The 49,482-nt window shown below is 59.6% G+C and carries 38 protein-coding genes and 1 pseudogene; 16 read left to right on the top strand and 23 right to left on the bottom strand.

All coding sequences use genetic code 11. The features are described from left to right. The 3 genes from PMI35_RS30470 to PMI35_RS30480 all read right to left on the bottom strand — a co-directional run. Nucleotides 1-2,060 (bottom strand): alpha-ketoacid dehydrogenase subunit alpha/beta (locus PMI35_RS30470; RefSeq protein WP_008054751.1); only part of this gene is annotated, 2,060 nt, incomplete at its 3' end. 23 nt (nucleotides 2,061-2,083) lie between these two features. Then, the gene (locus tag PMI35_RS30475) at nucleotides 2,084-2,905 is read right to left on the bottom strand and encodes an SDR family NAD(P)-dependent oxidoreductase (RefSeq protein ID WP_008054749.1); all 822 of its coding nucleotides are present in this window, start codon (nucleotides 2,903-2,905) and stop codon (nucleotides 2,084-2,086) included. 40 nt (nucleotides 2,906-2,945) lie between these two features. Further along, nucleotides 2,946-3,737 (bottom strand): shikimate dehydrogenase family protein, encoded by a 792-nt coding sequence (locus PMI35_RS30480; RefSeq protein WP_008054747.1) that lies wholly within the window; start codon nucleotides 3,735-3,737, stop codon nucleotides 2,946-2,948. 200 nt (nucleotides 3,738-3,937) lie between these two features. On the opposite strand from PMI35_RS30480, the gene PMI35_RS30485 reads away from it, so the two are divergent. Together PMI35_RS30485 and PMI35_RS30490 are read left to right on the top strand one after the other, a co-directional pair. Continuing rightward, a complete protein-coding gene (locus PMI35_RS30485; RefSeq protein ID WP_008054746.1) occupies nucleotides 3,938-4,681 on the top strand; it encodes an SDR family NAD(P)-dependent oxidoreductase in 744 nt (247 codons plus the stop codon). A 57-nt stretch (nucleotides 4,682-4,738) separates the two neighbouring features. Continuing rightward, nucleotides 4,739-5,482 carry a FadR/GntR family transcriptional regulator gene (locus tag PMI35_RS30490; RefSeq protein WP_008054744.1) on the top strand — a complete coding sequence of 248 codons (744 nt, stop codon included), beginning with the start codon at nucleotides 4,739-4,741 and terminating at the stop codon, nucleotides 5,480-5,482. A gap of 243 nt (nucleotides 5,483-5,725) precedes the next feature. On the opposite strand, the gene PMI35_RS30495 is transcribed toward PMI35_RS30490, so the two are convergent. The 7 genes from PMI35_RS30495 to PMI35_RS30525 all read right to left on the bottom strand — a co-directional run bounded on the left by PMI35_RS30495 (nucleotide 5,726) and on the right by PMI35_RS30525 (nucleotide 12,244). Next, on the bottom strand, nucleotides 5,726-6,868 hold the full coding sequence (locus tag PMI35_RS30495; protein ID WP_008054742.1) for an acyl-CoA dehydrogenase family protein: 1,143 nt from the start codon (nucleotides 6,866-6,868) through the stop codon (nucleotides 5,726-5,728). 110 nt (nucleotides 6,869-6,978) lie between these two features. Next, entirely contained in the window at nucleotides 6,979-8,544 is a 1,566-nt protein-coding gene (locus PMI35_RS30500) for an arylsulfatase (RefSeq protein ID WP_008054741.1), read from the bottom strand. A gap of 67 nt (nucleotides 8,545-8,611) precedes the next feature. Continuing rightward, a complete protein-coding gene (locus tag PMI35_RS30505) occupies nucleotides 8,612-9,196 on the bottom strand; it encodes a DUF2889 domain-containing protein (protein WP_008054739.1) in 585 nt (194 codons plus the stop codon). Nucleotides 9,197-9,259: 63 nt separating this feature from the next. Further along, nucleotides 9,260-10,087 (bottom strand): SDR family NAD(P)-dependent oxidoreductase, encoded by an 828-nt coding sequence (locus PMI35_RS30510; protein ID WP_008054737.1) that lies wholly within the window; start codon nucleotides 10,085-10,087, stop codon nucleotides 9,260-9,262. 34 nt (nucleotides 10,088-10,121) lie between these two features. After that, a complete protein-coding gene (locus PMI35_RS30515) occupies nucleotides 10,122-10,541 on the bottom strand; it encodes a MaoC family dehydratase (protein ID WP_008054735.1) in 420 nt (139 codons plus the stop codon). Nucleotides 10,542-10,551: 10 nt separating this feature from the next. Further along, on the bottom strand, nucleotides 10,552-10,992 hold the full coding sequence (locus tag PMI35_RS30520; protein ID WP_008054733.1) for a MaoC family dehydratase N-terminal domain-containing protein: 441 nt from the start codon (nucleotides 10,990-10,992) through the stop codon (nucleotides 10,552-10,554). Between the two features lie 64 nt (nucleotides 10,993-11,056). Further along, complete coding sequence (locus PMI35_RS30525) at nucleotides 11,057-12,244, bottom strand: lipid-transfer protein (RefSeq protein WP_008054732.1); 1,188 nt, start codon at nucleotides 12,242-12,244, stop codon at nucleotides 11,057-11,059. A gap of 435 nt (nucleotides 12,245-12,679) precedes the next feature. On the opposite strand from PMI35_RS30525, the gene PMI35_RS30530 reads away from it, so the two are divergent. Then, nucleotides 12,680-14,530: a DUF1302 domain-containing protein gene (locus PMI35_RS30530; RefSeq protein ID WP_008054731.1), complete on the top strand. Its 1,851-nt coding sequence runs from the start codon at nucleotides 12,680-12,682 to the stop codon at nucleotides 14,528-14,530. Nucleotides 14,531-14,556: 26 nt separating this feature from the next. Continuing rightward, nucleotides 14,557-15,924, top strand: coding sequence for a DUF1329 domain-containing protein (locus tag PMI35_RS30535; RefSeq protein ID WP_008054729.1), 1,368 nt, complete (start codon nucleotides 14,557-14,559; stop codon nucleotides 15,922-15,924). 99 nt (nucleotides 15,925-16,023) lie between these two features. On the opposite strand, the gene PMI35_RS30540 is transcribed toward PMI35_RS30535, so the two are convergent. Both PMI35_RS30540 and PMI35_RS30545 read right to left on the bottom strand, forming a co-directional pair. Beyond that, entirely contained in the window at nucleotides 16,024-16,695 is a 672-nt protein-coding gene (locus PMI35_RS30540; RefSeq protein ID WP_008054727.1) for a TetR/AcrR family transcriptional regulator, read from the bottom strand. Then, nucleotides 16,692-17,843: an iron-containing alcohol dehydrogenase gene (locus PMI35_RS30545; RefSeq protein ID WP_008054725.1), complete on the bottom strand. Its 1,152-nt coding sequence runs from the start codon at nucleotides 17,841-17,843 to the stop codon at nucleotides 16,692-16,694. The genes PMI35_RS30540 and PMI35_RS30545 overlap by 4 nt, the downstream gene beginning before the upstream one ends. A 317-nt stretch (nucleotides 17,844-18,160) precedes the next feature. Here PMI35_RS30545 and PMI35_RS30550 point away from each other — a divergent pair, with 317 nt between their 5' ends. From PMI35_RS30550 to PMI35_RS30565, 4 genes are all read left to right on the top strand, one after another. Next, complete coding sequence (locus PMI35_RS30550; protein WP_008054724.1) at nucleotides 18,161-19,600, top strand: hypothetical protein; 1,440 nt, start codon at nucleotides 18,161-18,163, stop codon at nucleotides 19,598-19,600. 4 nt (nucleotides 19,601-19,604) lie between these two features. Then, nucleotides 19,605-21,062 carry an acyl-CoA reductase gene (locus tag PMI35_RS30555; RefSeq protein ID WP_008054723.1) on the top strand — a complete coding sequence of 486 codons (1,458 nt, stop codon included), beginning with the start codon at nucleotides 19,605-19,607 and terminating at the stop codon, nucleotides 21,060-21,062. A gap of 56 nt (nucleotides 21,063-21,118) precedes the next feature. Continuing rightward, nucleotides 21,119-22,180 (top strand): NAD(P)-dependent alcohol dehydrogenase, encoded by a 1,062-nt coding sequence (locus tag PMI35_RS30560; RefSeq protein WP_008054722.1) that lies wholly within the window; start codon nucleotides 21,119-21,121, stop codon nucleotides 22,178-22,180. An 85-nt stretch (nucleotides 22,181-22,265) separates the two neighbouring features. Then, a complete protein-coding gene (locus tag PMI35_RS30565; protein WP_008054721.1) occupies nucleotides 22,266-23,594 on the top strand; it encodes an MFS transporter in 1,329 nt (442 codons plus the stop codon). A 38-nt stretch (nucleotides 23,595-23,632) separates the two neighbouring features. On the opposite strand, the gene PMI35_RS30570 is transcribed toward PMI35_RS30565, so the two are convergent. From PMI35_RS30570 to PMI35_RS30605, 8 genes are all read right to left on the bottom strand, one after another. Then, nucleotides 23,633-24,076, bottom strand: a complete 444-nt coding sequence (locus PMI35_RS30570; RefSeq protein WP_008054720.1) for an acyl-CoA thioesterase — start codon at nucleotides 24,074-24,076, stop codon at nucleotides 23,633-23,635. A gap of 76 nt (nucleotides 24,077-24,152) precedes the next feature. Next, complete coding sequence (locus PMI35_RS30575; protein WP_008054719.1) at nucleotides 24,153-25,853, bottom strand: AMP-binding protein; 1,701 nt, start codon at nucleotides 25,851-25,853, stop codon at nucleotides 24,153-24,155. 95 nt (nucleotides 25,854-25,948) lie between these two features. Further along, complete coding sequence (locus tag PMI35_RS30580; RefSeq protein WP_008054718.1) at nucleotides 25,949-27,124, bottom strand: thiolase C-terminal domain-containing protein; 1,176 nt, start codon at nucleotides 27,122-27,124, stop codon at nucleotides 25,949-25,951. Nucleotides 27,125-27,228: 104 nt separating this feature from the next. Next, on the bottom strand, nucleotides 27,229-29,469 hold the full coding sequence (locus PMI35_RS30585; RefSeq protein ID WP_008054717.1) for a peroxisomal multifunctional enzyme type 2: 2,241 nt from the start codon (nucleotides 29,467-29,469) through the stop codon (nucleotides 27,229-27,231). Between the two features lie 122 nt (nucleotides 29,470-29,591). Continuing rightward, on the bottom strand, nucleotides 29,592-30,734 hold the full coding sequence (locus tag PMI35_RS30590) for an acyl-CoA dehydrogenase family protein (RefSeq protein ID WP_238543136.1): 1,143 nt from the start codon (nucleotides 30,732-30,734) through the stop codon (nucleotides 29,592-29,594). Nucleotides 30,735-30,768: 34 nt separating this feature from the next. Beyond that, a complete protein-coding gene (locus PMI35_RS30595; protein ID WP_008054714.1) occupies nucleotides 30,769-31,911 on the bottom strand; it encodes an acyl-CoA dehydrogenase family protein in 1,143 nt (380 codons plus the stop codon). Between the two features lie 287 nt (nucleotides 31,912-32,198). Beyond that, nucleotides 32,199-34,892: a LuxR C-terminal-related transcriptional regulator gene (locus PMI35_RS30600; RefSeq protein WP_008054713.1), complete on the bottom strand. Its 2,694-nt coding sequence runs from the start codon at nucleotides 34,890-34,892 to the stop codon at nucleotides 32,199-32,201. A 335-nt stretch (nucleotides 34,893-35,227) separates the two neighbouring features. Then, a complete protein-coding gene (locus PMI35_RS30605) occupies nucleotides 35,228-36,412 on the bottom strand; it encodes an alpha/beta hydrolase family protein (protein WP_008054712.1) in 1,185 nt (394 codons plus the stop codon). A 255-nt stretch (nucleotides 36,413-36,667) separates the two neighbouring features. Between PMI35_RS30605 and PMI35_RS30610 the strand changes: the two genes are divergently transcribed. After that, entirely contained in the window at nucleotides 36,668-38,257 is a 1,590-nt protein-coding gene (locus PMI35_RS30610; RefSeq protein ID WP_008054711.1) for a wax ester/triacylglycerol synthase family O-acyltransferase, read from the top strand. Between the two features lie 159 nt (nucleotides 38,258-38,416). On the opposite strand, the pseudogene PMI35_RS33485 reads toward PMI35_RS30610, so the two are convergent. Continuing rightward, nucleotides 38,417-38,557 (bottom strand): annotated as a pseudogene (locus PMI35_RS33485) (VOC family protein); the annotation flags it as partial. 100 nt (nucleotides 38,558-38,657) lie between these two features. Between PMI35_RS33485 and PMI35_RS35780 the strand changes: the two are divergent. Next, on the top strand, nucleotides 38,658-39,164 hold the full coding sequence (locus PMI35_RS35780) for an AbrB/MazE/SpoVT family DNA-binding domain-containing protein (RefSeq protein ID WP_443217042.1): 507 nt from the start codon (nucleotides 38,658-38,660) through the stop codon (nucleotides 39,162-39,164). A gap of 521 nt (nucleotides 39,165-39,685) precedes the next feature. Further along, the gene (locus PMI35_RS33225; RefSeq protein WP_008054708.1) at nucleotides 39,686-41,209 is read left to right on the top strand and encodes a TIR domain-containing protein; all 1,524 of its coding nucleotides are present in this window, start codon (nucleotides 39,686-39,688) and stop codon (nucleotides 41,207-41,209) included. Nucleotides 41,210-41,369: 160 nt separating this feature from the next. Here the strand turns inward: PMI35_RS33225 and PMI35_RS30620 are convergent, their stop codons facing one another. Continuing rightward, the gene (locus PMI35_RS30620) at nucleotides 41,370-42,857 is read right to left on the bottom strand and encodes an ATP-dependent nuclease (RefSeq protein ID WP_008054707.1); all 1,488 of its coding nucleotides are present in this window, start codon (nucleotides 42,855-42,857) and stop codon (nucleotides 41,370-41,372) included. Between the two features lie 498 nt (nucleotides 42,858-43,355). Between PMI35_RS30620 and PMI35_RS30625 the strand changes: the two genes are divergently transcribed. The 5 genes from PMI35_RS30625 to PMI35_RS30645 all read left to right on the top strand — a co-directional run bounded on the left by PMI35_RS30625 (nucleotide 43,356) and on the right by PMI35_RS30645 (nucleotide 48,680). Continuing rightward, nucleotides 43,356-44,246: a LysR family transcriptional regulator gene (locus PMI35_RS30625; RefSeq protein WP_008054706.1), complete on the top strand. Its 891-nt coding sequence runs from the start codon at nucleotides 43,356-43,358 to the stop codon at nucleotides 44,244-44,246. A gap of 150 nt (nucleotides 44,247-44,396) precedes the next feature. Further along, complete coding sequence (locus PMI35_RS30630; RefSeq protein ID WP_008054705.1) at nucleotides 44,397-45,404, top strand: succinylglutamate desuccinylase/aspartoacylase family protein; 1,008 nt, start codon at nucleotides 44,397-44,399, stop codon at nucleotides 45,402-45,404. A gap of 34 nt (nucleotides 45,405-45,438) precedes the next feature. Further along, nucleotides 45,439-46,773: an MFS transporter gene (locus PMI35_RS30635; RefSeq protein WP_008054703.1), complete on the top strand. Its 1,335-nt coding sequence runs from the start codon at nucleotides 45,439-45,441 to the stop codon at nucleotides 46,771-46,773. Nucleotides 46,774-46,811: 38 nt separating this feature from the next. Next, nucleotides 46,812-47,162, top strand: coding sequence for a RidA family protein (locus PMI35_RS30640; RefSeq protein ID WP_008054701.1), 351 nt, complete (start codon nucleotides 46,812-46,814; stop codon nucleotides 47,160-47,162). Between the two features lie 138 nt (nucleotides 47,163-47,300). Then, nucleotides 47,301-48,680 (top strand): OprD family porin, encoded by a 1,380-nt coding sequence (locus PMI35_RS30645; RefSeq protein WP_008054700.1) that lies wholly within the window; start codon nucleotides 47,301-47,303, stop codon nucleotides 48,678-48,680. A gap of 9 nt (nucleotides 48,681-48,689) precedes the next feature. On the opposite strand, the gene PMI35_RS30650 is transcribed toward PMI35_RS30645, so the two are convergent. Next, nucleotides 48,690-49,259 carry a TetR/AcrR family transcriptional regulator gene (locus tag PMI35_RS30650; RefSeq protein WP_008054699.1) on the bottom strand — a complete coding sequence of 190 codons (570 nt, stop codon included), beginning with the start codon at nucleotides 49,257-49,259 and terminating at the stop codon, nucleotides 48,690-48,692. Between the last annotated feature and the right edge of the window lie 223 nt (nucleotides 49,260-49,482).

The following is a 49,482-nucleotide window of genomic DNA, read 5'->3' as shown; positions in this document are numbered from 1 at the left end:
GGCTGGTCCAGCCAGTCGAAGCAACGGCGCTGGATCTCGTCGGCCAGCCAGCCGCCATAGGAAGTGCCGACCGCACCCTGCTCGACGATGAGCACGTTGTTGGTCTTGCGAATGCTGGACTCAATGGTGTCCCAGTCGAGACTGGCACGGTCGAGCCAGCGCAGGTCGATCACTTCGGCGTCGATGCCACTCTGCTCCACGGCCTCCAGCGAATGGGCGACCATCGACAGGTACGTCAGCACCGTCACCTCACCGCCACTGCGGCGCACGGCTGCTTTACCGAACGGAATCTGGTAATCCAGATCCTCGCTGGGCACCAGGCCGGAGGTGGCATACAAGTCCACGTGCTCGATCACCAGAACCGGGTCTTTGAGGGCCAGCGCCGCGTTCATCAGGCCGATGTAATCGAATGGGGTGGACGCGGCAACGATGCGCCAGCCCGGACTGGTGGCGAAGATGCCCGCCGGGTCCATCGAGTGCTGCGAACCGTAGCCTGTGCCCATCGCAACCTTGGTGCGCAAGACGAAAGGAACCTCGATATCGCCGCCGAACATGTGACGCGCCTTGCCGATCTGGTTGAAGATCTGGTCGGCCGCGACCCACATGAAATCGGGATACATGAACTCCACTACCGGCAGATAGCGGCCATCCATCGCCAGGCCGCCGCCCAAACCGGCGAAGGCGTTTTCGCTGATCGGCGTACCGAGCACGCGATCGGGAAAACGTTCTTTCAAGCCGCGAGTGGCGCCGTTGGTGCCACCCTTGAGCCGATGGATATCCTCACCCATCACCACCACGCGCGGGTCGGTTTCCATTCGGCGGGCCATCACATCGGCGACTGCGTCGATGAACTTGCGCGGTTGCAATGTGCCGCTGAAGCTTGCCTCTTCGGCGGTACGGGCGCCTCGCAGTTCGGCAAGATCGCCGCGTACGCCAACGTTGCAGAAATCCGTGCCAGGCCAGAGTTCGGCACGGACACGGCGCTTTCCGGACTTGCCGGCAGGGTCTGCTTCGGTGAGCGCCGCCGCGGCACGCTGCATGGCTGCCTGGGCACGTTCGCGCAATTCGCTGATCCCCTGTGCGTCGATCAGTCCAAGCGCCTGCATGCGTCTAACCAGGTTGTCGATCGGGTCGCGCTCACGCCATGTCTGTTCCTCTTCCTTGCTGCGGTAGCCGAACGCACTGCCGGGAAACGCACCGTTCTGATGGAAGAAGCGGTACACGTCGGCTTCGATAATGGTCGGCCCCTTGCCAGCTCGCATGTGCGCCAGCGCTTCCTGCATCGCCAGATACACCGCCAGCGAGTCCATGCCATCGACGCGCCAGCTGGGTATGTTGAAGGCGGCTCCGCGTGCGGACAGGCGCGGTTCAGCTGTCGCCTCCTCGACCGTCGTCGATACCGCATAGCGGTTGTTTTCGATGAAGAAACACATCGGCAACTGCCAGGCAGCCGCCAGGTTCATGGTTTCCAGAACTGAGCCAATGTTGATGGCGCCGTCGCCGAAGTAGCTCACCGCCACGGCATCGGTACCCGCATGCTTGTGCGCCCAGGCTGCACCGGCTGCCAGTGGCACGCCGCCGCCGACGATTGCGTTGGTACCCAGCACGCCAGCGTCCTCCCAACGAAGGTGCATGGAGCCGCCGCGGCCATGGCAGAAGCCTTGTGCCAGGCCAAGAATCTCGGCCAGGGTGCGCTGCAAGAGGCTTTCGACTTCCGCCGTCAGCGGAGCCTTCGGATCGATGCCGTTCGGGTTGAGGTAGCCGAGGGCCTTGGACAGGAACTGATGATGACCACGGTGCGAGCCGTTGATCTGGTCAACGCCCGTCAGCGCCACGATCGAGCCGGCCGCGCCGCCCTCCTGGCCGACGCTCGAATGCGCGGGGCCATGCACCAGCCCTTCTGCGGCGAGTTCCAGCACGGACTCTTCAAAGGCGCGGATCAACTGTAAATGGGCCATCAGCGTGCCCAGCACGGCGGGATCGGCGTCCTTCCAGTCCTGTTCGGTGGTGCGCAGCTCCACCCATGGAGCGGCGGGCGACAGCGCAATATGTTCTGACATAGTGTCGATCTCTGAAATAGGGGTCAGATGTAGCCGTAGGCCGTCCAGCCACCGTCGACGACGAGAGCCTGGCCATTGATGAATGCAGCGCCGTCGGCCGCGAGAAACAAGGCAACGCCGGCAATTTCTTCCGGCTGCGCCAGGCGACCTGATGGCGTGCGCGCGGTGAGTGCGTCGAGGTCCATACGCCCCTCGCTCACCAACTTGTCGATCAATGCCGTCTGCACATAGCCGGGCGCGATTGCGTTGACGCGGATGTTGGATTGGGCCCATTCGATGGCGAGCACTTTGGTCAACATGACCACCGCAGCCTTGCTGGCGCAGTACGCGGCACGCTGAGGTGCAGCGGTCAGGCCGTACATCGACGCGGTGTTGAGGATGACGCCGCCACCCTGATCCACCATGCGCCGCGCCGCCGCCTGGGCGCAGTAGAAGACGCCGTTGAGATTGATGTTGATCGCCTGGCGCCAGTCTGCGGCGCTCAGTTCCAGCGTCGGCCGGTTCATGGCAATGCCGGCATTGTTGAGCACCACGTCGATGCGACCGAAGCGTTCCACGGTCCGCGCCATGGCGGCCTCGACGGCGTGCTCGTCAGTAATCGAGGCTGCGATCGTTTCTACCTGGATACCGGAATGTTGCTGCTCCAGCTCCTTGCGGGCCTGCTCAAGCGCCTGGCCATTGATATCGAGTAAAACCAGGTGTGCCGCATTTGCAGCAAAGGCCTTGGCCATGGCCAGGCCTATGCCGCTGCCCGCACCGGTCACGAAGACTACCTTGCCTGCCAGCTCCGGGTAGCGTTGTGTGTAGCTGCACACCGGTGCCTTTAGCGTGTTCTGTTGCATCATGCTGTTCCTTCCAGAAAGAGGGGTTGCGTCAGCGAGGGATTCAAAGCAGTCCGAGGAAGTGCGCCATCTGCTCGATCTGCGCGTCGACCATGTGGTGCCCCAGATGAATCGGATGACCACGTTCCTTGGCCGCGACCAGCAGCGGCGTCATGTCCGGGTTCATGACGACCTCGGCGATCAGCGTGCCAACGGGCAAGCGATCGAGTTCGAACGGCAGCAGGTCGCCAGGTTTCAACCCCAGTGAGGTGGCATTTACCGCCAGCGTGCATTTTTCAGGGGATGCGCCACCGACCTCGGCATCGAGTTGCGGATAGTGCGTGCGCAGCTCCTGCACCAACTGCCGTGCACGGTTTTCAGTGCGGTTGTAGATGGCGATGGCGAATGCGCCGTGGCGTGCCAGTGCATGCGCAATCGCCTTGGCGGCACCTCCCGCTCCGGCCAGGTAAACACGCTGACCAGCAATGACATGGCCCTGCCCCAGCAGCCCCTGAACGAACCCTTCGCCATCGAGATTGCTGCCGGTCAGCGTCCCCGCTTCATGATCGATACGCAGAATGTTGACGGCTCCACTGCGTTGCGCTGCCTCGGTCAGGTCCGTGCAGTGCCGGACAACGGCTTCCTTGTACGGAATCGTGACAACCATGCCGATCAGGCTACGAATGGCGGGCAGCCCTGCGACGAAACCGGCGAAGTCTTGCGGCCGAACATGGAACGGCACGAGCACCGCGTTGCTGCCAATACGCTGCAGATACGCGTTGAAGCGCTCCGGCGTACGCACGTGATCGATGGGGTCGGCAACGATGCCGATGACCCGTGTTTTGCCATTGATCATGTATCCCCCTGAATTCGTCGTGCCCTGGATATTCCCAAGACACCCAAGCCATCTACCAACAAGTAAACACATCTTGTCTGACAGGTGGAGGGATAGTATTCTCGTCCCTGAAAGCATGTCAACAAGCATATATTACTTGTCAGACATGTTCTGAAGCCGGAAAACCACACGCAACTGGACTGAACCGTTGAGGAACAACAATGATTTCGTTTGAAGGCAAAACCGTTCTGATTACCGGCGCCGCCAGCGGCATCGGCAAGGCTTGCGCCATGCTCATGGGCAGCGCAGGCGCCGCCCTGGCCTTGAGCGATATCAATGAGGAAGCGCTGGCCAAGTTGAAAGCCGAACTGGAGTCGGCCGGTATCCGTGCAAGCATCAGCTACCATGGTCTCGATATCGCGGATGAAGACGCTTGCGTGCAGACGGCGGCAGCTGCGGCTGCCTTCCACGGCAGGATCGACCACCTGATCCACGCTGCCGGCATCTACCCAGAGGCGCTGGTGAGCGACATGCAAGCAGCCGACTGGCAACGACTCATGCGTATCAACCTCGACGGGACGTTCTATATCTGCCGAGCCGTGATCAAGTACCTGGGCGAAGACAGTTCGATCGTCAATCTGGCGTCCGTCGCCGCGCACCGGGGCAGCTTTGCCCACGCTCACTACGCGGCATCGAAAGGCGCGGTCAGCAGTTTCAGCAAAAGCCTGGCGCTCGAACTGGCGCCAAAAACCCGGGTCAACGTGGTCTCTCCCGGTATCATAGAAACGCCGATGACGATCGATCTGCTCAAACAGAAAGGTCAGGTCATGCTGGACAGCACGCCGCTGCGCCGCTTTGGTACGGCGCAGGAAGTCGCCGGCGGCATTGCATTCCTCTGTTCCCCCCTCGCGCGTTTCGTGACCGGCGAAACCCTGCATATCAACGGAGGCTTGTACATTGTATAAAATGCTCCGCATGCCCCGGGGCGCTCTCCAACCCCGACCACTACAAGGTTTTCCAGAATGAGCGGACTGCACAAAGCGCCGAGCAAGAAGAAACAAACAGCAGGACAAGCGCATCAGTCCGTGTCCGGCGAAATTGTTGCCTGGCTGAATGAGCAGATCGAGACGCATCAGCTCAAGCCAGGCGAAAAACTGCCAAGCGAAAGCGAGTTGTGCGCGCAATTTTCCGTCGGCCGCTCGGCTGTGCGAGAAGCGCTGTCGCAGCTCAAGTCCGAAGGGCTCGTCCAGGCCCAGCAAGGCCGGGGCGTTTTCGTGAACGAACCTGGCTCTCGCCAGACTTTCCGCCTGCAAGCCACTTCGCTGGAAGACAGCGAAGGCCTGGCACACATCATCGAGCTGCTGGTCACCTTCGAGTCGGCCGCCGCGCGCTATGCGGCGATGCGGCGCACACCCGAGGATGTGAAATTCATCAAGCGCGCGCTGATCGGCATGGAATACGCCATCCTCAACGACAAGCTGGGCGAAGAAGAAGATTTCGCCTTCCACCACGCCATCGTCGAGGCCACCAAGAATCCGCATTTCAAAGCGCTCAATGACTTCCTGGAGCAGCACGCACGCAAGCTGATACGCCAGGCGCGCAGTAATACCGCAACGAACTACGCCGAGCTGATACAAGACGTTCAAAATGAACACCAGTCGATTTTCAGTGCCATCGAAGCAGGCGATGCAGACGCTGCGGGCGCGGCCGCAGAATCGCATCTACGTAATGCGGCGCAGCGATTGAACACATATTTGCACGTCTGAAACCATCGATCTCTCCTCGGATCAATCAACGCACCGAACCTGGTCTGCGCTGGATGCAGGCACAATAAAACGCCCCCACCGCTCTCCCCCCCCTCGAAGCAAGGGGGGGCCATCATGCGGCCCCCGCCAGACGCAAGTACGCTGCGGTTGCTGCGCTCCGAGACGACATTTCAACAACAAGACAAGTGTCGCTCCGCCACCGATAATGCCGCTCTTCGATCGCAGGAAGAGCGGCATTTTTCATCACAGGGTGCGAGCGACCAGTTCGCGCATGATGTCGTTGGCCCCGCCGTAGATACGCGACACCCGGCTGTCCAGATAATGGCGAGCTACCGGGTACTCGAGCATGTAGCCGTTGCCGCCATGCAGTTGCAGGCATTGATCGACCACTTTCGAATACAGCTCCGAGCAATACAGCTTGGCGGCGGCAGCGGCGGAAGTGCTCAGATCGTGCGCCAGGCATAGCTGCATGCAGCGATCGACGTAGGTCTGGCCGATGGTGATCTCGGCTTTCAGGTCGGCGAGTTTGAAACGCGAATTCTGGAAATCGATGATCGGCTTGCCGAACACGGTGCGGCCACGGGTGTAGTCGATGGTGTGGTCGAGCACCGCCTGGGCACCGGAAATGCTGCTGATGGCAATGGACAGGCGTTCCCAGGCCAGTTCCTTCATCAACTGAATGAAACCCTGCCCCGGCACGTCGCCGAGTACGTTGGCTCGCGGCACACGCACGTCCTCGAAAAACAGCATGGTGGTGTCCTGCGCATGCAGTCCGACTTTCTTCAGCGGCTTGGATTTGGTCACGCCCGGACGGTTCGCTTCAACCAATATCAGCGAGATATCCTGCGAGCCCTTGCCGGTGTTACCGGTCCGCGCCACCACCACGATGATGTCGCAGTTGGTGCCGTTGGAGATGAAGGTCTTGGCGCCGTTGATGACGTAGTCATCGCCATCGAGCACCGCGCGTGCGTTGACCGCTTGCAAGTCGGAACCGGTGTTCGGCTCGGTCATGGCCACGGCGGCAATTGCTTCGCCACTGGCCATTTTCGGCAGCCACTGCTGCTTCTGGGCCTCGGTGCCGAAGTTGATGAAGTAGCCGGCGCAGATGTCATGCACCGAAAAACCGTTCAGGCCCGTGGTGTTGGCGAAGGCGACTTCTTCGGAGGCGATCATCGAGAAGCGACGATCCAGACCCAGGCCACCATACGCCTCTGGCGTCGTTGCGTTGAGCATGCCGAGCTCACCGGCACGTCGCCAGATCTCGCGCGGTACGCAGCGGTTTTCTTCCCATTGCTCGTGAAACGGGCTGCACTCCTCGCTCAGGAAGCGTCGAACGGTGTTACGGAATTCTTCGTGTTCATGCTCGAACAAAATACGCGGGATCATGACATTTCCTCAGGGACAAGAGCCGGACATTGCCGGCCGGCGTGTCCACGATAGGAAATGCGGAGGGGGTACTGTCCCCCTCAGGGAGAGGGGGACGATTGTCGCTGTGCTCAGTTGGCGGGTGGCGTCATTTTCTGCAGCTTCATCATGGCCTGTTTCACCGCCAGACTCTGATAGCTGATGTTGGCCGCGTTGAGGCTCACACCTTCCTGGAACGGGTACTGCGCAAGGGTGGCCATGAACGCCTGGATCTTGTCCTGGATCGGCACGAACAGCCACATCTGATCGCCAGCCCATCGCGCCGACATGGGCGAGTCCCGGCGTGCTGTCTCAAAGGGGTCAGCCTTTAGATTGGTAACCACGGGCACATTGGTGACCGTACGGGTCGCCGAACCGAAGGAGCCGGTCATGCTGGCGAAAGTCACCTTCCAGTCACGCCAGCGCACCGCGTTCAATTCGCCGCCCATGCCGAAGTAGAAATACTCCTCGCGCGGGCTCTCCTTGGCCTCACCCTTGAAGAAAGGCAGGAAATTGTATCCATCCAGATGCACCTTGTACGATTTACCGTTCAGGGTCGTGCCCTTGGCAAGGTCCTCGCGCAGCTTGGGCAGGCCGGCCGCCGCGGCCAGGGTCGGCATCCAGTCGTTATGGGCGATCAGATTATTGAAATGGCTGCCCGGCTTGATCACGCCGGGCCATTTCACCAACAGCGGCACGCGGTGCCCGCCTTCGTTGGTGGTGCCCTTCTCGCCATTGAACGGCGAGGTGCCGCCATCTGGCCAACTGACCTTCTGTGCGCCGTTGTCGGTGGTATAGATGATGATGGTGTTGTCGGCGATGCCCAGCTCGTCGAGCTTCTTCAGCAACTGACCGACCTGCCCGTCGTGTTCGACCATGCCGTCCGGGTACAGGCCGATGCCGGTCTTGCCGTCGGCTTCCTTGCTCAGGTGGGTCCAGACGTGCATGCGGGTGCTGTTGAACCAGACGAAGAACGGTTTATCGGCCTGGTGCGCCTTGTCGATGAAGTTCTCGGTGGCCTGGACGAATTCCTCGTCGATGGTTTCCATGCGCTTGCGGGTCAACGGGCCGGTGTCTTCGATCTTGCCGTCGGCATAAGAGTGGACCACCCCGCGTGGGCCGTATTTTTTCCGGAACTCAGGGTCTTTCGGGTAGTAGTAGGTCTCGGGCTCTTCCTCGGCATTCATGTGGTAGAGGTTGCCGAAAAACTCGTCGAAACCATGCTGCGTCGGCAGGTGCTTGTCACGGTCGCCCATATGGTTCTTGCCGAACTGCCCGGTCGTGTAGCCCTGCTGCTTCATGACGTTGCCAATGGTGGGTGCCCAATCCGGAATGCCGTGCTCGGAGCCGGGCATGCCAATGGTCAACAAACCGGTGCGGAACGGATGCTCGCCGAGCAGAAACGCCGAGCGCCCGGCAGTGCAGGACTGCTCGCCGTAGGCATGGGTGAACAGCACGCCCTCTTTGGCGATGCGATCGATGTTCGGCGTCTCGTAACCCATCATGCCCTGGTTGTAGGCACTTAGATTGGAGAAACCGATGTCGTCGCCGAAGATCACCAGGATGTTCGGTTTATCGGCGGCCAGCGCAGTAGAACCCCAGCCCCACATCAAAGTGGCAAATAGTAAAGCAGGCAGCCATGTTTTAGTGCACTTCATCTTGCATCTCCATTGTTGTTATTCGTTGGGATCAGCACAGGTTTTCGATGTCACAACATGGCCAGGTTCAATCTTTTCCTGATGGACCGGGCTCGTAATGGTCCGGCCACAGCGTGCGCACGGCTTCGCCATCGGTGCGATAGGTGTGGCAGGTGCCGATGACCCAGTGCTTCGGGCGTTTGAAACCAGGCTCGCGGGTCTCGCGTAGGCGCATCTGTTCACGCAACAACGGTGCGGTGGTCTGGATCAGGGTGGTGGCCATGGGGCCAAGCAATTCGGTCAGATGCGTACAGCCGCGCTCTCCGCCGACGCGTTCTGTCACCCGTTGTTTGAACCCGGCACCGATTTTCAAGCCCTTCAATGCCGCGTAGGCGTGGCTGATCTGCTTGCACATGGGCGCGGGCGTGATTTCGGAGCGTGCTTCCACGTGCTGGATCACAAGGTTGGCGTCCACGGTCATCACGATGACCATCTGATGCAGCGCCCCGCCGGCCTCAATGGTGCCAAAGGGCATTTCGGTTTCTCTGCCCTTGATGTCCAGTAAGCGTCCTTCAATGTCGAACAGGCCGTCGCTGCGTAAATAGCCGGTGCAGGTGACGGTGCGGGTATGCAGCAGTTGCCGCACAGGAGTGGTTGCTTCGTCGTCGGTCATCGAACAGCCTCGCGCCGGAGTCGGGAAAGGCGACCGTGCAACACGGTCGCCGTTGTTTTCTGATCAAACCGTACCCAGGCCGCCACCGCAGACCAATACCTGGCCCGACAGGTAGTCCGATTCCGGAATGCAGAACAGGTACACGGCGTTGGCCGCTTCGTCAGGGTTGCCGGGACGGCCCAGCGGAATCATGGTTTTTGAGGACTCGACAACAGCCGGACTGATGCCGACCTTGATTTCCCGACCCTCGATATTGATGAACTTCGGATCACCTTCCACCGGCAGGGTCATACGGGTTTCGATGTGACCGAAAGCCACCGCGTTGACGTTGACCTTGTAGCGTCCCCACTCCTTGGACAGTGCCTTGGTCATGCCCAACACACCGGCCTTGGCCGTGGAATAGTTGACCTGGCCGGCATTGCCGGCGGCCGATACCGAGGAGATGTTGACGATCTTGCGATTGACCACGCGACCTTCGGCCGCCTCTTGCTTGGCCGCCGCACTGATGATCGGCTGAGCCGCGCGCAGGATGCGGAACGGCGCGGTGATGTGGCAATCGATGATCGCGTACCACTGCTCGTCGGTCATCTTCTGGATCACGCTGTCCCAGGTGTAACCGGCGTTGTTGACGATGATGTCGATGGTGCCGTAACTGTCCATCGCGGTCTTGACCAGGCGGTCGGCGAAGTCAACGGCCGTCACGCTGCCCACGCAGGCAACCGCGTCACCACCAGCAGCGCGTATTTCTGCAACCACTTCTTCGGCCGGCGCGGCGTCCAGATCGTTGACCACGATGCGCGCTCCTTCGCTGGCCAGTTTCAGCGCCACGCTGCGACCGATCCCACGGCCGGAGCCGGTGACCAGGGCGACTTTACCTTCGAGCTTTTTCATTGTTGGGTTCCTGCCAATGTTTTTGTAATTGAGTTCACGCCAGGGCGACGACGGCGTCACCGGTCAGGCGAGGTTCGCCGTATTGGTTGTTGCACTGGATCTGCACGCGCACGCGCTTTTCACCGTTGGCTTCGTATTTCTCGACAATGCGCCCGGTCAGGTGCGGGATATGCCCAAGCTGGGTGATGCCGACAAAGCGCATCGACAAGAAGCGGATTTGCGCTTGCGGCACCCAGCCGGTCAGCAGGCGACCGAGGTAAGCGGCCGACAGCATGCCGTGGGCAAACACATCGGGCTGGCGCGAGCGGCGTGCGAAATCGAGATCGATATGCACCTGGTTGTGATCGCCGGAGGCGCCGGCATACAACGCTAGCGTGGTGCGATTGATCGGCGGCAGCTGCAACGGCGGCAAGGCATCGCCCACCTGCAGTTCGCTGTATCGAGGGATCGTCATGGTCTGCTCCTCAGCGCTGCACCACCGACGAACGAACGTCGGCGATGTGCTCACCCAGCTGGTTGGTCACGCGGGTCTCGCTGACCACGAATTGCAGCGCGCCGTTCTTCTTGTCGTAGACGTCGACCACGCGGCAATCGAACGTCAGCACGTCGCCGGCGTACGCCATCCGGTGATAGGTGAAGCTTTGCTCGGCATGCAGGATGCGACCGAGGTCGAAACCCATGATGCCTTCGATGATGTGGTCGGTATCGCGGCCTTCGCGTTCGAGGCAAAACAGGAACGTCGGCGGCATCGGCAGGGATTTGTGCCCCGCCGCCCTGGCCGCCGCTTCGTCGGTATAGACAGGATCGGTTTCGCCGATGGATTTGGCGAAGAAACGCAGGCGCCCCTTCTCCAGCTCGGCAGTGGTCACGCCGAGCGAACGGCCGATCAGACTGATGTCTGCCATTGCACTGGGTTCCTTGCAGGTGATTGGGAAAACGCGCGCTCGAAGCGAGCGCGCGTACAGCTGATCAGCCGCGACCGAACAGGGTCACGATGCCTGCGCCGCCCAGACCCAGGTTGTGTTGCAATGCGTGTTGCAGACCTTCGACCTGACGGTCGCCGGCGCTACCGCGCAGCTGGTGGGTCAGCTCATAGCACTGTGCAAGACCGGTGGCGCCCAGTGGGTGGCCCTTGGACAGCAGGCCGCCCGACGGGTTGACCACGACCTGGCCGCCGTAGGTGTTGTCGCCGTCCATCACGAATTTCTCGGCGCCGCCTTCGGGGCAGAAACCCAGGCCTTCGTAGGTCAGCAGTTCGTTCTGGGCGAAGCAGTCGTGCATTTCGCAAACACGAATGTCTTCCGGACCGACACCGGCTTTTTCGTAGACTTCCTGCGAGGCGCGCTGAGTCATGCCGACACCGACGATGCTGATCATCGACGGCGGATCGAACGCGTCCGGCTTATCGGTGACCAGCGACTGGGCGAGGATGGTCACGTCGGTGCGCAGGCCATGTTTCTTGGCGAAGCGCTCGGAAACGATAATCGCCGCAGCACCGCCACAGGTCGGCGGGCAAGCCATCAGGCGAGTCATCACACCCGGGAAAATCACCTGGTCGGCCATCACGTCTTCAGTGGTGATGACTTTCTTGAACACCGCCAGCGGATTGTTGGCGGCGTGACGGCTGGCCTTGGCGCGAATCGCCGCGAAGGTCTCCATCTTGGTGCCGTACTTTTCCATGTGCTCTTTGCCGGCGCCGCCGAACAGGCGCAGCGCGTTCGGCATGGCATCGCCCTCCGGGAAGATCTGGCTCGACACAGCCATGCCCTTGCCGTAAGTGCCTGGACGGTCCAGCCAGTGATCCTTCAGCGCGCCCGGCTGCATCTGCTCGAAACCGAACGCGAGGGCGCAATCGACGGCGCCGCTTTCCACAGCCTGGCGAGCCAGGTACAGGGCGGTCGAACCGCTGCCGCAGTTGTTGTTGACGTTGACCACCGGGATACCGCTCAAGCCCACTTCGTACAGCGCCGACTGGCCACTGGTGGAGTCGCCGTACACATAGCCGGCATAGGCCTGCTGCACCAGGTTGTAATCAACGCCTGCATCTTTGAGGGCCAGGCGAATGGCCTGCGCGCCCATCTCGATATAGCTGAGGCTGGCACCAGGCTTGGTGAACTGAATCATGCCGACGCCGGCTACGTAAGTTTTCTGCGACATCATTTTCTCCAAGGTCAGTTGAAAGGCTCCGCTCGTCGCGTTGGTCTGGCGGCGATCACAGCAACCCCTGGATCGATAGTCACGTAAACCGGCCTGAATCCTGCCCCCTCCTGTCGAGGGGGATGGGTCGAAGCGCCCCCCTTGCGGGCTGCACGCCGGAAAAGTGCTGCAGCCCCCCCCTCCCCGCCACGTGTCGCCCCCCCTCTCCCCGAGGGGGCAGCGTTTGCGTGCATTGCGATTAGCGTTGCCCCCAGCTCGACCAAAAACAAAAACAAAAATCTCACAGGTAGCCGCAACGTGACTCTCGTCCGCACTGCATCACATCCAACTCCGCCACAGCCATGCGCTGCTGCTCTCGTCCGCTCAACCGCCGCGAACATCCCGGTCACCTTGACTGACTTCCCGTCGTTCTGAATTTTGCAATTGGAGCGCCTCATGACAATAAGAAATAACCAAGCTTTCCAGCCGCAACTGCTAGCCATGGCGGTTGCGCTTGGCATCAGTGCCCAGGCACAGGCCATTGATTTCAAGATCGGGGAAATTGAGGGGCAATTCGATTCATCGCTTTCGATTGGCGCCAGCTGGGCTGCTGCCGATCCGAATCCGAAGTTTGTGTCCAACTTCAATTCGGTGGGTGCGAACGGTGACTCGTCGGCGCGCAATGCCGACGACGGCCGGCTCAATTTCAAGAAAGGCGACACCTTCTCGAAAATCTTCAAAGGCGTACATGACCTGGAGCTGAAGTACGGCGAGAGTGGTGCTTTCGTGCGCGGCAAGTACTGGTACGACTTCGAGCTCATGGATGAGCACCAAGCGTTCTACGACATCGACGACCATGGCCGCGATCGTGCCGCCAAGTCCTCAGGCGCGATGTTTCTCGACAGTTTTATCTACCACAACTACACGATTGGCGATCTGGCGGGCAACGCACGGCTGGGCAAGCAGGTGGTCAGCTGGGGTGAGAGTACTTTTATCAGCAACGGCATCAACGCGATCAACCCGGTCGACGTGACGGCGCTGCGTCGTCCGGGCGCCGAGGTCAAGGAAGGCCTGATCCCGGTGAATTTGCTGTACGTGTCGCAAAGCCTGAGCGAGAACCTCAACGCCGAGGCGTTCTATCAGCTGGAGTGGAAAAAGTCGGTGGTCGATAACTGCGGAACCTTCTTCAGCATCGACCCGGTCGCCAAGGGCTGTAACGATCGCAACGTACTGGCCGGCCTCGACCTAGCGCCAGGTGTGGCGAGCAACACGGCGACCCTCGCCCAAATCAACGCCGGGGCGCTGGACGATGTCTATCTGCCGCGTTCCAAGGACAAGGATGCCCGCGATGGCGGCCAGTTCGGCCTGGCCCTGCGCTGGAACGTACCGGAGCTGAACGACACCGAGTTCGGCGCCTACGCCATGAACTATCACAGCCGCAGCCCTTCGGTCAGCTTCACGCAGAACACTTCGACCGTGCCCGGCCTGGCCCAACAGGTTCGCGCTACCCGCTACTTCGTCGAGTACCCCGAAGATATCCGCCTGTATGGCTTGAGTTTCGCCACCAACTTCGAAGGTGTCGCGCTCGGTGGCGAAGTCAGCTTCCGCCCGAACATGCCCTTGGGCATCAACGGTGCCGATCTCAACTATGCCGCCACCGGCGTCTCGCCGCTGACGCCGGTCCTGACCACTGGTTTTGCCAGCCGATCCGCCGGTGCCTACCTGCCTGGCTACAAGCGGATGCCGGTGACCCAGGCGCAAATGACCGCCACCAAGTTCTTCAACCAGGTGCTGGGCGGCGAGCGCCTGACGCTGATTGGCGAAGTGGGCTACACGCACATCGGTGGCCTGGGTGAAACCGATGGCACCGACCTGCGCTTCGGCCGCAGCACCACCTACGGTGCCGGTATCTTGCCCGGAGCGGCTGGAGCGGCGACCTGCGCCGGCAGCCCAACCCAGGTTCCCGGCGCGCCCGTCGGTACGACCCGACCGAGCAATCCGCAACAGGAATGCAACAGCAAGGGCTTCTACACCTCCAGCTCCTGGGGTTACCGCGCTCGCGCCAGTCTGAACTATCCGAACGCCATCGCCGGCGTCAACCTGACGCCGAACCTGGCCTGGTCGCATGACGTCGATGGCCGCAGCCCGACCTTCGAGGAAGGCGCCAAGGCAATCAGTGTCGGTCTGGATGCGGATTACCAGAGCACCTACACCGCAAGCCTGAACTACACCAACTTTTTCGACGGTGAATTCAATACCCAGATTGATCGCGACTTCCTTTCGCTCAGCTTCGGCGTGAACTTCTAACCAGCGTCAGACAGAGGAAAAACAGCATGAAAACAAAAACCATGATGCGAGCAAGTGCTTTGGCGCTGAGTCTGTTGGCCACCAGTGTAATGGCTGCCGTCTCCCCTGAAGAAGCCGCCCAACTGGGCACGACGCTGACCCCGTTGGGGGCGCTAAAGGAAGGCAATGCCAACGGCACCATCCCCGCCTGGACCGGTGGCCTGAAACCCAATGCCGCACCGGTGACCAACGGGTTCATCGGCAACCCGTTCGCCAACGAGAAACCCTTGCTGGTGATCACAGCGGCAAACGCCGAACAGCACAAAGACAAGCTGACTCCAGGCCAGCTGGCCATGTTCAAACGCTACCCCAACAGTTACAAAATCCCGGTATACACAACCCACCGCACCAGCTCCTGGTCGCAAAAAATCTACGACATCGTGAAGAAAAACGCGGTGTCTACGCAGTTGATCAATGAAGGCAACGGCGTGGCCAACTTCGGTGATGCGCACTACTTCGCCTTTCCCATCCCCAAGTCTGGCGTAGAGGTCTATTTCAACCATGCGACCCGTTACCGCGGGGGCAGCTTCACCCGCGCAACCGCCCAGGCCGTGCCTCAGCCCGACGGTTCCTACATCATCGTGCAGATTGACGAGGAAATGGGCTACCCGGAAAAGATGCAGGGCGTTGACCCGGCAGCAGCGGCCAACGTTTTGTATTACTACAAGAACACCATTACCGGGCCGGCGCGACTGGCCGGTACGGTATCGCTGATCCATGAAACCATCGACCAGATCAAGGACCCCCGCCAGGCCTGGGTCTACAACGCCGGGCAACGCCGTGTACGCCGTGCGCCGCAACTGGCCTACGATGGCCCGGGCTCTGCCTCCGACGGCATGCGCACATCGGACAACGCGGACATGTTCAACGGCGCTCCGGACCGTTATGACTGGAAGCTGGTCGGCAAGAAGGAAATCTACATCCCCTACAACAACTACAAGCTGCAATCGCCGGATGTGAAATATGCCGACATTCTCAAGCCCGGGCATATCAATCAGGACCTCGCGCGCTATGAGCTGCATCGGGTCTGGCATGTCGAGGCGACGTTGAAGCCGAGCCAGCGCCACATCTATGCCAAACGTGACATGTATTTCGACGAAGACTCATGGACCCTGGTCGAAGCCGACCACTACGACGGTCGCGGCCAACTATGGCGCGTCGCCGAAGGCTACGTGTTCAGTGACTACGTGAACGGCATTACCGGCTACGCCATGCAAAGCATTGCCGACCTGGTCGCTGGCCGCTACGTAGCGTTCGGCATGATGAACGAGACCGGAAAAGGCCCGAACTACGACGTCAGCTACAAACTGGCGGACTTCACCCCATCGGCCCTGCGTAACGCCGGCGTACGCTGATCGTGCAGGAGCGAGCCCGCTCGCGATGACGCGTTTATCCAGGAGACACGCGTTATCGTTGACGTCCATCGCGAGCAGGCTCGATCCTACACATGTCGTTTACTGGCCGGGCGTCGTCAACAGCGCATGCAACATGCGCGCGATCATCAAAGGGGTGTCCTGGTCGGTCAGGTATCCCGGTTTTTCCAACAGCATCGCCCGAGGCAGTGCCAGCAATGTCTGGTAAACCAGGAACTCGGCTTTCTCCCGATCCTTGACCACCACTTCACTGGCAAAACGCTGCATCAGCGTTGCCGTCGCGGTGGTGTCCCAGATCTGGCGGGCCTTGATCAAATCAAGGCGCACCAGTTCGTCATAGTGCGTGGAGCGGACACTGAATACTGGATCGAACAGGGTTTTCCTGTAGTGAGCCGCCAGACCAATGCGCAAGGTCAGGACAATCCCGTCGAACAGCGTAGCGCTGGCCGGCAAGGCGCCGATGCCCGCCAGCAACTCACCGTGGACCTCGGCACGGTAGTCCTCGAAGATCGCTGCAACCAGCGCTTCCATCGTCGGGAAATACTCGTAGATCGAGCTGATCGCCACGCCGGAATCTTCGGCCAGGCGCAGGGCTGACAACGCTTGGCGCCCTTCGCTTTCGAGAATCTGCCGAGCGGTTTGCTTCAGCGCCGAAACCAGGGCGATGGATCGCGCCTGCCGAGGTGCCTTGCGTGGCTGGGCCGGCACCTCGACCTGAAGGACGCCGTTATCTGCAGTGCGTTTGTCGCTCATAGGATTTCCCGGTAGATCGCGAGCACGTCTTCGAAACTGACTTGCCGTGGATTGTTGCCGAGCAGGCGCGTCTGCTTCATGGCATCGACCGCCAACATCTCCAGGTCAGACTCGCCGATACCAGCGTCACGCAAACGGCTGGTCAGGCACAGTTCTTCAGCCAGGTTGCCCATGTACTCGGCCAGTGCGTGAGCCTTGTGCAGGTCGCTGCCATCGATGTCCGGCAAGACGATTTCCGCCAATTGCGCGTACAGCGGCGTCACTGCGTCAAGGTTGAAGCGCATCACCGGCCCCAGCACCAACGCATTCGATACCCCATGCGGGACATGGAAACGTGCACCGATCGGATAGGCCAGAGCATGCACCGCCGCCACTGGCGCATTGGCGAACGCCATGCCCGCCAGACAGGCACCGAGCAGCATGTTTTCCCGCGCCTTGAGGTTCGTGCCGTCATTACAGGCCTGGAACAGACTGCCGGACAACAGGCGCAGCGCCTCACGCGCCAGGCAATCGGAAATCGGGTTCTTCAAGTGCTTGCTGGTGTAGGCCTCAATGGCATGGACCATGGCATCGATCCCGGTCGCCGCCGTGACATGCGCAGGCAAACCAAGGGTCAGTTCTGCATCCAGAACAGCCAGATCAGGCAGCAGCAAAGGCGAAATAACCACATTCTTTTCGCCCGCACCGGTAGTCACCACCGAGACTGCGGTCACCTCCGAGCCAGTCCCCGCGGTGGTCGGCACCAGGATCAGCGGCAGGCGCGGCCCCTTGGCCTGGTTGATGCCATATACCTCGCCGAGCGATTCATGACTGCACGCCAACAACGCTGTCAGCTTGGCCGCATCGAGCGAGCTGCCGCCACCCAAGCCCACCACGCAATCGGCAGCACAGGCCTTCGCTGCGTCCACCGCGGCCAGAATCACCGACTCGGGCGGATCGGCCTGCACCTGGGAAAACACCGTGACGGCGATGTTTTCGCGCACCAGTGCGTCAAGCACCCCTTCGAGCAAGCGCGCGGCAATGACGCCCACATCGGTGACCAGCAACACCGAGGCACATCCCTTGGCTTTCACTTGCGAAGCGAGCCGGGTCGTAGCACCCGATTCAATGACGATTGATGGGGTGGTCTGGAATGTCATTTTCAGCATGAAAACCTCGCGAGTTCCTGGGTGGCCGGAGGACTGGCAAGTGCTGACTGCCCATGCCTTCCGGAAACTTCTCACGATAGAGAGTCGGCCGGCTCGCAGGTCCCCTCGTTCGGGGTGGGGAGCCATCGATGCGGAAAACACAGAGCAATCCGATGAGGAACCCCGAACAGAACCGGTTTTATGATGTTTTTCAATCACTTGAGTTCAATCACTAAACACCCGAATCCGGAACAAATCCCCGCCCATCGTCCCCATACTCGATCCCTGCCCTACCCGGCCCCGGCCGGTTTTTTCACCTGCGAGTAGAGAGCCTGACAATGCCAACCGCGCAACAGTCAATAGAACAAAAAACCCAGCTCCTGCTGACCAACCCTGCAAAACTGGTCAACTATTCCCAGCTGGCCTGGCAGCAGTTGCCTCGCGCAGACGTTGCAGCGATGCAGCTCTGCGGCCTGAAGAAACGCTTCGCTGAACTGCGCGAGCGCATCCCGGTGCTGAAGAAACTGGCCGACGTCGAAGGCATCGAGGCCATCGAGCACCTCAACGATGCCGTGCCTTTGCTGTTCGAGCACACCGTCTACAAGTCCTACCCGCCATCACTGCTGGCCAAGCGCAGCTTCAGCCAGATCAACAAGTGGTTGGCCAAACTGGTCACGCCAGCCGTGGGCGAAGCCATCATGGCGGCCGACGTCAGTGCCTGCCAGGGTCTGGACGACTGGTTCGAGACCATGGACAAGGAGGTGCCGGACCTGCGCATCAGCCATACCTCGGGGACTTCCGGCACCCTGTCATTCCTGCCGCACGGGGTCCGCGAGTTCGAGAAAACCTTCGAGATCCGCCGCCTGTTCGCCTGGAACATGGACGGCCCGGACACGCCGAAGCCCGAGTTGCACACCGCCTACCCTTACTACCGCAAGGGTTATCTGAGCCATGTGCGCGCCAACGAATTCATGATCAAGGTGCTGCTGCCGGCCGAATCCCACTTCCATGCCGCCTATCCGTCCACGCTGTCCAGCGACATGCTGCACCTGGGCGCGAAGATTCGCGCGGCGGACGCCAAGGGCACCCTCGATCGCCTCGACATCAGCGCGGATTTGCTGGCCCGCAAGAAACAGTTCGATGAGTTGCAACTGGAAGCGCCACAGCACTTGGCGACGTTCTTCGCGCAGATGGCCAATGAGCTCAAGGGCAAGCAGGTCTACATCGGCGCGACCTGGAACCTGTTGCACAACATGGCCAAGGCCGGCCTGGAGTGCGGCCTGGAAAATGTTTTCCACGCCGATTCCTATATCAGCACCACGGGTGGCGCCAAGGGCGTTGTGCAACCCGAAGGCTGGCGTGAGGACGTATTGCGCTTTACCGGCGCCAAAGCGTTACACGAAACCTATGCCATGTCGGAAGTGATCGGCGGCTCCCATGCCCGCTGTGAGCATGGGCACTTCCACCTAGCGCCCACCGTCATCGCCTACCTGCTCGACCCCGATACCAGCAAACCGCTGCCGCGCGAAGGCCGGGTCACCGGGCGTGCCGCGTTCTTCGATCTGGGGGCGGAGGTGCGCTGGGGTGGTTTCATCACCGGCGACGAAATCACCATCGAATGGGACACACCCTGCGCCTGCGGTCGCCCGAGCCAATACGTCGTCGGCCCTATCCAGCGCTACAGCGAAAAGAACGGCGGCGACGACAAAATCACCTGCGCCGCCACTGAAGACTCCCACCGCGAAGCGATGGATTTCCTGAACACTTTCGAAGGCTGAAACCATGACCCAACCTATCGCGCCGATGATCATCCGCGGCCAAGTCATCATCGACAATCTCATCGAAGTGGGCGGCCGTGGCGGTGACCTCGCCTTCCTCACCCCCGATGCGCACAAGTACATCGACAAGCTGCCGCTGGGTAATCCGGCGAAGCTGGCGGACCTGTACACGCTCAGTTTCGAGGATATCCTCGACTATGCGCAGGCCCTCGGCGAACGCCTCGACTTCGCCAGCAATCCCTACCTGCAGGAAGCCTGCGAACTGTCCTACCTGACCGCGCCCACCACGCCGACCATGGTCAAAGGCAGTTACATGGGGCTGCGCCACATGCTGACCCGCGAGGCGATCACCGAAGCGGTGGATAGCACGGTGGGCATCAAGTACCTGGAAGGCTGGGTCAAACAGCAGTTGATCGACGGCACTGAACTGGAAACCCGCTGCTTCGGCGCGCGCACCCTGCACATCGTCGCCGGCAACGCGACCTCGCTGTCATTGCTGACGATCATCCGCAACATGGTGCTGCGCAGCGATGCGATCATCAAGGCACCGTCGAACGATCCGTTCACCGCCCTGGCCATCGCCCGCACCATGGTCGATATGGCACCGGAGCATCCGCTGACCAAACACCTCAGCGTGGCTTACTGGAAAGGTGGCGACCAGGCGTTCGAGCAACGGCTGTACCAGCCGCAGAACCTGGAGAAGATCGTTGCCTGGGGCGGTTATGCCTCGATGAAACATGTGACTCAGTACATCCAGCCGGGGCTGGAGCTGATCTCCCTCGATCCGAAACGCAGCGCCAGCATCATCGGCAAGGGCACATTCGCCACTGAAGCGACCATGCGCGAAGCCGCTGTGCGCCTGGCCATGGACATCGGTGCGCTGAACCAGAAAGGCTGCGTGTGCGCGCGGGTGGTCTACGTGCAGAGCGGCACCGACGAGGCGGGCCTGGCGCAGTTGAATACCTTCGGCCGCTACGTCTACGACGCCATGCACACCCTGCCGAACACTCTCAGCACCGTGCCCAAGCGTTACGACCAGAACCTCAAGGCCCACGTCGACGCACTGCGTCTTGATGACGAGTGGTACCAGGTGATCGGCGGCCAGGACGGCGAAGGCGCAATCATCTGTTCGCAGATTCCGGAACCGGTGTCCTTTGCCACCCTGCTCGACGACCGCACCGCCAACCTGGTGCCGGTCGACGAGTTGAGCGAAGTCATGGAGGCAGTGGATTCCTACACCCAGACCGTCGGCATCTATCCGGAAAGCATCAAGGATGAGCTCAAGGACGTCCTGCCGCTGTATGGCGCGCAACGCATCGTCTCGCTGGGCTATGCAGCGGCGATGAAGTGGGCGGCTCCGCAGGATTCCATCGAGCCGCTGCGGCGCATGGGCAAGTGGATTTCCAACCAGATCGCCTCGCCAGAAACCTCACCGGCGCCATGGTTGCGCCCATCGATCTGACCTTTCCTGTGCCCCGACGTCTGTCGGGGCACGCGTTTCCCCATAAGGAGTTTCCCGTGTCTACTTGTTTTGGATTTGCCGCCCACGAGGCCCACGGCGCCTTGACACCGATTCGTTTCGAACGCCGCGCCCTGCGTGCCGATGACGTCGCCATCGATATCACCTACTGCGGTGTCTGCCACTCAGACGCCCATCAGGTGCACAACGACTGGAACAACACCGTTTACCCTTGCGTGCCTGGTCACGAGATCGTCGGCCATGTGACCGCCGTCGGCAGCAGTGTGAGCCGATTCCGGATCGGTGATCGGGTGGCCGTCGGTTGCCTGGTCGATAGCTGCCAGCAGTGCACGCCCTGCCAGGAGCATCAGGAACAGCTTTGCACCCACGGCCCGACGCCGACCTATAACGGCAAGGATCGGGTGACCGGCGACAACACGTATGGCGGTTATTCCGACCATATCGTGGTACGCGAACAGTTCGTCCTGCGCATGCCGGAAAGCCTCGACCCGCGCTTCGCCGCGCCACTGCTGTGCGCCGGTATCACCGTGTGGAACCCGATGCGCCGTTACGGCGTCGGTCAGGGCACGAAAGTCGCGGTGGTCGGCCTTGGCGGGCTGGGCCACATGGCGGTGAAACTGGCCGTCGCCCTCGGTGCCGAAGTCACCGTGATCACCACCTCACCCGGCAAGGCCGACGATGCCCGCGCCCTGGGCGCCAACCATGTGCTGCTGTCGAACGATCAGCAAGCAATGCTCGCTGCGACCAATGCCTACGACTTTATCCTCGACACCATTCCAAGCCGCCACAACGTCAACCCGTATTTGATGCTGCTGGGGCGCGAGGGCGTGATGGTGCTGGTCGGGGCGATCGAACCGCTGGAGCCGATCCACGGTGGCTTGCTGATGCGCAATAACCGCACCCTCGCCGGATCGATCATCGGTGGCGTGCAACCCACCCAGGAGCTGCTGGACTTCTGCGCCGAACACCAGGTGATGCCGAGCTGCGAAATGATCGATATCCAGGACATCAACACGGCCTTTACCCGCCTGCAGACCAACGATGTCAAGTACCGCTTCGTCATCGACATGTCCACCTTGCGTGACGTGAAGCAGCAGTGATGCCCTGCGCTGCGGTGACCGCCACCGCAGCGCCCGCTTGCGAACCAGACAACAACAATAACCGGTTACCCGCGCAGGAAAAGACATGACACCAATCGAACAATCCGTACCCCTCGCCGGGGCAATTCCCTGCACCGACCTGGCAAGCACCTATCGCCGGATCATCTGGCGCCTGATGCCCTTTCTGTTGATCGCCTTCATCATCAACGCCATCGACCGCATCAATATTTCCTTCGCCAAGCTACGCATGGCCGAGGACATTGTGTTGAGCGATGCGGCCTATGGCATCGGTGCCGGTATCTTCTACTTCGGCTACATCCTCTTCGAAGTCCCCAGCAACCTGTACATGCAACGTGTCGGCGCGCGCGCCACCCTCACCCGGATCATGGTGCTCTGGGGTGCGGTGACCGTGGCGACTGCCTTCGTCACCACGGCCAACCAGTTGATTGCGGCGCGCTTTCTGCTCGGCATGGCCGAGGCCGGGTTCTTTCCCGGTGTGATCCTGTACTTGACCTACTGGTTTCCCGCTGCCTTGCGCGGGCGTATCACGGCGGCGTTCATGATGTCGGGAGTTATCGCTGGCGTCATTTGCGGTCCGCTGGCCGGTGTGATCATGAGCCACCTCCACGGCTGGCTAGGGTTACATGACTGGCAGGTGCTGTTTGTGCTGACGGGTGTCCCGGCCATCGTGTTGGGGATATTCGGCTGGTTCTGGCTGACCGACAAACCGGCGCAGGCTGCCTGGCTCAGTCCTGAGCAAAAACAGGCGCTGGCCGCTGTGCTGGCGACCGAACGGGACAAGTCACATGGCGGTTTCGCCCAAGTGCTGCGCGATCCTCGGTTGTACGTCGCAGGGCTGGCGTACTTCTGCATCTACAGCGGTTCGATCACCGTGTCCTACTGGATGCCAACGTTGATTCGCGACTTTGGCCTGGACGACCTGACAACCATCGGAACGGTTGCGACCCTGCCCTACCTGGGCGCATTGGCAGGCATGTACCTGCTTGGACGTAGTTCCGATCGTCATCTGGAGCGGCGCTGGCACCTGGGCCTGACCATGCTGGTAAGCGCCTGCAGTTTCGCCCTGCTTGGATTTACCCAGGGTCACGCCGTGCTCTCGATAACCCTTATGACGCTAGGCGCCGCGGCGGCCCTGTCCTCCATGCCGCTGTTCTGGACCATTCCTCCGGCGTTTCTCAATGCAGCCAGCGCTGCCGGCGGCATCGCGGTCATCAGCAGCCTTGGGCACCTGGCCGGCGTCGTCAGCCAGACGGCGGTTGGTGCGATCAAGACCGCAACCGGTAACCTGTACTTGGCCTTCGACCTCATCGCCGCCGTGCTTGTGCTCGGCGCACTGGCCTTGCTGATCGGCATTCCGGCGCACAGTTTGAATGAGCGACGCAACGGCCGGTAACAGGTATCAGAACAAGGGCGGCATCAGCCACCCTTGGTTCATTGCGCATCAACGACAAGACGGTCAAGTGCTGTGCGCATCGCGTCTGATAGAGCTACCGGACGACGCGATTCGCGCCCCACATAGACATGCACGAAGTGCCCCTGCGCAGCCGCTGACGGCTCGCCTTCACGGAACAACCCAACTTCATAGCGCACGCTCGAACCACCGATCTGGGTGACTCGCACCGCTGCATCGATGACATCGGGGAACGAAATCGGGGCAAAGTAGTTGCACTGGGTTTCGACCACCAGGCCGATGGTCTCGCCACGCTCATAATCGAGCAGGCCTTCACTCAGCAAAAAGCCGTTCACAACCGTATCGAAGTAGCTGTAGTAGTTGACGTTATTGATATGGCCGTAAACGTCGTTGTCCATCCAGCGCGTCTGGATCGGACGGAAATAACGATACGCCTCACGCGTATGGGCAACAGGTTTGGACATGGGGAATGGCCTGCAAGGAAATGGCTCGGTTTGAAAAGTACGCACGTAGCCGAAGCCACGTGCGTCATGGCCCGAGTTACTCGAAAATGACTTTTTGTCGACTGCCGCACCAGGCTTCGGCGCGATCGGCATAGCGTGTTTCGATCGGCGTACGGCGGATCTTCATGGTCGGGGTCAGCAGCCCGTCGTCGATCGTCCAGGGGTCCTTGACCACCACTAGGCAGTCCAGCCGTTCATGATCCTCCAATTGCGCATTGACCTGATCGAGCAGTGCTTCCAGCTCGATGGTCAGGTCACTGCGCTGCACTCCGCATGCCAGCGCCAGGCGTGTTTCCTCGGACAACGTGATCAGGGCAAACGGCTGCGGCAGCCCCAGCCCCGTCACGCACACTTCGCTCAAGCGTGGATGGCCGCCCAGTTTCGCCTCGATCGGCACCGGTGCGACGTACTTGCCCTTGGCCGTCTTGAACAGCTCCTTGACCCGGCCGGTAATGCGCAGCCGTCCCATTTCATCGAGCTCGCCACGGTCGCCAGTCTTGAAGTAACCATCAGGCAGATAGCTCTCGGCGGTGAGCTCCGGTTGCTTGTAATAGCCCAGCATTTGCCCGGGACTCTTGACCAGAATTTCGCCGTCTTCGGCAATTCGGCACTCAACGCCAGGCAAACACTCGCCGACATACCCCAGCCGCACCCGACCGGCACGACTGAAGTGCGAACAGGCAAAGTTTTCCGACATGCCATATCCGTCGAGCAATTCAAGGCCGAGCTGGCGATACCAGTTGATGATCGGCACTGGCAATGGCGCTGAACCGGTGAACGCGGTGTGAACATGGTTGAGGCCTAGCGCACCAAGGATTTTCTCTTTCATTCGCCCGGCTTCAACGGGATCGGCGAAGGCAGCCTCCTGCTCGTCGGTGGGTATCTGTGCGTTAATCCCTTGATAGAACTTGGCCCATAACCGCGGCACCGAAAAGAACACCGTAGGTTGTGCGCGACGCAGGTCCGCACCGAAGGTTTGCAGGCAATCGTTGAAGAACACGTGCATGCCGTAGCGCAACGAGGTCGACTCGACGCCTTGTCGCTCGGCACCATGGGCCAGCGGCAGGTACGACAGCAGGCGCTCCTGGGGACCAGGGCCGCCTTTACTGTTATAGAGGGCCGAAGCATTGATCTGCGCGACTTTGCACATGGTCCCGAAACTGTGCATCACGCCCTTCGGATGACCGGTGCTGCCTGAGGTGTAAATGACGGTGGCCAGATCTCCCGGCTCCGGCAATGCGATCCGGGCAAGAGGGACCGACTCGGCGACGATGTCCAGCCACTGATCGCCCTCGGTACGAGCCGAAAGCGGCAGGCTGATGACCGGCATGTCTGCCGGAACTCCCTTACTGGCAGCCTGCCACGCGGGTTCATCGCCATCGAGCCGGCCCACGAACAGCAAGCGCGACTCGGCATGCTTGAGCACATAGGCCACGGTGTCGGCGCTCGCCGTCGAGTACAGCGGTACGCTGATGTGCCCACTCATCCAGATAGCCAGGTCGGCGATGATCCAATGGGCGCTGTTCTTGCCCAGGATGGCAATCGTCGAACGTGCAGGCAGGTTCAACGATTGCAGGTAGGCGGCCATGCGCCGGGCCTGATCGCCGACCTCGCGCCAGCTGTAATCGAACACCATGCCATTGGGGCAAGGTTGGGTCAGGTACACCGAATCAGGCGTGGTGCGTTCCCAATGTTCAAACCAGTGCAGCAGTGTCATTTGCTCTTGTTGTTCAGTCATGACAGGTCCTACGATTTTGAAGGCGGTGTAGCCGCCTGATTATTTTAATCGGGTTGTCGCATGCCGTATCGTGCGCAAGGCTATTTGCCTCAAGGCTAATCGCAGCGATACATGGTCACTACACAGGCGCCGCCTATGCTGATGTTGTGTTGCAGGGCGATACGGGCATAGGGAACCTGACGATTGGCCGCTGTCCCGCGCAGCTGCCAGACCAGTTCGGCACATTGGGCAATGCCGGTCGCACCGAGTGGATGCCCCATGGACAACAATCCGCCCGAGGGGTTGATGACCCGGTTGCCGCCATAGGTATTGTCGCCATCTTCGACAAGCTTTTCGGCATCACCTTCCCGACACAATCCCAGTGCTTCGTACAGCAGGATTTCACTGGCGGTAGAGCCGTCGTGCAGTTCGCACACATCGACCTCTTCCGGACCGATCCCTGCCCGTTCATAAACGTCGCGTGCTGCGGCGAAACCGAGCTCGTAACCCATCGCACGGATAGCAGAACCCTCGCTGAAGCTGCCGGGCAAATCGGTGGTCATGGCCTGCGCCGCAATGTAAACCGGATCGTTGATCCCGTGTTTCCTGGCGAACTCATCGGAGCACAACACCACCGCCGCTGCGCCTGAGGCCGGCAGACAGTACTGCAATCGCGTCAAAGGTGTGCAGACCTCATCTTCCAGCACTGTTTCCAGGCTCAAAGGCTGACGGTGCAACGCATAAGGATTGAGTGCGGCGTGTTCGCGAGACTTCACTGCGATCATCGCGAAGGTTTCTTTGCGCGCACCATACCGTTGCATGTATTCACGCGCAGCCCTGGCAAATAACTGTGTGACGATCGGAACTTCGGTTACGAGTGTGTCAGCCCCACCATGGGCGTGCCTGGCCACGGGCGACTCGCAATCTTGCCAACGGTGCCGGGACCACTCAGGCGGGGATACTTCAAAGCCAACTGCCAGCACACATTCGGCGATGCCGTGTTCAATGGCCTGACGCGCCAGGTAGAGCGCTGTCGAACCACTGGCACCATGGTTGCTGACATTGATAATCGGAATTCCGGTCAAACCCAGCTCGGTAACGCCGCGCTGGCCGGAAAGGGAATCGCCGTAGACGAAACCGGCATAGGCCGCTTCGACCCTGCGATATTCGATGCCGGCGTCCTGCAACGCCAGGCGGCCCGCCTCGGCGGCGAGATCGTAATAACGACCACCGGCACCCGGCGCGATGAACGGAGTCATGCCTACGCCAATCACATTGACGCGACGATTCATGTAGTGGTTCTCCCGAAACAAAAGGCTGCCGCCAGCACCGAAGCACCAGCGGCAGCGTCGTGGCCTCACCGATCAACCTGAATTGATTGGCGAGGCAGCTTTTCTCACGCCGAAGTTACCGCCTTGGCAAGACGCTCGGCAGTCGCAGCGGCGTACAGCTGCTTGTCGATACTGGCGAACGCTTCCAGCTTCTTCGAAGCCATGGTGTCACCGGTCAACTTCAGCTTGCCGCCGAAGAACAGCTTCTGCAGTTGCGGTTCCTCGCCCGAAGCCAGCTCCGGCATGTTCGCTTCCTGGATGGTCATGGTCACGTCCGCGTTGTCCGCAACGCCTTCATACAGGTCGCCCTTGCCGTTCTTCAGGTCGAGTACCCAGTTGGACTCGCGGTTCTTGACCACAAACTGCATGATCATCTGCGCTTCGGCGGCGATTTCCGGGTGAGCCTGCAGGTGCGCCTTGTACACGCTGAACACGTCGTGGGCGGTCAGGGTCTTCGGCTCTTCCTTGGAAGCGTTGGTCAGGGACGCGAGGTCCGGGACTTTGTCGAAGATTTCCACGACGCCGCCCTTGAGCACCACCACGTCACGCTCAACCGCACGCATCTCGAACACCACGCGGGTCGGCGTCTCGCGCCACATGCGGGTTTCCAGGGTATCGCCCGGCATGACGATGGAAGCGAAACGCACGCGGATGCTCTTGAACAGGCGCGAATCGTTGTTGCAGAACGCCTTGATCACATGACGACCGGCATAACCGAAGGTGCACAGACCGTGCAGGAACGGTTTGTCGTAGCCAGCAGCCTTGGCGTAATCCGGATCGACGTGCATCGGGTTCCAGTCACCGCACAGGCGATACAACAAGGCCTGGTTGATATCGGTTTGTTCGGCGATCACCGCATCCGGTGCGCGCGCCGGCAGTTCGGGCAGCGCAACGCTAGGCACTTTTTCCAGACCGGCGCCCGGCACACCGGCGTAGAAGCTGGTGATTTCGTTGTAGTACAGCGGTACGCCGTTCTCGTCAGTGGTCTCCACCGCAAGGATCGAAACGGAGCTGCGTCCCTTGTCGATCGCCTGCTTCAGACGCATGGTGTGCTTGAGCTTGGCGGCCGGTGGCAACGGGCGGTACATCTCGGTGTACTGCTCGCCATGCAGGCCATTGGCGAACGGCAGCTCCAGGCCTTCCAGGCTCGGCTTGCCGGACTTGATGGCTTGCAGGAAGACCTGGGTCGCCGGCAGCACGGCCATGGTTGGCAGTACGCGGAACTCTTCGTCCTTGAACTCGTTGATGTACAACAGTTCGGTCTCGTCCAGAGGGTCTTTCGCAGCGCCCACGGCCAATGCGTAAAGTGCGGCGTCGGTCTGGTTGTACTCGGTTTCCAGGGTCGACACGGCATTGCTTGCCACTTCCATGTCCACATACTGGTTGCCACCCTTGGCTGGCGAATCCAGGCGCGAGAACAGCTCCTGGAAGCCTTCGCCGCCATTGGACTGGTGCACGCTGTGTTCGTCGAACTGGGTGATGCGCTCCCAGTTTTCACGCACCAGCTCCGGGCTCAGGGTGTCGGTGTGCAGCACTCGGCCCTGGGACCGTTCCCAACGGTACTTGGCGTGGAAGCCGCCACCGACTTCGAACAGGCCGCCGGTTTCCGGGCACTCTTCGTGGCACAACCAGCTGACCAGCGGCGCGACGTGCTCGGAAGCCAGTTTGGCGTGAACGTCTTCCGGCAGGATGCCGCTGGCGATCACCAGGCGGGACGCCGCAATCGGGGCAATGGTGTTGACGCGAATATTCTTCGAAGCGCCTTCGAAGGCCAGGGACTTGGCGAAGCCGATCAGCCCGGATTTGGCGGTGGAGTAGTTGCACTGACCGAAGTTGCCGAAAATGCCGGCACCGGAAGCGGTCATGATGATGCGGCCGTAGCCCTTTTCACGCATGATCGGCCACACGGCGTGGGTCAGTTTGAACGCGCCCTTGACGTGGATTTCCTGAATCAGGTCCCACTGTTCTTCAGTCATTTTGGCGAACGACACGTCGCGCAGGATACCGGCGTTGTTGATCAGGATATCAACGGTGCCGAAGGCTTCCAGCGCGGTGGCGACGATTTTCTCGCCTTCGGCAACCGAGTTGTAGTCGGCGACGGCTTCGCCGCCCATGGCCTTGATCTCGGCAACCACGGCGTCGGCAGCGGCAGACGAAACGCCTACGCCCTGCAGGTTCACACCCAGGTCGTTGACCACGACCTTGGCGCCACGCGAGCCCAGCAGCAGTGCGTGGGCACGGCCCAGGCCGTTACCGGCACCGGTGACAATGGCTACTTTGCCGTCAAAACGAAGTTCTTGTGACACGGTGACTCTCCTTCCCAATGGGTATTGTTGTTGGTTACCGGCTGCCCGACTCCCCGGAGTCGGGCACCGCAGACAGCACATTCAGGTAATTGGATTGCGCAGCGAGACTGCGCTGCCCGCCCCTACAGGGTGCGAGCGATGATTTCTTTCATGACTTCGCGGCTGCCGCCCCAGATGCGGTTACCACGGGTATCGAGGAACAGGCGTGCGATCGGGTATTCGGTCATGTAGCCGTTGCCGCCGTGCAACTGCAGGCATTCCTCGACCACGCGCAGGCTCAACTCGGCGGTCCAGTGCTTGGCCATGGCTGCGGCTTCGGGTGTCAGCTCGTTGCGCAGGGCCAGTTCCATGCAGCTGTCGACCCAGGATCGGCCGATCTGGATTTCAGTCTTCAATTCAGCGAGCTTGAAACGCGAGTTCTGGAAATCGAAGACCGGCTTGCCGAAAACCGTGCGGCCTTTGGTGTAGTCGACGGTGTGGCGCAGCGCAGCTTCGGCCTGGGCCTGGAAGCCGATGGCACCGCTGATACGCTCCCAGGCGAGGTCGCGCATCAGCTGACCGAAGCCCTTGCCCTCCTCCGGGCCCAGCAGATTGCTGCACGGCACACGCACGTTGTCGAAGAACAACATGCAGGTGTCCTGCGCATGCAGGCCGATCTTTTCCAGAGGCTGCGATTTGGCATAACCGTCGCGACCGCTCTCGACGATGATCAGCGAGATGTCCCTGGCGGTGCCAGTGGTGCCGGTCTTGCAGACGACCACTACCAGATCCGACTGCACGCCGTTGGAAATGAAGGTCTTGGAACCCGTAATGACGTAGTCGTCGCCGTCGCGCACAGCGCGGGTCTTGACCGCTTGCAGGTCGGAGCCGGTGTTGGGTTCCGTCATCGCGATCGAACCGATGGCTTCACCGGAGACCATCTTCGGCAACCAGGTCTGTTTCTGTTGCTCACTGCCGTAATGCAGGATGTAACCGGCCACCAGTGCGTGCACGCCGAAGCCGATGCCCAGGCCGGAAGCGCCGGAGCCCATGTACTCCTCGCCGATGACCATCGAGTACAGGCGGTCTGCGCCGTAGCCACCGTATTCTTCCGGAATGCACGGCAGTAGCAGGCCCAGCTCACCGGCGCGACGCCAGATTTCGCGAGGCACGCGTTTTTCCTTTTCCCACTGTGCGTGAAACGGCAGTACTTCGTCTGCCAGGAAACGCTGGGTAAGGCGGCGGTAATCTTCGTGTTCGGAGCTGAACAAGGTCCGGGGGATCAGATATTCCATGGCAAATTCCTCGATTGCGCGGTGATCAGAGCGTGCGCCCGACCAGCTCTTTCATGATGTCGTTGGCGCCGCCGGCAATACGCAGGACGCGGTGATCGAGGTAGTGGCGCGCCACCGGGTACTCGAGCATGTAGCCGTTGCCACCGTGCAGTTGCACGCATTCGTCGACCACCTTGGAATACAGTTCGGAACACCACAGCTTGGCCGCCGCCGCTGCTTCGGGCGTCAGCTTGTGCTCCAGGCACAGACCCATGCATTTATCGACGTAGTTCTGGCCGACGGCGATGTTGATCTGCATGTCGGCGAGCTTGAAGCGGGTGTTCTGGAAGTCGAAAATCGGCTTGCCGAACACGCTGCGACCGCGGGTGTATTCAAGGGTGTGTTCAAGCACGGCCTGGGCGCCGGCGATACTGTTGCCGGCAATCCCCAAACGCTCCCAGGCCAATTCTTTCATCAGCTGGAAAAAGCCCTGCCCCGGAACGCCGCCGAGGATGTTTTCCTTCGGCACGCGCAGGTCTTCGAAGAACAGCATGGTGGTGTCCTGGGCATGCAGCCCGACCTTGCGCAGCGGGCGCGACTTGCTCAGGCCCGGACGGTCGGCTTCGACGATGATCAGCGAGATGTCCTGGGAGCCTTTGCCGGTGTTGCCGGTCTTGGCCACGACAACCACCAGGTCGCAGTTGGTGCCGTTGGAAATGAAAGTCTTGGAACCGTTGATGACGTATTCGTCGCCCATCAGCGTGGCACGGGTCTGGACTCCTTGCAGATCGGAGCCGGTGCCCGGTTCGGTCATCGCGACCGCCGCAATCGCAGTGCCGGCAGCCATTTTCGGCAACCACTGTTGCTTCTGTGCTTCGGTACCGAAGTTGTTCAGGTAGCCGGCGACGATATCGTGTACACCGAAACCGATGAGGCCGCTGGCACTGACGCGCGTGACCTCTTCACCGACAATCATCGAGAAGCGTCGATCCAGGCCAAGACCGCCGTAGGCCTCAGGGGTGGTGGCATTGAGCAGACCCAGTTCACCGGCTTTTTCCCAGATTGCACGGGGAACCAGGTGATCCTCTTCCCATTGCTCGTGGTGCGGCATGCACTCGTCGGCAAGAAAGCGCCGCGTGGTTTTGCGGAACTCCTCGTGCTCGTGCTCAAACAGGGTGCGCGGAATCATGAAGCATCTCCTAAGGGCTGGATCTACGCGCCGGTTCAAACCGGCTTTGTCGATACCACGATAGGAAATGCACCCTGCCTGCTGTACCCCTCAGGGAGAGGGGGGAATCGATCGAAACCTGCACCCCCCTGAAGGAACTGCCGCAGGCTGCAGGGGAATGGTGTGGACCTCCCTGAAACGGGGAGGCCCGGTATTCGGCGAAAACCTTAAGCTGCGGCTGTTGCACACCTGCGGACGCCCGCCCATGCAGTCCACGCAACTACATGGGCGGCGTCGACCGCAGGGCTTCAGGGAATCAAGCCGTGCTTGCGCGCCCAGGAGACAGCGTCGTAACGACTGGAAACACCGAGTTTCAAGAACACGTTCTTCAGGTTCCATTTCACCGTTTCCAGCGAAATACTCAACGTCAACGCCACCCGTTTGTTCGACATGGCCTGGCTGATCAATTGCAGGATCGCCAGCTCGCGTGGGGTCAAGGTCTTCTGACCCGCCGAAGCGCTGCCATCGCCCGAGTGCGCACCTGACTTGCCCTGCTCGAAACGCGGCAGCAGGTCTTGCAGAAAAACCGTCAACGAACTGCCAGGGGCGATCCTGTCGGCCAGCGGCGCCAGCATTGGATACAGCGCCGCACTCTCGTCGAGAAAAGTGCGTACCAGGCCCAGTCGCTGCCCGGTTTCCAATGCCTGGATCAGTAAATCGTCGGCGGCGTCCTGCTGTCGCAGGTCTGCATGAGCAATGCCCATCAGCAGCAATGCGGTCACCCCCAATTGGCCACGATGATAGTGTTGGGCATAACGACGAACGTGCTGCAGTTCCAGCAAAGCATTGTCCGGATAGTTGGTCGCCAGAAGCAGCCGTGCCTTGGCCAGGGCGACCATCGCCGGAATTTCTGCCTGGAACCCGTCCGCCCCTTGATGTGCCTGGCCAAGCACATCGAGCTGCGCGACATGCACGCCCGCGTTAGCGCGATCACCCTCGAGCAATTCAATGCGCACCTGCTCGGCGAGACAATGCACCAGAGCGCGATCCTGACCGATACTGCGAAAGTGCCGTTCCTGGCGTTCGAGGAAGGCCAGCGCCGTGGCCGCAGACTCTTGCAAAAGATCCAGACGGGCACGGCAAATACTGGCGCGCATCATTGAGTCGGGCATTGTCCACTGCAGCAGCCCATTGCGATTGGCCAGGACTTCACGTGCCTCGTCGATCCGGTCCAGTTCACAATAAATCTCAGCCAGGGCGGAGGCTCCGGTGTAGGCACTGGCCGAACGATGTCCGTGCGCGGTCACGGCGCGGGTCAATTGCGCCAGGCCTCTGCGTTCGGCTTCGAGCATCTTGCCTTCCATCAGGCAACACAGGGTCCGGGTACCTTCTGCAAGCAGCGCCATCTCGTCGTTGCGATCGACCTCGGGAATCGGGTGGTCGTCGAGACAACGCAGCGCATCGGCGTGCCGTCCCGCCGCGGAATAGGCCAGTGCCAACATGGTCGGTGGGCCGTAGCGCATGATCGAGTAATCGTCGATCAGCGGCTGGAATCCTTCGAGCAAGGCAATGACCGGCTCGGTACGATCGCGCTGAACGTGGATGACCGCCTGCACCAGCGGCAGGCGGAACGCCACGTCTTCGTGCTGCGCAGCGCCACTTCGCTTGAATTGCTCAAGCCACGCCTCAGCCTTCGCCGGCCGTGCCGTCAAGGCATAGGCCAGGCAGCCGAGGAAAAACAACCGGGGCCTGGAGAACAAAACCTCCTGCGGCAGTCGGTCGAGCAAGCGCAGAAGCGGACTCAGTTGATCCAGGCCCCAAGTGGTCGGCGCCGCCCGCTCGATGACTTCAACGGCGAACCCCAGATCCCCGCCCGACGTGGCATGACGCATGGCCTCGGCCAGCAGTTTGCGTTCAGCGAACCAATGCGCCGCACGCTGATGCAATTGCGCGACATTCTGCGAATTGCGCCGAATCAGACGTGTGGCAAGAAATTCACTGAACAGCGGATGGAAGCGATACCAGGGCAAGCGATCATCGGCTTCGACACGGAAGATCAGCAGGTTTTCTTCTTCAAGCCGGTTGAGCATCTGCGCGGCACTGGCGTTGCCTGTCACTGCCTCTGCCAGGGAGGCATTGAAGCGTCGGCAAATACTGACCGCCTCCATGAAGTCCGCCAACGCCTCCGGTAGATGCGCCATCACATCCTCAGCCAGATAGCTTTGCAGGTCATCCGATTTCCAGCCCAGTTCATGCAGGCTCGCCCGCGCTCCAGGGTTGCTGCGCAGCAGGATCACGATCAACTGCAGGCTGGCAGGCCAACCGCTGGTGAGCTCGTGGGTCAGGTGGATTTCCTCCTCGTGGAGTTTCAGCGCTGCCAGATTCAATTCAAGGAAGGCGCGGGTTTCCGTCAAATCGAACGGCAACGCTGCACAGTCAAGTTCCACCACCTGCCCCATCAGTCGCAGCCGACTGAGACTCAAGGGTGGTTGAACGCGCGCAGCAATCACGAAATGCAGGTTCTCAGGGCTGTGATCGAACAGTTTTTGCATCAATCGGTGCGAGCGCGGATCCGCGACATGCTGGTAATCGTCGAGCACCAGGTACAGCTCTTTGTTCACATTGGAAGCCGCATCGACGATGGCGGCGACGATTTCGTCAATCGACTCACTGCTGGCACCCTCCAGCGGAGTGCCCGTGTCGATGGTCACACCGAGGCGCTGCAATGCACCGCGCAAATAGGCAAAAAAAGTCGAGAGATGCTTGTCGTCGGCGCTCAGTGACAACCAGGCGACTTCGGCGCCAGCGCGCATCATGGTCTGGCGCCACTGCACCAGCAAGGTGGTCTTGCCGAATCCCGGACTGCCGATGACAAGGCCGACGGTACAGTGCTCGATTCGCTGCAGTTCTTCTATCAGCCTGCTGCGGGGAATCGATTGGGTGCCGATTCGCGGAGGGGCGAACTTGGTCGAAACCAGCAGTTTGTCGGTATTAATTTGCAAACCGAATCTCCGATCCCCTGCTCGTCTGAGGAAGATCCGAACAGGACGTAACATTGTTGAAAACGGCGCCGGTGTAATGATCCATCCAGCCGTTAACTCGAAAGAATGGGCAGGAATGGGCGCACTCCAAATTGAATGCGGCGATAGTGAGGGCAAGCCATCCCTACTCCCCCCCTCCTTTGGGGGGGGGGCTGCCAGCTCAGAGCCCTCTTGTCTCTTTCAACAATGATAGCTGCGTGATCGACCGTTCTTCATGCGACGGTTGATTGATGGCGCCGGCAGCCCTATTCCCTGCGGATCTGTCTCAGACTGCGATCTTTTGATCTGGCTTGCAATCAATCCGAAGATTGACCGCTGGTATTTTCGCACCACTGATCGATAAACCCGCGCATACGCTGTAAATATTCACCACGTCCCAGGTGCATCAAGTGACTGCCGGGGAACCAATGCAACTGGCTGTCCGGCCAGTGTTGTTGCAGCAGGCGCAGTTGACGCGGCACGCTGAACCGGTCGCCCGCACCGCCGATGATTAGCACGCGCTCGCCATCTATGCATGGCTTGTAGGTCAGGGGGTTGTGCACCGCGGTCAAACCGCGCATCTGCGCGACATTCACGCCTTGGCTACGCATCAACCGCGGCAGCAGGATGCTCGTGGGCCACCATTCGAGAAACAAGTCAATCGGACTCACCGCAGGCACGATGGGAACGCAGAAGGACAAACGGTCGTCGACCGTCGCCAGCAGCGAGGCCGTATAACCGCCAAGGGAAATCCCGGTGACGCCGATGTGCTCGACTCCGCGACCTTGCAAATAGTCAATGAACACCCGCAGATCGTGAATGGCATGCAGCGGTGACTCCGTGAACGAGAGCAGGCCGCGCCCGAACAGACCGACACCGCTGAACAGGTCGCCGCGCTCGGCCCGTAGCCCATGGTGTGGGTAGGTGAACAGCAGAATGTCGTAGCCCTGATGGTAAAAGCTTGCCAGTGACAGGGCCTGGGCGTTCAAAAACGGCGCGTCGGCGGCGAAGCCGTGGATCACGATCAGTGTCGGGCGCGGCCGATCGCCATGACACCAGTGCTGGGCATGCGCCTGCGCATTGTTCTGCATGTTCTCGAACTGCGCCTGCGCCGCCGGATTGAGGGGTTTGAACGGGCTGTCGAAACGCAACTGAAAGCGCTGGATACCGCGCAAACCCGCCGAACAGCCGGTCGCCGGGCTCACCTCGATGGCGATACCCTTGGGCGGTGCCAAAAACACCCGCCCGGCATCACCCGCGCGCGCCAGCGGCTCATAGAAACGCAGCGCGTCAAACTCGCGCCGCGTGTCGCCGCCCTTGTACAGCGAGGTGAGCATGGCAGCCGCCACCGTGGCAGACAACGATGTGCGCAGGACCCGCTCGACGGCAGCAGTGCCGTGCACTTTCAACCGATGGTTGGCATCGAGCTCCGTACCATTGGCCTGCTGCCAGAAATCCTCGGGCAGTTGTTCCCACCAGGGGGCATGCAGTTCACTTTCCATAACGACGCCTATGCACGGGACAATTTCCTTGAGAAAGGCAAGGTGCGCAGCCTGTGGAGCAACGCATGCCAGGTAGGCGCATAAAACCTCAGGAACACGACCCGGTGTTACCCCCTATTTGGAGGGGTTGGAAATGCATCTCTCATGGCCAATTGTCAGCACCCTACTTTGGTCGTATTTACAATTGCCGGTCGCGTGGTCGAGCGGAACGGCAAGTTATTCAATGGAGTGCACAACCTTGCGAGAGTCTCAAGAATGAACAAGCTGAGCGGCCAAGACGCCCTGTTTCTGCATGTTGATCGTCCGCATGCGTCATCCCACGGCACGATGATTTATATCTACGACCAAACGACCTTGAACGGGCAACGCCTGGGATTTCGGGAAATAGTCCACCACATCGAAAGTCGACTCGACCCGATGTACGTGCAGCGACGCAAGATCGTGCAGGTGCCGTTCGGGCTTGGGTACCCGTATTGGGTCGAAGACGACCTGTTCGACATCGATTTTCATGTTCGCCATTTCGCCCTGCCCAAGCCCGGGGACTGGCGGCAGTTCTGCATACTGTTATCGCGCATTCATGCCCGGTCGGTGGATCTGTCCCGCTCGCCCTGGGAGATGTACGTGATCGAGGGGCTCGACAACATCGAAGGGATACCGAAAGGCAGCTTCGCAATCATCACCAAGACTCACCATGCCGCGATGGACGGCACCGCGGCGGCGGAATTTACCTGGGCAATGCACGACCTGGCCGGCGCACCGGGCAAACCCGGCGCAATCACGCCGAAACCGCAACCGGCGCACCCCCCGTGCCATTCGCGGCGGATCACCGACACCCTCACCCGCATGGTCATCGACAATATCTCGGCTTCCGCACGCATGGCCGCACCGCTGCGGCGCGTACTGCCCAAACTCGCCACGTTCGGCTTGCGCAGGCTGGCCCAGTCGTTGAGGTCGTCGGACGGTGGCGTACCGCGCACGCGATTCAACGCGAATGTGTCGGCCAAACGGGTCTGGGACTCGGTGACACTGGATTTGGCCACCGTGAAGCAGATCAAAGGCCTGGTACCGGGCGCGACGATCAACGACGCGGTGCTTGCCATGATCGGAGGCGCGATGCGCCGCTACTTGCAGGCAAAGGACGAACTGCCGGAAAAATCGCTGGTGAGCATGGCGCCCGTCAATACGCGCCAAGAGGGCGCCGAGCGTACGACCAATACGATTTCAATCCTGAGATTCCCATTGGGCACTCACATCGATGACCCGCTTGAGCGGCTTCAGGCGGTACAACTCGCAACGGCGGAATGCAAGGCGATCCAGAGTGCGATTGGCGCTCATGAATTGACGAACCTGCAGAAGTTCACCCCACCGGCGACGCTGGGCCTTGCCGGCCGACTGGCGACACTGACCGGCGGGGGTGGCAAGGGACCGGTCTTGCTGCACAACTGCATGGTGACCAACGTCCCCGGTCCGAATGAGCCGCTCTATCTACTCGGGGCGAAGCTCGTGCACTGGGGGGGCATGGGTCCGCTGGCCGATGGCATGTCACTGATCTGGAACCCGACCAGCTATTGCGGAAAGATGTTCATTTCACTGACCAGCTCGCCGAACATTGTTCCTGATCCTGATTTCCTGGCGCGCTGCCTGCTGGACTCCTACGAGGAAATGCGTGACGTCGCCCACCAGATTTGCCAACCGGTGACGACGGCCCCGGTGCCGGGCAAGCGTCGCAAGCCGAGGATGGACAAGGCTCGGCAAGCCCGCATGCCAGTCACCAGGGCAGCAAGTACTGGAGTGATTGAGACGCCTCTCCGCGCCCTGGTAACCGTCGTCGATAATGCTGGATAAATCACAATTGTTGGCGCCGACGCCGAATTGACCTAGTTGCCGAAATGTCACGGCCCCAGTCTCTGACTCCTCACAAACCATTGCCTGCTCTACATAGGTGCTATTTGAGGTGGGGTGAGTCTTACATCGGCAGGGGGGTCAATTCGGCGTCGGCGTCAACAGCCAGAGATCACCAAGGGAAAGATAAGCCCCCGTCTCCCAGCGGGCAGCCAATCTAAAGCCGGGTAGAGCCACATAAAACTCAATGCTGCGAGAGAGGTTCACAACCGCCAACGTAAAATGATTCAAGCCAGTCAACATGAGCATCTATCCAGAACCAATCCACCAGAATGGTTGAGGATATGAACATCGACTTTTTCAACACAATCGGTCGGAAGCCGTCGCTCATGAACGTCCGCTTTTGGCCGATTCTGTTGAAAAAGTCGGCCATGGTCTCCACGGCAAAAAGTTCGCACTTGAGATTGAAATCTTTACTTTGAACAGAGGATTCCGGGCTCAGATTTCGCGTAGTTGCGCGCAAAAAAGGCGTTTTGAGCAGTCAGCCCGCGGGCAGTCTGGAAGGACCGACTTTTTCAACACAATCGGCCGGGTTCTGCCTGTCGCCAAGGGCCACAATCGAGCAGAAGAAGTCATCAGCAGTCAGCATCACGCTTCAACTGGCGAAGACATTGCGATCATAATGAATCATCCCCGCCAAGACCAAAGTGTGAGTAACATCATGACCGAAGCCCAGCGCTGGACAGTGAAATGCCAAGATCCTGCGGATGGAAGCGGTGACGTCATCATTGACTTGCCGCCTGACCTACTCGCCAGTTTGGGATTGAGCATCGGCGACGTACTGACCCTTGAAGTGATCGACGGCGCGATAGTTCTGACGCCGAAGTCGAGCGACTTAGCTACACCCTGAATCGCGCCGGCGCGCATGACCTGATCTCCAAACGGGCATATGCGAACGGCACTACTGAGCAGCGGCGATTGGCAGATTTTACGTAGCGACTCAGACTTCAAGCAGTGGCTACGTTTTTACACAGCTACGGTCGATTGCAGCCCGTCACGACAGGCAGAAATCGGCCGATTCTGTTGAAAAAGTCGGCCATGGTTTCCACGACAGAAAAGTACGCGCTTGAGATTGAAATCTTTACTTTGAGCATGGGATTCGGGGCTCAGATTTCGCGTATGGACGCGCAAAAAAGACGTTTTCAGCGGTCAGTATGGGGGCAGTCTGGGAGAACCGACTTTTTCAACAGAATCGGCCAAGAGCGGACGCTGGAGACGGCTTCTTCGTTCAAGGACTGAAGTAGGATCGTGACGCGCTCACTTCGCAACCTACATCCGTACCAGCTTCCGGATTGTTTTTCCTTCCCGTCGCGATACTCTGAGCTCACGCAGAACCCAGCATTCGATTGATTTTTATCCATAGGAGCAACAATGCCAAAACCACGTGTCTTCATCGGCTCATCCGTTGAGGGGCTCAGTGTTGCTTATCCTGTACAGCAGCACCTACTACACGAAGCGGAAGTTACTATCTGGGACCAAGGCGTTTTTGAGTTGTCTCGGACTACGATGGAGAGCCTGACTAAAACTCTCTCCGAAAGCGACTTCGCTATATTCGTATTCTCCCCAGACGATTTGGTTCGGATTCGTAATATAACTGCACCTGCAATTAGGGATAATGTGCTTTTTGAGTTCGGGCTGTTCATCGGCAAACTAGGGCGAGAGCGAGTATTCTTCATACTGCCATCTGATGGTGACTTACATATCCCTACTGACCTTCTAGGAGTAACGCCTGGCAGATATGAGTCAACACGTGATGATGGCAGCATGCAAGCGGCAACCGGCTCTGTGTGCTACCAAATTCGACTGCAGATGAAAAAACTCGGTATTGCTCCCGGTCGAATTGGCGTAGAGGAAAGCACAGAAGGGGGCATTGCAGAAGACTCGGGAAGACGCGATTGGTTATTTGATTTTATAGATGAAAAATATGACCAAGCCAAGGCTTCGCTTCAGAGCGAAATAGAGAGCTTGTCCGGTGAAGTTGCGCTCACTAGGAAAGCTTGGATTCTCTATTGCGAGCTCAAACTACGAAATGATGGCAACATCGAAGAGTTAATAAAATATGCCAATGAGCACTTTGAATTTTCAGGTGTTCAATCCATCATTGCAACATTCCTTCGCTTGGAAGGCTATGTTAGCGAAGCAATCGAACTCTTGACTGCCGTCCAGGAAAAAAGACCGAAGGATGCTGAAATTGCGATGGCGCTTGCACTGTGTCATTCAGATGGAACAGACAGTGCTAGCGCAATCGCGGAACTTCAGCGTGTCGGACCGGATGATTTTCCGGAAGTTGCCATCCGTTTGGCTGAGACCCTTGAACGAGATGAAAACACGAGAGATGCTCTATCAGTCGTTCAGCGTTGCTACGCGAAGCATCCAAGCCACAAGGGGCTACGATTCAAGTACGCACGCTTGGCTCAGGAGCTTGGCCAAGATCATATAGCGACTTACTTATTGGATCGACTGACGTACGACGATCCTAACTCACTTGAATACTGGGGATATCTTGGAAACTCCTGTCTTCAGCTCGACTTATACGATCAAGCGCTATACTCCTATCGCAGAGCAGAGAAGCTAATGAAGGCAGAGGATTCCTCACAATGGATAACCGCCAACATAGGCAACTTACTAATTAATAAAGACTTTCCAACTGAAGCATGTGAATACTTGGAGCGCGCGGTCAAACTTGAGTCTCACTCTGAGTACGCCCATGAAAGACTAGCTTCTGCTTTAAGAAAGAAGGCGTCCGAGGCTAAAGAGTTCCAGAAGAAATGCACCGAAGGAAAACGCCGAGTGCGTGAAGCGGTAACTAAGGTTCTCAACCCATCGACTACAGAGACCAATGCCCCGCGTGGCCTATTGAGTAGCTTGCTGCTGACTAATCCCCCCCAGGATTGACTGCCCTGGATCCGTTTGCTGCCCTTCACGACAGGCAACAACCGGCCAAAAACGGACGTCAAGACGTTTAATGGCACGCTGTTCGGTCGCCAGAAATACACACGCCGCCATCATGAGCGGCGTTGTACAGGTGGGCTTATTTTCTAAGTTAAAAGAGGTGCTATGCGGCCTCCGACTCTTGAATTAGCTCACGGATTCGTGTCGCTAACGCGTTGCAAAATTCAGGATTATTTCTCACCCAAAGGGCGAAGAACGCCCCTCGGACAATAACTTCTGATACGAAACCAATTTTCAGTCCCAATTGGACGTAGAGTAAGTATGGGTCTCTATTGGTTCTCACAACCTCCTCCATGGCTGATCTGACTTCCGCTTGCGCTTCCGGAGGGCGCTGGCAGGATACTGTTAGGACCGCGATATCTCGTTCGATGTTAGACAAAATATCGTCGTAAACACTTATCTCAGGTTGATCACCAGGTAGCCGGATAATGCCACTTTCGGGGTCGTCATCACCCTGCTGCTCAGAGTCGCCATCGATAATGCAAAGTGACTTGAACAAAATTGCAGGGTTACGTACATGGCTTCTGTGCGTACTGACGGCTGTACCATCCCCAGCAACCGCATGAATTTCCACTTGCTCAAATTCAGCGCCAAGCTTTTCTCGAAGGATCGCCTCGACCCAACTTTTTGCAAAATCATCCTCAACAAAAACGGCGAGCTTTCTATCAACACGGCCTGATACAGCTCTCAAAGCCTGAACCGATAGCTTACCCTGCTTAAGCTTGCCTGAGATGCAAGCCCAGATAGCCTCATTAGGCAAAGGGGAAAGAGCATAGTCACTGTGCGTTGTGAACACTGTTTGCACGTTTTTCCGCTCAGCAACATCAATGAGGTACTCGACCATGCGGCGTGTAGCGATTGGATGGAGACCGTTCTCAATTTCCTCAATGATGATGAGAGAATTTGGGGGAGCTTGCTCGATCTCACTAATCATTCTGATGATGGAGGACTCGCCAGCTCCAAAATGAAACTCAGAGTAATGCTGGTCGCCATTTTTTCCGATTAAGAAAAGTTCGTCTTGGCCCACATCGGTAACACGGAATTCAGTTACGGCTTTTCCAAGAACGTGTTCGACTTGAGTCGCGACTTCCGCGTCAAGAGACAAAAGTGCACCTTGGTGTACATAAGACGACTTTGTCAGCTTTTTGAACCGAGTTTTTTCTCCCGCAGGTACGGTGCGCTCAATTCCGAAGAATAGAACAACTCGATCCGCTACTTCCCCCCGAACCCATTTCGCTTGTCTGAAATTGCTACTTCTTTTGACCAGTTGGCGGGGGTTGAGTGCTTTGTCTACGAGTTCATACTCGACTCGCCATCCAGACATAGACTCATCACCAACGGCACTTTTAGGAAAAAAATATCCAGGCTTGATGGGCTTGTATGCACAACCTGCGACTCCTAAAACGGAAGACTTTCCGCTACCGTTAGGCCCGATGAGTGCCGTAACTGGAAATTCAAAAGTAATGTCCTCACCGGAAAACCCTCTAATCCGCTGGATACTCGCTTTATGCAAGTACTTTCCATAGTCGTGCTCACGGACTTTCTTAAGCAAGGCGAGCTTTCTCGACTCTCTGATTTCACTACGCTCCATCGTACAGCCTCACTGTCTATTTTCAGATGATTAAGCCAAAGCGCCACCATACTACCAGTGTCGCCAGTTAGCCTCCTCGGGGTCGTCGGCGTAAATCCGCTTTTGACCGGTTGCCGCCTCAAGCCACGGGCAGCTTTGGGTCGATTTCGGCCCGTCACGACAGTCGGAAAACGGCCGATTCTGTTGAAAAAGTCGATTCTTCCAGACAGCCCCCCATACTGAGCGCTGAAAACGTCTTTTTGCGCGTTGCTACGCGAAATCTGAGCCCCGAATCCCATGCTCAAAGCAAAGATTTTCAATCTCAAGCGCGTACTTTTCTGTCGTGGAAACCATGGCCGACTTTTTCAACAGAATCGGCCAAAAGCAGTCGGTGAACTTCGGATGACGCTCAAATGGACAACTTCAAGTTGCTGCTGAATTCTACCCCGGGCCACTCGACGCCATCTCCATCCACGTGCAAAGTCGCAGGCTTAAAAGTCCGTGTCTGTGAGAGCCGTTATGGAACTGCGCCACCTGCGTTACTTCATGGCCGTTGCCGAATACAAAAGCATCCGCTTGGCAGCCGAGCGCATCTTCATCACTCAGCCCGCCATTTCCAGGCAACTGCTGGACCTTGAGCAAGAGCTGGGTTTCAGTCTTTTCGAACGCTTGCCCAGAGGCTTGAAACTTACCAAGGCGGGTGAGTACTTTCACGCCTCGGTGCAAAAAATCCTCGACGACCTGGACAACGCCGTGCTGAGCGCCAAGCGCGTAGCGGGCGGCAGGTTGGGGCATCTGCGCCTGGGTTTTGTCGAAAATGCTGGCTGGGATGGTTTCATGCCAAGCGCCTTGCGCGCGTTCCAGGACGAACTACCCGAAGCCAGCATCGAGCTGATGCCGGTCAACAGCCCGCTACAGTTGCAAGCCATCGAACAGGGCACGCTGGACGGTGGCTTCATCTATGCCTTTGCCCCACTGATGACGCCTTGCCAGGTGCTGACGCTGGTCAACCACGATGTGGTGCTGGCGGTCCCCAGCAGTTGGCAACTGCCTGATGACGTCATCGAGCTCAAACAGGTCGCACATCTGCCTTTCGTGACCTTTCCCCGTCATGTCTACCCCGCTTACTACGATTGCCTGCTCAGCGCCTGCCATCAGGCCGGGGTAAGCCTGCGTATCGTTCAGCAGGAACAGACCGAGTCGGCGATCCTGGCGTTGGTGTCTTCCGGCGTGGGCGCGGCCATCGTCAATTCGGCCAATGCCGGACGGCCGCCTGCGTTGGTGCGGTTTATCCGGCTGAAGAATTTTTCCATCTCGATGCCCTTGTCGTTTGCCTGGCAGGCCAGCAACCAGAACCCGCTGCTGCAACACTTCCTGGAAAAATTGCAGCAGATGATCAAGCAAACCTAGCCGCCGGCTGACCTGCATAACGATGCCTTTAAGGCATCGGTCGTGCAAGACATCGGCATTATCGCTACATCGACACTTGCGCAATGATGGTCCCGAAGGCGCGCCGACAGCGCCCAAACCGCCCAGAATAAAAAGCAGGTGAGCCCACTCATGAACATTCCTCGATCACTGATCAGCACCGATATCGACTTCGACCAGGAAGGCTTTCAAACCGGCAGCCTGAAAGTCCCTTACTCCCATGACCGATCAGCCTATGGCCGCATCCTGATTCCCATTGCCGTACTTAAACAGGGTACCGGCCCCACGGTGCTGCTCACCGGCGGCAACCACGGCGATGAGTACGAAGGGCCCGTAGCCCTGATGAAACTGCTGCAGCGCTTGCCGACGATGCAGATCCAGGGCCGGCTGATCGTGGTGCCGGGGCTGAATTTTCCGGCCTTTCTCAATGCCTCGCGCACCTCGCCCATCGACAAGGGCAACTTGAACCGGATGTTTCCCGGCCAGCGCAACGGCAGCATCACTGAAATGATCGCCCACTACGTCGACACCGAGCTCTTCCCCCGCGCCGATGTGATCCTCGACTTGCACGCAGGGGGCGCTTCTTTCCAGCATTACCCGACGCTGCTCGCGGCCTTGCCACAAGATCCCGCCCAGCACGATCAATACCTGCGCCTGGTGAACGCTTTTGCCGCGCCTACCACAATGATCATGAACCTGCTGGGCGAAGACCGCACCTACGGTGCAGCCGCCGAGCGCCAGGGCAAATTGTTTTTGTGCGGGGAGTTCGGCGGTGGCGGCAGTTGCGATCCCGAGGGATTGCGGATTGTCGAGGACGGCTTGGCGCGGGTACTGCGCAGCCTCGGCGTGATCGATGAGCCCGCACCAGCGCCTACGCCCACACGCCTGATAAGGGTCGAAGGCCCAGAGCATTACCTGTTCGCTACCCGCGCCGGGGTGTTCGAGCCTTGCTTCAAACTGGGCGAGCACGTGCAGACAGGGCAATTGGCCGGACGACTATTCGACCCTCACGCGCCCTGGGAGGCGCCGCTGCAGTTGCACTTCAAAAAGGCCGGCCAGGTGGTGTGCACACGCACCTTCGCCAAGGTCGAACACGGCGATTGCATTGCTGTCCTCGCCGCCCCGTCGCAATGGCAGTGAGCCTGCCGACCGTCCTTGAGCCTGGAGCATGATCATGTCCATTACCCAAACGCTCGACGTCGACAATGCGCGTTCAGCCAGCGCCCTGCGCAATGGTTACACCGTCGGCCTGTTCTTCCTGTGTTTCGTGTTTTCCTATATTGACCGGCAGATCGTCAGCATCCTGGTGCAGCCGATCAAAGCCACGCTGGCCTTGAGCGATACCCAGATCGGCCTGCTGCAGGGCTTTGCCTTCACCTTGTGCTACGCCACCGCGGGTGTCGTGGTGGCCCGACTGGTTGACCGTACCCATCGAGTTCGACTGATCGCGGTCTGTGTGGCCATCTGGGCACTGTGCACGGCCCTGTGCGCGACCGCGGACAGTTTCAGCGAACTGCTGTTCTGGCGCGCCGGTACCGCGATTGCCGAAGCGGGCTTGAGCCCGGCGGTGCTGTCGATTTTCGCCGACCTGTACTCGCCGCGCAAAGTCTCGCGCCCCACCAGCATCTTCATGCTCGGCCCTTACATCGGCAGCGGCGTGGCATTGGCAGGTGGTGGCTTGCTGCTGGGCTGGCTGTCGCATACCGAGGGTGTGATCAGTGTGCTGGGCGTCGCCCTGCATCCGTGGCAGTTCATCTTTCTGACCGTGGGCCTTGCGGGCCTGCCGCTGGCGTTTCTGGTGGCGTTCAGCGTGCGCGAACCGGCGCGTACCGAAACCAGGGCCCTGGCGAGCGCCGAGGTGGCGGAACAAGCGCCGCCGATGATGGAGGTACTCAAGGAGCTGTTTGTTCGCAATCGCTTTTGTACGCTGTATTTCCTGGCCTACATGAGCCTGATCACGCTGTTCTATTCCCACACAGCCTGGTTCGCCACCCTGCTGATTCGCAAGTATGCGATGGAAGCCAGTCAAGTGGGCAAACTCGCAGGGCCCTTGTACATGCTCGGCGGGATTTGCGGTGTGATGTTCGCGCGTTATCTGGGCAGCCGGATGAGCGACCAGCAAACCGTGCCCAAAGCCCTCAAGACGTCTGCCCTCGCCTCCTGCGCGCTGATCCCCCTGGCGTTGTTCGCACCCTTGCTCCCCACGTTTGGCTGGAACATTGGCGCCTACGCACTCTGTGCCTTCTCGGCCAGTATCGTCATGGCGCTGGCGCCGATCCCGGTGCAGGTCGCCATCCCCAATCGCATGCGTGGCCGGTCCATTGCGCTGTTGGTGTTCCTGACCAATATCGTCGGTGGCGGCATCGGCCCCTTCGCCGTGGGTTATCTCACCCAGTCCATGCCGGGTGTCGAAAACAGCCTGGGGATCGCCCTCAGCGGTGTCGGCGTGACGGCCGCCCTGCTCAGCACCCTGCTCTATTTCATGGCCGCCCGCCGGGCCCAGGCTTGAGTTCCCTTTAACTCTTGCAGCAAACGGAAACCCCTAGCATGAACATTCAACGAGTGGGCATCGGCGCGCGCCTGACCCAAGCCGTCGTGCACCAGAACACTGTGTATCTCTCTGGGCAAACCTCACAATTCAAGGAAGGTATCGAAGCTCAGACCCGGGACATTCTCGGCAAGATCGATGCGCTGCTCGAGTCTGTCGGCTCGGGTCGGAAACACCTGTTGTCAGTACAGATTTGGCTGGCGGACGTAGAGGATTTTGCCGCCATGAATAGCGTCTGGGACGCTTGGGTAGGCGGTTTCGAGCCACCGGCTCGTGCCTGTGTGCAAGCCAACTTTCCCAACCCTGCCTACCGGGTCGAGATTCAGGTCATCGCTGGCGTGGCGAGCTGAAGGCTTGAACCTCCAACAATTACAGCGCTGCACTTGAAGCCTTTTTAACTGCCCTTGAATCCAGTCACGGTTGACCGCCGGCATGCGCCCGGCGGCTCGACCGTGGCCGAGCCAATAACAATACGGGAGCATCCAACCATGAACATATCCCTACGGATCCTGACCGGCTGCGCGATCGCGTTGAGCCTCGGAGCAGTAGCCCAGGCGCATGCCGAAGGTTTTGTCGACGACGCCCAGGCGAAACTGTCCCTGCGCAACCTCTACTACAACAGCGACAACCGCGGCAGTGGTTCAGCCCCGCGCCAGGAAGAATGGGGCCAGGGATTTAACCTGAACCTGCAGTCCGGATTCACCAGCGGTACCGTCGGGTTCGGAGTCGATGCCCTGGCGTTGCTGGGTGTGCGACTGGATGGCGGTGGACGGGCCGGCGACAACGCCAGTGGCGTGACTCGCAACCCAAGCGCCCGCGCTGGCCAGGGCAATATGTTTCCGGTAGACAGTGATAACGCCGCCGTGGACCAGTTCAGCAGTCTTGGCCTGACCGCCAAGCTGCGTGTTTCGAAGACCGAGGCGCGGCTGGGCACCTTGCAGCCACGGCTGCCCGTGGTGATGTACAACGACGGCCGGTTACTGCCTCAAACCTTCGAGGGCGCTCAGGTCACCTCGAAAGAGTTCGACAACCTGTCGCTGACCGCGGGCCAGTTGAACCGCGCCAAAGGCCGGGCCTCCAGCGACAAGACCGCACTGAGCATGGGCGGCGCGCAGAAAAATGCGGACACTCAAGCCTTCAACTTCGCAGGTCTTGACTACCAATTGAGCAAAGACCTGCTGGCCCAGTATTACTTTGGCAACCTAGACGATTTCTACGATCAGCACTTCCTCGGCCTGACTCACAAGTGGGTGCTGGGCCCGGGCAGCCTCAAGTCCGACTTGCGCTATTGGTACAGCGATGCCGATGGCAAGAATGCCAGTGCCCAAGGTCGTGACGAGGGTTACCTGGCCGCCGGTTATTACGGAGAAAACGCTGCAGGCGCGGCACTGACCCGTGGCGAAGTGGACAACCGGACCTGGAGCGCGCTGTTCACCTACAGCCTCGGCGGGCATTCCCTGGGCCTGGGTTACCAGGCGGTCGAGGGCAACAGTAACTTCCCGTTCATCAACCAGGGCGACGTGCACCCAGGCTCCAGCGGTGCACTGACCTACCTGATCACCGACCGCCAACTGGCCAACTTCAGCCGCGCCGGCGAACGGACCTGGCTGGCGCAGTATGACTATGACTTCGTCAGCATTGGCGTGCCAGGGCTGACGGCCAGCCTGGCGTATTTGAAGGGAACCGATGTGCAGTCCGCCAATGGTGAACTGAGTGAGTGGGAGCGCGACTTCGCCCTGAGCTATGTCACCCAGAGCGGGCCGTTGAAGGGGTTGGGTGTGACCTGGAAGAACGCCGCCTTTCGCAGCGAAGTCGTCAGCGGCGTGGATCAGAACCGCTTGATCCTGAGCTATTCGATAGCGCTATAGAATCAGCACCTATTGCACCAGGCGCCTGACGATACTCACCAGGCGCTCACCGACTTTTTGCGCATCACCGCGGCTCTGGGCCGCCAGTTGAGCACCATCGAGAATAAAGATGATTTCGCTGGCGACGTGCTCGGGCTCAGCCAGCCCGGCCTGCGTACACAGGTCAATCAAGCGCTCGCTCAGGTCGCGGGAATGCGCCTCGATCACCACCCAGGCCGGGTGAGCCCGGTCCGGCAGCTCAGCCACCGAATTGGCGAAACAACAACCGCGATCCGCCTCGATCGCCAACCGACTGGCAATGAACTGCGCCCACCCCAGCAACTGCGCCTTGGCGTCCTCTGGATGCTGTGACTCGAGGCGATCCAGCACATCCGAATAGGCCTGCGACTCCAGCCGCAACCACTCTGCGACCAACGCATCCTTGTTCGCAAAATGCCGATAAATGCCCATTTTGGTGGTGCCTGCATGGGCAGCAATGGCTTCAACACCGACACCGCGAATACCGTCCCGATAAAAAAGTTCATCGGCGGCGGCCAGGATTCGCTCGCGTGGCGGCAACTTGGGAAGGTCTTTTGGCATAGGCTCCTCTTGACGATGATACCGATCGGTATCATTCTGATACCGACCAGTATCATCGAGACTTTAACATGACTGACCGTTACTACACACTGGGAACGACGAGCATCACCCGGGTCCCGGAAAAGCTGTTCGACGACTTCTCGCCCAATGCCCTGCTTCCACTGTGGAACAACGAGACCGTGGAAACACACCGGCCGTGGCTGGGGCCCGACAATCTCGACGC

Origin of the sequence: Pseudomonas sp. GM78 (assembly GCF_000282475.1) — a bacterium.
GTDB lineage: Bacteria > Pseudomonadota > Gammaproteobacteria > Pseudomonadales > Pseudomonadaceae > Aquipseudomonas.
The sequence above is the reverse complement of the archived record's forward strand: the minus strand, read 5'-3'. Positions and strand labels throughout refer to the sequence as shown.

Excerpts from the sequence above, each read along its gene's own strand:
- PMI35_RS30550 (WP_008054724.1), top strand. The coding sequence starts at position 18,161 with ATGCCAACCGCGCAACAGTCAATAGAACAAAAAACCCAGCTCCTGCTG.
- PMI35_RS30510 (WP_008054737.1), bottom strand. The coding sequence starts at position 10,087 with ATGAAAAAGCTCGAAGGTAAAGTCGCCCTGGTCACCGGCTCCGGCCGT.
- PMI35_RS33225 (WP_008054708.1), top strand. The coding sequence starts at position 39,686 with ATGCCAAAACCACGTGTCTTCATCGGCTCATCCGTTGAGGGGCTCAGT.
- PMI35_RS30505 (WP_008054739.1), bottom strand. The coding sequence starts at position 9,196 with ATGACCGACGACGAAGCAACCACTCCTGTGCGGCAACTGCTGCATACC.
- PMI35_RS30570 (WP_008054720.1), bottom strand. The coding sequence starts at position 24,076 with ATGTCCAAACCTGTTGCCCATACGCGTGAGGCGTATCGTTATTTCCGT.
- PMI35_RS30650 (WP_008054699.1), bottom strand. The coding sequence starts at position 49,259 with ATGCCAAAAGACCTTCCCAAGTTGCCGCCACGCGAGCGAATCCTGGCC.
- PMI35_RS30575 (WP_008054719.1), bottom strand. The coding sequence starts at position 25,853 with ATGACTGAACAACAAGAGCAAATGACACTGCTGCACTGGTTTGAACAT.
- PMI35_RS30630 (WP_008054705.1), top strand. The coding sequence starts at position 44,397 with ATGAACATTCCTCGATCACTGATCAGCACCGATATCGACTTCGACCAG.
- PMI35_RS30635 (WP_008054703.1), top strand. The coding sequence starts at position 45,439 with ATGTCCATTACCCAAACGCTCGACGTCGACAATGCGCGTTCAGCCAGC.
- PMI35_RS30610 (WP_008054711.1), top strand. The coding sequence starts at position 36,668 with ATGAACAAGCTGAGCGGCCAAGACGCCCTGTTTCTGCATGTTGATCGT.
- PMI35_RS30545 (WP_008054725.1), bottom strand. The coding sequence starts at position 17,843 with ATGCTGAAAATGACATTCCAGACCACCCCATCAATCGTCATTGAATCG.
- PMI35_RS30605 (WP_008054712.1), bottom strand. The coding sequence starts at position 36,412 with ATGGAAAGTGAACTGCATGCCCCCTGGTGGGAACAACTGCCCGAGGAT.
- PMI35_RS30520 (WP_008054733.1), bottom strand. The coding sequence starts at position 10,992 with ATGGCAGACATCAGTCTGATCGGCCGTTCGCTCGGCGTGACCACTGCC.
- PMI35_RS30485 (WP_008054746.1), top strand. The coding sequence starts at position 3,938 with ATGATTTCGTTTGAAGGCAAAACCGTTCTGATTACCGGCGCCGCCAGC.
- PMI35_RS30620 (WP_008054707.1), bottom strand. The coding sequence starts at position 42,857 with ATGGAGCGTAGTGAAATCAGAGAGTCGAGAAAGCTCGCCTTGCTTAAG.
- PMI35_RS30540 (WP_008054727.1), bottom strand. The coding sequence starts at position 16,695 with ATGAGCGACAAACGCACTGCAGATAACGGCGTCCTTCAGGTCGAGGTG.
- PMI35_RS30535 (WP_008054729.1), top strand. The coding sequence starts at position 14,557 with ATGAAAACAAAAACCATGATGCGAGCAAGTGCTTTGGCGCTGAGTCTG.
- PMI35_RS30490 (WP_008054744.1), top strand. The coding sequence starts at position 4,739 with ATGAGCGGACTGCACAAAGCGCCGAGCAAGAAGAAACAAACAGCAGGA.
- PMI35_RS30555 (WP_008054723.1), top strand. The coding sequence starts at position 19,605 with ATGACCCAACCTATCGCGCCGATGATCATCCGCGGCCAAGTCATCATC.
- PMI35_RS30515 (WP_008054735.1), bottom strand. The coding sequence starts at position 10,541 with ATGACGATCCCTCGATACAGCGAACTGCAGGTGGGCGATGCCTTGCCG.
- PMI35_RS30580 (WP_008054718.1), bottom strand. The coding sequence starts at position 27,124 with ATGAATCGTCGCGTCAATGTGATTGGCGTAGGCATGACTCCGTTCATC.
- PMI35_RS30525 (WP_008054732.1), bottom strand. The coding sequence starts at position 12,244 with ATGTCGCAGAAAACTTACGTAGCCGGCGTCGGCATGATTCAGTTCACC.
- PMI35_RS30495 (WP_008054742.1), bottom strand. The coding sequence starts at position 6,868 with ATGATCCCGCGTATTTTGTTCGAGCATGAACACGAAGAATTCCGTAAC.
- PMI35_RS30595 (WP_008054714.1), bottom strand. The coding sequence starts at position 31,911 with ATGATTCCGCGCACCCTGTTTGAGCACGAGCACGAGGAGTTCCGCAAA.
- PMI35_RS30480 (WP_008054747.1), bottom strand. The coding sequence starts at position 3,737 with ATGATCAATGGCAAAACACGGGTCATCGGCATCGTTGCCGACCCCATC.
- PMI35_RS30640 (WP_008054701.1), top strand. The coding sequence starts at position 46,812 with ATGAACATTCAACGAGTGGGCATCGGCGCGCGCCTGACCCAAGCCGTC.
- PMI35_RS30500 (WP_008054741.1), bottom strand. The coding sequence starts at position 8,544 with ATGAAGTGCACTAAAACATGGCTGCCTGCTTTACTATTTGCCACTTTG.
- PMI35_RS30530 (WP_008054731.1), top strand. The coding sequence starts at position 12,680 with ATGACAATAAGAAATAACCAAGCTTTCCAGCCGCAACTGCTAGCCATG.
- PMI35_RS30645 (WP_008054700.1), top strand. The coding sequence starts at position 47,301 with ATGAACATATCCCTACGGATCCTGACCGGCTGCGCGATCGCGTTGAGC.
- PMI35_RS30565 (WP_008054721.1), top strand. The coding sequence starts at position 22,266 with ATGACACCAATCGAACAATCCGTACCCCTCGCCGGGGCAATTCCCTGC.
- PMI35_RS30625 (WP_008054706.1), top strand. The coding sequence starts at position 43,356 with ATGGAACTGCGCCACCTGCGTTACTTCATGGCCGTTGCCGAATACAAA.
- PMI35_RS30475 (WP_008054749.1), bottom strand. The coding sequence starts at position 2,905 with ATGATGCAACAGAACACGCTAAAGGCACCGGTGTGCAGCTACACACAA.